The following is a 57,671-nucleotide window of genomic DNA, read 5'->3' as shown; positions in this document are numbered from 1 at the left end:
TGCGTCGTTATCGTAAGCCCAGGAAGCGCGGGGCAGAATAGACGCCGCGGTTTCAGCGGTGCCGTAATAAATAGACTGCATCAGGCGCTGGTTATTGATCGCCAGCGCGAGGGCATGACGCACGGCCGGGTTATTCAGCGGCGGCTTATTGGTGTTAAACGCCAAATAGGCGATGTTCATGCCGGGGCGCAGCGTCAGGCGTAAACGCGGATCGTCACGCAGGATAGTCAACTGGCTTGCCGCAGGCCAGGCCAGCACGTCGCATTCGCCGGTCAGCAGTTTGGAAAGTCGCCCCGTGCCGCCGGAACCGAGGTCAACCACTACCTGCGGCATCAGCGGCACGCCGCGCCAGAAGTGCTGGTTACGGGCAAGGCGAATGTACTGCCCCGCGCGGTATTCGCTCAGCAGGAACGGGCCGGTGCCGACCGGCTGCCTGTCCATCAGTTCCTGACGATCGGCTTTGGTCAACTGCGCGGCATATTCGGCGGACATCACCGAGGCGTAATGCGTAGCCAGGTGCCAGAGGAAAGAGGCGTCCGGCTTATTGAGGCGGAATTCAACGGTATTGTCATCCAGCTTGCGAACGCTTTTCACCGTTTCCGGGAACTGGAGGCTGTCGAAATAGGGATAGCTGCCGCCGTTAACGTTATGCCACGGGTGGTTGCGGTCGAAAATACGCTCGAAGGTAAACACCACATCATCGGCATTCAGCGTGCGGCCGGGTTTAAACCATGCGGTGGTCTGGAACTGGACATTGCGGCGCAGGTGGAAGCGATAGGTCGCGCCGTTATCCAGCACTTCCCAGCTTTCCGCCAGCTCAGGCACCAGGCGATAGGTATAAGGGTCGACGTCCAGCAGGCGGTCATAAAGCTGTGCCGCCAGCGTGTCGACGGTCAGGCCGCCGCTGGTCATCTGTGGGTTGAAGGTGTTGACCTGCCCGTTGACGCAATAAACGAACCCACTACGGCGAATATCTGCCGGTTTTTCAGCGGGCGCTGCGGCACGTGCCGCGCCGCTCAGGCAGCATAAACCCAGTAACAGGGAGGAGAGCATTCCGCGCATAAGTTTTTGAGTTATCTCAGGTGATAGGCAAAGTGTATCGCACTCTTGCCTTCTCCCCAAAATTACTGGTGACGATCGGCAATTTTCTGCGCAGGACGATGAAAAAAACGCCGTTCAGTCGGGCGGTGGGCTGGTTAACTGATGCTTTTTCAGCATCGCACGTAGCTGATGATAACTCACGCCCAGCAGTTCTGCAGCCCGACGTTGGTTAAATACCGCCTGTTTCAGGCTTTGCTCCAGCAGGCTTTTCTCTTGCTCGTTTTGCCAGTTTCGCAGATCGAGCGGCAGGGCGGGCAGCGCAGCATCGGTCTGCTTTTGCGCCGGGTAAAGCGGGGCCGGGCGGCGGGTAAAGGGATTGAGAATAATAGTGTCCAGCGCTTCATCGCTCGAACCGTGGCGATACACCGAGCGTTCGACCACGTTTTTCAGCTCGCGGATGTTGCCCGGCCAGCCATAGTTCAGCAGCGTCTCGCAGGCGCGATCGGTAAAGCCAGGGAACAGCTGTAGATTGAGTTCCCGGCACATTTGAATCGCAAAGTGATCCGCTAGCAGCAGGATATCAGAGCGCCGTTCGCGCAGGGGCGGCAGCATCACCACGTCAAACGCCAGCCTGTCGAGCAGGTCGGCGCGGAATTTCCCCTGTTCCGCCAGCTCCGGCAAATCGGCGTTGGTGGCGCAAACCAGCCGGGTATTAACCTGCAGCGGCTGGCTGCCGCCAACGCGCTCAAGTTCGCCGTACTCCACCACGCGCAGCAGCTTTTCCTGCACCAGCATCGGGGCCGTGGCCAGCTCATCAAGGAACAGGGTCCCGCCTTCCGCGCGTTCGAAACGCCCCTGATGACGTTTCTGCGCGCCGGTAAATGCGCCCGCTTCATGGCCAAACAGCTCGCTGTCGAGCAGGTTTTCGTTAAGCGCCGCACAGTTGAGGGAGATAAAAGGCCCTTGCCAGCGCTGTGACAGGAAGTGCAGGCGGTTGGCTATCAGCTCTTTACCTGTACCGCGCTCGCCGATAACCAGCACGGGTTTGTTCAGCGGCGCCAGGCGGGAAACCTGCTCCATGACCTCGAGGAAGCTGTTGGCTTCTCCGATCAGGCTATCCTTGTTTTCTGACATGGCTAAATTCCCTAATAGTTAGTTAATTTAACCACTATAGCGGTTTTTGTATTGACGTCAAATTCGCGTGAATGCTGATAAATCAATGAATTAAAAAGTTGGCACGGATGCTGCAATATCTTTTGCGAGCAGAGTATCTGGCACCCGAAGAGAGTCAGGCACCTGAAATAATGACTTAAGAGGATTGAATAATGGGTATTTTTTCTCGTTTTGCCGACATCGTGAATGCGAACATCAACTCCCTGCTGGAGAAAGCGGAAGACCCGCAAAAGCTGGTGCGTCTGATGATTCAGGAAATGGAAGACACGCTGGTGGAAGTTCGCTCCACTTCAGCTCGCGCGCTGGCCGAGAAGAAACAGCTGAGCCGCCGCGTTGAACAAGCTACCGCGCAGCAGGCAGAATGGCAGGAAAAAGCCGAGCTGGCGCTGCGTAAAGAAAAAGAAGATCTGGCTCGTGCCGCGCTGATTGAAAAACAGAAGCTGACCGACCTGATTGTGACGCTGGAAAATGAAGTGGTTCACGTGGATGAAACCCTGGCGCGCATGAAGAAAGAAATTGGTGAGCTGGAAAACAAACTGAGCGAAACTCGTGCTCGCCAGCAGGCACTGACCCTGCGTCACCAGGCTGCGTCTTCTTCTCGCGACGTTCGCCGCCAGCTGGACAGCGGTAAACTGGACGAAGCCATGGCGCGTTTCGAATCTTTCGAACGCCGCATCGACCAGATGGAGTCCGAGGCGGAAAGCCACGGGTTTGGCAAACAGAAGTCGCTGGACACCCAGTTTGCCGAACTGAAGGCCGATGATGAAATCAGCGCCCAGATAGCTGCGCTGAAAGCTAAAATGAACCAGGATCGTCAATAATAATCCAGGCCGCGGTGCGCAGGGCGTACCGCGATTCAAGCCTGACCTGTAAGGAGTACACATGACCGCGCTTTTTCTTGCTATCCCGCTGACCATCTTTGTGCTGTTTGTGGCGCCGATTTGGCTGTGGCTTCACTACAGCAACCGTCCTAACGGGGAGCAGCTTTCACAGAGTGAACAGCAGCGCCTCGCCCAGTTGACCGATGAGGCGCGACAGATGCGGGAGCGTATTCAGTCTCTGGAACAGATCCTTGATGCCGAACACCCGAACTGGAGAAACAACTAATGGTGAATTCATTTTCCGGTCGTAAGCTGTGGCGCATCCCTGAAAAAGGGATGGTGAAAGGCGTTTGCGCGGGCATTGCTCAGTATCTTGATGTCCCGGTAAAGCTGGTCCGCGCGATTGCCATTTTGTCGATATTCTTTGGCCTGTCGTTTTTTGTGCTGGTGGCCTACATCGTGATGACCTTTGTCCTCGATCCGATGCCCCAAGGCGCAGATGAACAAAACGCCCAGCCCACCAGCCGTGATTTGCTGAACGAGGTGGATGCGGAGCTGGCAGCGGGTGAACAACGTTTGCGTTCTATGGAACGTTACATCACCTCTGACACCTTTACGCTTCGCAGCCGTTTCCGTCAGCTTTAAAAACAACCCTCACCCTAACCCTCTCCCTGAGGGCGAGGGGATAAACAGGTTTTCTCCCTCTCCTGGGGGGAGAGGGCCGGGGTGAGGGCGCCCAGGTTCAATGCCCACCGCACACCGCAATTAACCACTTTTGGAGAGACAATGACTACATTCCATACCGTCAGTCAGAAAGCCAAACCAGGCCTGAAACTCGCCGGTAAGCTGGCTCTGCTTGCCGCCCTGCGATTCGGCCCGGCCGGTTTTGCCGCGTGGGCAATAAAATCCGTTGCCCGTCGTCCACTTAAAATGGTGCTGGCCGTGGTGCTGGAGCCGTTGCTGACCCGCATCCTGCGTAACGTCTCCGATCGTTACGACCGCCGTATGGCAAAATAACCCTCCTGCAACGGTAAGAATTCTCGCCATAACGCTTTGATTCGTGGCATTTCGCCCCATTTGATATTATCAATGAAGGTATTTCCCGAAACGGAAGGCAATCAGGACGCTTATGAACCGAATCAAAAACGAACTTAACGCCCTGGTGAACCGGGGCGTCGATCGTCATTTACGCCTGGCGGTGACCGGGCTGAGCCGCAGCGGTAAAACGGCGTTTATCACCGCGATGGTCAACCAGCTGCTGGGGATTCATACCGGCGCACGCCTGCCGATGCTTAGCGCCGCGCGCGAAGAGCGACTGCTTGGCGTTAAGCGCGTCCCCCAGCGTGACCTGGGCATTCAACGCTTCACCTATGATGAAGGTATGGCGCAGCTTTTCGGCACGCCCCCGGCCTGGCCGACGCCGACTCGCGGCGTGAGCGAAATGCGCCTGGCGCTGCGCTACCGTTCCAACGACTCGCTGCTGCGCCACTTCAAAGACACTTCAACGCTGTACCTGGAAATCGTGGATTATCCGGGCGAGTGGCTGCTCGACCTGCCCATGTTAGCGCAGGATTACCTCAGCTGGTCGCGACAGATGACCGGCCTGCTGCAGGGGCAGCGCGCCGAATGGTCTGCCCAATGGCGTCGTCTTTGTGAAGGGCTGGATCCTCTTGCACCCGCGGATGAAAACCGCCTCGCCGCTATCTCTGAGGCGTGGACCGACTACCTGATGCGCTGCAAAAAAGAAGGGCTGCACTTTATTCAGCCGGGGCGTTTTGTCCTGCCCGGAGATATGGCCGGAGCTCCGGCCCTGCAGTTCTTCCCGTGGCCGGACGTCGACGATTACGGCGAGTCGAAACTTGCGCAGGCGGATAAAAACAGCAACATCGGTATGCTGCGTGCGCGCTTTGATTACTACTGTGAAAAGGTGGTGAAAGGGTTCTATAAGAATCACTTCCTGCGCTTCGACCGCCAGATCGTGCTGGTGGACTGCCTGCAGCCGCTCAACAGCGGGCCGCAGGCGTTTAACGACATGCGGCTGGCGTTAACCCAGCTAATGCAAAGCTTCCATTACGGGCAGCGCACGTTGTTCCGCCGCCTGTTTTCACCGGTTATCGATAAGCTGCTGTTTGCCGCGACCAAAGCCGATCACGTTACTGTCGATCAGCACGCCAACATGGTCTCTCTACTGCAGCAGCTGGTGCAGGACGCCTGGCAAAATGCGGCCTTCGAAGGTATCACTATGGACTGCATGGGGCTGGCTTCGGTTCAGGCCACGCAGAGCGGCATGGTTGAAGTTCAGGGCGAGCAAATTCCGGCGCTGCGCGGCAACCGCCTTAGCGATGGTGAACCGCTGACGGTCTATCCGGGTGAAGTCCCTTCGCGCCTGCCCGGCAATGCTTTCTGGCAGAACCAGGGTTTTCAGTTTGAACAATTCCGCCCGCAGGTGATGGACGTTGACCGTCCGCTGCCGCACATTCGAATGGACGCGGCGCTGGAATTCCTGATTGGAGATAAATTGCGATGAGCGATCCTATTAAACCGCGCATCGATTTTGCGCAGCCGCTGGAGGCGGACAAAGAGCAGGACTGGAAAGCGGCTCATGCGTTCAGTGAACCAGAGGCTCAAAAGTTTACGCCGGTCGTGACCAGCCCTGAAACGCTTGCCGAAGAAGAAGGGCAGGCTGAGGCGGTTATTGACGCTGCGCTGAGGCCGAAACGCAGCCTGTGGCGTAAAATGGTCACCGCCGGGCTGGCGCTGTTTGGCGCCAGCGTCGTCGCGCAGGGCGTGCAGTGGACCCACAACGCTTTTGTTAATCAAGACTGGATAGCGCTCGGCGGCGGCATAGCCGGTGGGCTTATCGTTGCGGCCGGCGTCGGCTCCATTGCCGGCGAATGGCGGCGTTTATGGCGTTTACGCCAGCGCGCAGAGGAGCGCGACGAGGCCCGCGAGCTGCTTGCCAGCCACGGAACCGGGAAAGGGCGAGCGTTCTGCGAAAAATTAGCCAGCCAGGCCGGGCTGGATAAAGGCCATCCGGCGCTGCAGCGCTGGTACGCCTCCATTCACGAAACCCACAACGACCGGGAAGTTGTGGCGCTCTATGCCCAGCTGATTCAGCCGGTGCTGGACGCGCAGGCCAGACGTGAAATCAGCCGTTCGGCCGCCGAATCCACGTTGATGATTGCCGTCAGCCCGCTGGCGCTGGTGGATATGGCGTTTATCGCCTGGCGCAACCTGCGCCTGATTAACCGCATTGCCACGCTGTACGGCATCGAGCTGGGCTACTTTAGCCGTATTCGCCTGTTCCGCCTGGTATTGCTGAATATCGCTTTTGCCGGGGCCAGCGAGCTGGTGCGTGAAGTCGGTATGGACTGGATGTCGCAGGATATCGCCGCCCGGCTTTCGGCTCGTGCCGCGCAGGGCATAGGCGCCGGGTTGCTGACCGCGCGTTTGGGGATCAAGGCCATGGAACTGTGCCGTCCGCTGCCGTGGCTGGAGGGTGACAAACCCCGGCTGGGCGATTTCCGCAAACAGCTTCTGGTCCAGCTCAAAGAAACCCTGGCTTCCGGGAAAAACAAACCGGCCAGCTGAGTCCGTGCTACTGACGAAAGGGCAGCTCCGGCTGCCTTTGGTCGTTTACAGCCCCGGAAGAATTTCGCGCTTGTTGACCAGTGGTTTGCCTTTTAGTGTCAACATTTCATGACAGGTATCTTCTTGCTAACGGCTAACTGAGTTATCATCCTTCCAACTCTATGAGGTCCTTCAGCCTGGCTGAGGGTCATATAGGCCGTTTACCGTAAAATAAGGTCACCTGCATGCGTCTGGAAGTCTTTTGTCAGGACCGCCTTGGTCTCACTCGTGAACTGCTCGATCTGTTAGTGCTGCGCGGCATTGATTTGCGCGGTATCGAAATTGACCCGATTGGGCGTATTTACCTTAATTTTTCATCCCTTGATTTTGAATCCTTCAGCAGCCTGATGGCTGAAATCCGCCGCATTCCTGACGTCACGGACGTGCGTAAGGTGCCGTGGATGCCTTCTGAGCGCGAACATCGTGCGTTGAGCGCATTGCTTGAAGCGCTGCCGGAGCCGGTGCTGTCGCTGGATATGCGCAGTAAAGTTGAACTGGCTAACCCGGCAAGCTGCATGCTGTTCGGGCAGAGCGAAGACCGTCTTCGTAACCATAATGCGGGCACGCTGATTAGCGGTTTTAACTTCACCCGCTGGCTGGAGAGCGAACCGCACGACTCGCATACCGAGCATGTGGTGATCCACGGGCAAAACTTCCTGCTGGAGATCACCCCGGTTCACCTGGACGGCGAAGATAAGCAGCCGCTGCTGGTTGGTGCGGTTGTTATGCTGCGTTCTACGGTGCGCATGGGGCGTCAGTTGCAAAACCTCTCCAGCAGCGATTTCAGCGCCTTTGACCAGATTGTTGCCGTCAGTCAGAAAATGCGTCACGTAGTTGAGCAGGCCCGCAAACTGGCGCTGCTGAATGCGCCATTATTGATTGTGGGTGATACCGGCACAGGTAAAGATCTTCTGGCGAATGCCTGCCACCTGAGCAGCCCGCGGGCGCAGAAGCCTTATCTGGCGCTTAACTGCGGTTCTATTCCCGATGACGTTATCGAAAGCGAGCTGTTTGGCCATGCCGCCGGTGCCTATGCCAACGCCGTCGAAGGCAAAAAAGGCTTCTTCGAGCAGGCTAACGGCGGCTCGGTTCTGCTGGATGAAATCGGCGAAATGTCGCCGCGCATGCAAACCAAGCTGCTGCGCTTCCTGAACGACGGGACTTTCCGTCGCGTAGGCGAAGAGCATGAGGTGCATGTCGACGTTCGCGTAATTTGTGCGACGCAGAAAAATCTGGTGGAGCTGGTGCAGAAAGGTGAGTTCCGCGAGGATCTTTATTATCGCCTGAACGTGCTGACCCTTAACCTGCCGCCGCTGCGCGATCGTCCGCAGGACATCATGCCGCTGACCGAACTGTTCGTGGCGCGCTTTGCCGACGAGCAGGGCGTGCCGCGGCCCAAGCTGTCTCACGATTTAAGCAGCGTGCTGACCCGCTACGGCTGGCCGGGCAACGTTCGCCAGCTGAAAAACGCCATTTATCGTGCTTTAACCCAGCTGGAAGGCTACGAGCTTCGTCCGCAGGACATCCTGCTGCCGGACTTTGACGCGGCCAGCCTGGCGGTGGGGGAAGAAGCGATGGAAGGATCGCTGGATGATATTACCAGCCGCTTTGAGCGCTCGGTATTAACGCAGCTTTACCGGAGTTATCCAAGTACCCGTAAGCTGGCAAAACGGCTGGGAGTTTCCCATACCGCGATTGCCAACAAGCTGCGCGAATACGGTCTGAGCCAGAAGAAAAGCGAAGAGTAAAAATAAAAAACCCCGGAGATCCGGGGTTTTCTTTTGCTACAGACCTGAGTCTTAAGCCTTCAGCACTTCCAGTGCCGCAGCGTAATCCGGCTCGGTGGTGATTTCATTCACCAGCTCGCTGAACACCACTTCATCGTTCTCATTGATAACCACTACCGCACGTGCGGTCAGGCCTTTCAGCGCGCCTTCGGCAATGCTGACGCCGTAAGCCTGCTGGAACTCAGGGTTACGCAGGGTCGACAGGGTAACGACGTTGTTCAACCCTTCAGCGCCGCAGAAACGGGACTGAGCGAACGGCAGGTCGGCAGAGATACACAGCACAACGGTGTTATCCAGCTCGGTTGCCAGTTGGTTAAATTTACGCACGGATGCGGCACACACGCCGGTATCGATGCTTGGGAAAATATTCAGCACTTTACGTTTGCCGGCGAACTGGCTCAGCGCAACGTCAGAAAGATCTTTAGCGACCAGGGTGAATGCAGTGGCTTTGCTGCCGGTCTGTGGGATCTGACCTGCAACCTTGACCGGGTTGCCCTGGAAATGAACGGTTTGTGACATGTTTAATCTTCCTTTTACATAAAATTAACGCCCGGGACAGTGTATTCCAGGAAATCCGTGATGAACATAAAAAACTGAAAGTGCACGTAAAAGCCTGGGCTCGCTATACTCAGGCGATAACCCCAGGGGAGGATGACGATGAGAACAGTGAAAGTTTACCAGGAAGCATGGCCGCTCCATACGCCATTTGTGATATCGAGGGGAACGCGCAGCGAAGCGGTTGTCGTGGTGGTTGAGCTGGAAGAGGACGGTGTGAAAGGCGTCGGCGAATGCACGCCATACCCGCGCTATGGTGAAAGCGATGCTTCGGTTCTGGCTCAGGTAACAACGGTACTTTCACTGCTTGAACGCGGTATGACGCGCGCCGAATTGCAGCAGGCTCTGCCGCCGGGGGCGGCGCGCAATGCAATCGACAGCGCGCTGTGGGACTTAGAAGCCCGGATGAAACATACCAGCGTATCAGCCCTGAATTCGGTTGAATTACCTGAAATGGTGACCACGGCTCAAACGGTCACCATTGCCGCCCCGGAACAAATGGCTGCGTCTGCTGCTTTGTTATGGGAGAAAGGTGCCCGCCTGCTCAAGGTCAAACTTGACGATCGTCTTATTACCGAGCGTATGGTTGCCATCAGGGCAGCGGTACCGGAAGCCATTTTGATTGTGGATGCCAACGAGTCCTGGCGCAGCGATGGCCTGGCCGCGCGCTGCCAGCTGCTGGCAGACCTCAATGTGGCGATGCTGGAGCAGCCGCTTCCGGCGGGGGACGACAGCGCCCTGGCCAATTTTATCCACCCGCTACCGATTTGCGCCGACGAAAGTTGCCACACGCGTAGCAGCCTGCCTGCGCTTGCCGGGCGTTACGAAATGGTGAACGTTAAGCTCGATAAAACCGGCGGTCTGACGGAGGCGTTGCTGCTGGCTAAGGCCGCGCGGGAGCAGGGATTTGACGTCATGCTCGGCTGTATGCTTTGCACGTCACGGGCGATTGCTGCCGCGTTACCGCTGGCGGCCAGAGTACGTTTTGCCGATCTGGATGGCCCCACCTGGCTTGCCGTAGACGTGGAGCCATCGCTGCATTTTGAAACCGGAAAACTCTACCCTTAAGCTTACCTGTGCCAGTGCAAAAGATCGGTCATTGCGCGCAGGTAGCGCTCGCTGGCTTCATCCGCTGAGATCGGCGGAAATTCAGCCGTGATACAGGGCAGGCCCAGGTCGGCGCACCAGCTGCCGAACGACCCCGGCGTTTCATACCCGACGGTGGTCACCAGCGGGAGCGCAAACGCCTCGGCCAGCCAGTGCCCCAGGGCTGAACTGTGGGGATCTTCAATGCAGCCCAGCGGATCGTGAAAAGAGACAACCCACGCGGGCTGCAGCTGATGGATAAGCTGGCACAGCGCGGTAGTTTCTGGTTCAGATCCCGGCGTCTGGCCGGTAGACAACACCACGTCACGTTTATCCGCGCTGCTGTTCCAGCGGTAAACCGTGTCACCCGCTTTCCAGTTGGCGGCCGGGAAGTTGCGGTTCAGGTCGACGCCGTGCGCATTTGCACGCAGGCCAAGCTGGCAGCCGTCCGGATTCACCGCCAGCACCACATGATGCCGCCTGAACTGCGGTTCGAGCGTCCTTAAAGCGCAGGAAAGCGCCACCATCGCGGCGTTCTCATCGCCGTGTGTGCCGGCAATGATTAGCCCGCTGCGCTCTTCCGTTTTTATTGCCGGAAAATAGAGCAGCGGCGCGCCTAATGCTGATTTTCCGTAGCGTTCACAGCCCGGCGGCAAATGGCCGCGCTGGGGGCGAGGGCGGGTCACAGGCATGATGTTCCTCTCACTGAATAAGACGGCTATGAACGTCATTAATAGCAATCTTTTAGGGAAAACTCACCTTAATCCGCAGATGTGAGCTTTTTCCTGGAATCAAAAGAATAAATTACGCTACAGTAACTTACACAAATCTCCTGAATGCAAAAACACGGAAGGAAAGCGATGAAAAAAAGCCTCAGTTTTAGCTGTTGTGCGTTGGCCGTTGCCGCCATGCTGCAAAGCGCCTGGGCGGCGGATGTGCCTGCAGGGACAAAGCTTGCAAGCAGTCAGGAGTTGGTCAGACATATTAAAGACGAGCCCGCGAGTCTGGACCCGATCAAAGCGGTCGGCCTGCCGGAAATTCAGGTTATTCGCGATCTTTTTGAAGGGCTGGTTAACCAAAACGAAAAAGGCGAGCTGGTCCCTGGCGTGGCGACCAAATGGCAAAGCAACGACAATCGCGTCTGGACGTTTACATTGCGGGATAACGCCCGCTGGTCCGACGGCTCACCGGTCACCGCGCAGGACTTTGTTTACAGCTGGCAGCGCCTGGTTGACCCGAAAAATACCTCTTCCTTTGCCTGGTTCGCCGCGCTCGCGGGTATCACCAACGCCCAGGCCATTATCGACGGAAAAATGCCTGCCGATAAGCTCGGCGTAACGGCCGTGGATGCCAAAACATTGCGCGTTCAGCTTGATAAACCCGTGCCGTTCTTCCCAGGCCTGGCGGCAAACTTTGCCTTCTATCCAACGCCTAAAGCGGTCGTTGAAAAATTAGGTAATGAGTGGACGAAACCCGGCAACCTCGTGGGCAACGGCGCATTTACGCTGCAGGACCGCGTGGTGAACGAGAAGCTGGTTGTGGTGCCGAATAAAAATTATTGGGATAACGGGAAAACGGTGCTGACCAAAGTGACCTTTATTCCTATTAACCAGGAGTCGGCGGCAACCAAGCGTTATCTGGCCGGCGATATCGACATCACCGAGTCTTTCCCGAAAAACCTCTATCAGAAGCTGCTGAAAGACATTCCGGGGCAGGTCTACACGCCGCCGCAGCTTGGCACCTATTATTACGCGTTTAATACGCAAAAAGGGCCGACAGCGGACCCACGAGTGCGCCTTGCATTAAGCATGACTATCGATCGCCGCCTTATGGCAGACAAAGTTCTGGGCACGGGAGAAAAACCGGCCTGGCGTTTTACGCCTGACGTCACCGCTGGCTTCGAGCCGGACTCTTCATCGTTTGAAGAGATGAGCCAACAGGAGCTTAACGCTCAGGCGAAAATGCTGCTGCGGGCCGCAGGCTACGGCGATGCCAAACCGTTGAAGCTGACCCTGCTGTACAACACGTCCGAAAACCACCAGAAAATAGCGATTGCCGTTGCCTCAATGTGGAAGAAAAATCTGGGCGTTGACGTGAAGCTGCAAAACCAGGAATGGAAAACGTACATCGATAGCCGCAATACCGGTAACTTCGACGTGATTCGTGCCTCATGGGTGGGGGACTACAATGAACCTTCGACCTTCCTGTCGCTGTTAACCTCGACCCACAGCGGCAATATTTCACGCTTTAACTCCCCGGCATACGACAAGCTGCTGTCCCAGGCGGCGCTGGAAACCACCGATAAAGCGCGCAATACGGATTACAACGCAGCGGAAAAAATCATTCAGGAAAAAGCGCCTATTGCGCCTATCTACCAGTACACCAATGGTCGCCTGATTAAACCCTGGCTGAAAGGTTACCCGATTAACAATCCGGAAGACGTGGCTTACAGCCGGACGATGTACATTATCAAGCATTAGCGCTGGCTAAAATTTGTGCGGTAAAAGTGTTATTATAGTCACCTCAGGCATAGCGATTGCGGAGGTGACGAGATGGCATCAGGTTGGGCCAATGACGGCGCCGTTCAGGAGCAAATCGACAGCACCGTGGACGACGCCGTTGCCAGAGCGCGCAGTGAGTTGCCGAAAGGCGAAAGTCTCGAATACTGCGAAGAGTGCGGGGAACGTATTCCAGACGCACGGCGCAAAGCGATTCAGGGTGTACGGCTGTGCATCCGCTGCCAGCAGGCGGAGGATGTGCACCGGGCCACGTTCTCAGGTTATAACCGCCGCGGCTCGAAAGACAGCCAGCTACGTTAGCAAAAACCGGGCAATAGCCCGGTTTTTTTTTCGCCTGCCATTAAGGTTTATTTACGCTTTTCTCTGCAATTTCAGCGCGTTTGATAACTTCTTGCGGTTGCCTTCGTATCAGAGATGGCTAGACTGACAGAAAGAACTGACTCAGCTTGAGGATTGCGCAGTGGATGTAATTAAAGGCAGCGAGCTGCACGTGCCGGACGCGGTATTTGCCTGGCAACTGGACGGGAAGGGCGGCGTAAAGCCCATCGACAGCAACGAAATCATCGACAGCGAGCATCCCTGCTGGCTGCATCTCAATTACACCAACGCCGACAGCGCGGACTGGCTGGCAAACACGCCGCTGTTGCCCAACTATGTCAGAGACGCATTAGCCGGTGAGAGCATGCGTCCACGCGTTTCTCGTGTCGGTGACGGCACGCTGATTACCCTGCGCTGCATCAACGGCAGTACCGACGAACGTCCGGACCAATTGGTGGCCGTGCGGCTTTACATCGATGAACGGCTCATTGTTTCAACCCGCAGGCGGCAGGTGCTGGCGCTGGACGATGTGGTTAACGATCTGAATGAAGGCACCGGCCCGACCGACTGCGGCAGCTGGCTGGTGGATGCCTGTGATGCGCTCACCGATCACGCCAGTGAATTTATCGAGCAAATGCACGACAAAATCATCGACCTGGAAGACAATTTGCTCGACCAGCAGGTTCCGCCTCGCGGCGCGCTGGCGCTGCTGCGTAAGCAACTGATCGTAATGCGTCGCTACATGTCTCCGCAGCGGGATGTTTACGCGCGACTGTCCAGCGAGCGGCTTAGCTGGATGAACGACGATCAGCGCCGCCGTATGCAGGACATTGCCGACAGGCTGGGCAGGGGGCTGGACGAAATCGACTCCTGCATCGCCCGCACGGGTGTGATGACCGATGAGATCTCCCAGGTGATGCAAGAATCCTTAAACCGCCGAACTTACACCATGTCGCTGATGGCCATGGTATTTTTACCCAGCACGTTTTTAACCGGGCTGTTTGGCGTTAACCTTGGGGGCATTCCCGGGGGCGGCTGGGCGTTTGGCTTTGCGCTGTTCTGCATTATGTTGGTGGTTTTGATCGGCGGTGTTGCCTGGTGGTTACATCGCAGTAGATGGCTGTAAAATCGCATCATTTTAATGGGACCAACCGCTGAAAACGGCGCTGTTCTTGAGCAAAATCAAGAAACCAAATGCCGCATAGGGGCAAACTCTCTCTCGCAGGTGAATGCAACGTCAAGCGATGGGCGTTGCGCTCCATATTGTCTTACTTCCTTTTTTTAGAATTACTGCATAGCACAATTGATTCGTACAATGCCGACTTTAAGAGTCGGCTTTTTTTTGTCCGTCATTTGTGGACTACGCTTTAAAGGGCGAATTCACCCACGCAGGAGATGACGATGCTGTATCGCAACAGCCTGATGATGAGCGACCCGGCTTTTCCCACCGAACCCGTGCCGGTACCTGACCCGATCCCTAAACCGCAGCCCATTCCAGACCCGCCGACCGACCCGGACCCGAGGCCAATCATCGACCCACCGGCGCATCACTGAAGTTTTCCCTCTCCGGGCGGAGAGGGAAGTAAGATTATTTGATTTCCAGAATATCCAGACGCTGCAGAGCGGCGTCCGCGCCGTCTTCTTCCGGCTGCCAGCCAACCGGCTGCATCGGAATGTCTTCACGATCGAACGCCAGATCGCCGCCGTTCACGACTTCTGAACCGTGAGTAATATTGGCGAAATCAAACAGTTCGGTATCGCACATGTGTGACGGCACCACGTTCTGCATCGCCGTAAACATGGTTTCGATGCGCCCCGGATAGCGTTTATCCCAGTCGCGCAGCATATCGGCAATCACCTGGCGCTGCAGGTTTGGCTGCGAGCCGCACAGGTTACAAGGAATAATCGGGTATTCGCGGGCAATCGCAAAACGCTCAATGTCTTTCTCGCGGCAGTAGGCCAGCGGGCGAATAACGATGTGCTTGCCGTCGTCGCTCATCAGCTTCGGTGGCATACCCTTCATCTTGCCGCCGTAGAACATATTCAGGAACAGCGTCTGCAGAATATCGTCGCGATGGTGGCCCAGCGCGATTTTGGTACAGCCTAATTCGGTCGCGGTGCGATACAGAATGCCGCGGCGCAGGCGCGAGCACAGAGAGCAGGTGGTTTTGCCTTCCGGGATCTTCTCTTTAACGATGCCGTAGGTGTTCTCTTCTACAATCTTGTATTCAACGCCGATGCTGTCCAGATAAGCCGGCAGAATATGCTCAGGGAAGCCAGGCTGTTTCTGGTCGAGGTTGACCGCCACGAGGCTAAAACTGATTGGCGCGCTCTGCTGAAGGTTGCGCAGAATCTCCAGCATGGTGTAGCTGTCTTTGCCGCCGGAAAGGCAAACCATAATGCGGTCGCCGTCTTCAATCATGTTGTAATCGGCAATCGCTTCACCCACGTTGCGACGCAGGCGTTTCTGTAACTTGTTCAGGTTGTACTGTTCTTTTTGAGTGGTCATGAAAGTCTCGGGCTCTGAATCCAACACGCACAGCGTGTCATGCTGGCGTGTATGGTACGGATTGCGGCGGCGAATGCCAGCAGGATTTACGGACATGCCACACCCATCGACTATGCTTTACTGGGTTAAACGCAATTCATAGCGACGAGGAGTGAGGTTTATGACCTTCGTAAAGACGAAAGATGGCGTCAATATCTTCTATAAAGACTGGGGGCCGAAAGAGGCTCAGCCGATTGTTTTTCATCATGGTTGGCCGTTAAGCGCCGATGACTGGGATAACCAGATGCTGTTTTTCTTAGGCGAAGGCTTCCGGGTTATCGCGTTCGACCGTCGCGGGCACGGCCGTTCAGACCAGGTCAGTGAAGGGCATGATATGGATCATTATGCTGCGGATGCCTCGGCGGTAGCGGAGCATCTGGATCTGAAAAATGCCGTGCACGTGGGGCACTCAACCGGCGGTGGGCAGGTAGCTCGCTATGTGGCCAAATACGGGCAGCCTCAGGGGCGCGTGGCGAAAGCCGTTTTAGTCAGTGCAGTTCCGCCGCTGATGGTGAAAACGGCGAACAATCCGGGCGGAACGCCGCTCGACGTTTTCGACGGCTTCCGTAAAGCGCTGGCGGCAAACCGGGCGCAGTTTTACCTTGATGTCGCCTCTGGCCCGTTCTACGGCTTTAACCGCCAGGGGGCAGAAGTCGCCGAGGGCAGCATCCGGAACTGGTGGCGGCAGGGCATGACCGGCAGCGCAAAAGCGCACTATGACGGTATTAAAGCGTTTTCAGAAACCGATCAGACCGACGATCTGAAAGCCATCACCGTTCCCGTCTTAGTGCTGCAGGGCGATGACGATCAGATTGTGCCTTATAAAAATGCTGCCATTCTGCAGGACAAGCTGCTCAGCAACGGCACGCTGCATATCTATCCCGGCTATCCTCACGGCATGCATACCACGCATGCCGATACCATCAATGCGGACATCCTGAAATTTATCCGCAGCTAATAGCCTGTTGTCAGGGGAGGCGAAAGGCCCCCCTTATTTGCCTGCTTATATAGCCGATGACAAAGACGATAATGCCGCCATCGCCGATTCGGTGTCTTTATGAGCCACGAAAATATGGTCGTGGTAATAACCTGCCACCACGTTACAGCTGATGCCTTTATTTGCCAGCGCGCGTGAAAACGCGGCGGTAAGGCCCACGGCGGCGAGGGACGAGTGAATTTTCAGGGTTACCCAACTGGCGACATAGTCGTAGCTAACGGCATGTTTATCCGCCAGATCCTGCGGCAGAACCAGCGTCACGCCTTCAGCCTCGCGAACGGTCACAATGGCGGCATCTTTTATTTCCGCAGAAGGTGAGGCTAAAGTGCAAAAGACATATTTCCCGGGATTAAGCTCGGGAGCGGCATTGCTCAGCAGGATTTCAAGGTTATTTTCGCCAGACATGTATCGATCTCCTTCAGGTGATTGAAGACGGATTAAATAGCGTTTGAACGATAAATAAAAATTAAAAAATATGCTTATGGATTAGTACATCTAATGAAAAGGCGGTGCGCCCTTTATGCACCGCCCTGGCTTATTTATTTCCCGCTCAGCATCTGCCAGAGAAACTCTTCTGTCATCGCCTGATGAGACGCCGTCTGGCTATTTTCCGGCGCGCTGCCGTGGCCCGCATCGGTTTCCTCATACAGCCAGACATTGTCATGCCCTTGCTGCTGCATACGCGCCACCATCCGGCGGGCGTGCGCCGGGCTGACTCTGTCATCCTGAGTGCCGGTGGTAAACAGCGTGGGGGGATAATCCACGTCGGCGGACACCTTGTCGAACGGCGAGTAGCGCAGCAGCCACTCTCGCTCTTCGGCAACTTCCGGGTCGCCATATTCGGCAATCCATGAAGCGCCTGCCAGCCAGTTGTGGTAGTTCAGCATATCCAGAAGCGGGACTTCGCACACCAGCGCGCCGAAGAGCGTGGGATAGTCGGTGAGCATATTGCCAATCAGCAGGCCGCCGTTGCTGCCGCCCTGGGCCGCAAGCCTGGCGGGGCTGGTGATTTTGCGCGCCACCAGGTCGGCTGCGACGGCAGTGAAATCTTCCCAGGCTCGGTGGCGGTGCTGTTTGAGCGCGGCCTGGTGCCACGCCGGGCCATATTCACCGCCGCCGCGAATATTAGCGACAACGTAGACGCCGCCTTTTTGCAGCCACGTCACGCCTTTCGAACCGAGGTAATGAGGCGTTAAAGAGACCTCAAACCCGCCGTAACCGTACAGCAGCGTTGGGTTATCACCGGAAAGCGTTAGCGCTTTGGCTGAGACCTGGAAGTAGGGAATACGCGTGCCGTCCTCAGACAGGGCGAAGTGCTGAGTCACGCTAAATTCCGCTGCGTCAAAGCAGGTCGGATCCTGTTTGACGAGGCCGAGCGTATCGTTGTCCAGATCGCCATAGCTCAGGCTATTCGGCTGTAAAAAACCGTGGCTGACCAGCCGGTAGCGATTGCTTTCGTCATCAATACCGCCGGCGGAGACATTGGTAAAATCAGGCAGCTCCAGCGTTTTCACGCAGTGGCGTTGCCCGTTTTCGATTTTTATAAAATCGACTTTTTCGACAGCATCCTGGCTCAGGTTAAGCAGGAGGTAATCACGGGTCGAGCCGTAGCCTTGCAGCGTGGTGCGGGAGTTGGGCGTGAAGAGTGGAATGAAATTGCGCTCACCTCGCTGAAAATCAGCTAAATCAATAGCCAGCAGGGCACCTGCGGGCCAGGTTGTCTCAGCTATTGTCCAGTCGGAGGTTAGCGTGACCAGCAGCCAGTCTTTAAAAAATCCGCAGGAGGCATCCTCCGGGACGGCGATAAGCGTCAGCGTGTCCTGCCCGGTCAATAGCCAGGTCTGCCCGCGGTAGAAGTCTTTGCTGCAGTGCACCAGATCGCGCTCAAAACCGGGGGTATCGTCATGCCAGGCTGAAACGGCCATATCCGTAGCTTCGCCAGCGTAAATCAGCGCGGCATCCTGCGGCGATGTGCCACGAACCCAGCGGTAAGCGCAGCGTGGATAGCCGGAGGTGGTGAGCGTGTCGTCACCCGCGTCCAGCGCCAGCAGCAGGGTATTTTCATCCACCCAGCTTGCCGAGCTTTTGCTTTCCGGCAGGAAAAAACCGTCGCGAATAAACGTTTTATTCACCAGATCGAATTCACGTATTTCACAGGCATCGCCGCCGCTGGATAAAAAGATCAGCGCCCGCGAGTAGCCAGGATGAAGCAGATCTGCGCCGTGGTAGCTCCAGTTCGCGTCTTCGTCTTCATTCAGGCGATCGATATCCAGCACCGTTTCCCATTCCGGCGTGGCCGTCAGATAAGAGGCTTCAGACGTCCGGCGCCAGATGCCCCGAGGATGCTCGTCATCCTGCCAGAAGTTATAGACCTTTTCGCGGTAATGGCTTCCCCAGGGAATGTTGGTTTTATCGTCAAGCGACCGCAGGATGGCGCCCCGCATCTGTTGAAAACGTTCTCCTTTGGCGAACCTGTCCGTGGTGCGCTGGTTTTGTTTTTCCACCCAGCTCAGCGCCGCGGCATCTTCCGGGGTTTCGAGCTGGTTAAGCAAATCCTGAATCTCTGGCTGTGTCATCACGCATCCTTTTGTTGGGTAACGGGCCTGCTGTTGACCATATCACTATGCTCTTTTTCATTACACCTTAAGGCTTTTATGGATTCTGTCTGCGGGCTAGAGTTTTTTCGTTTGCAAAACAAATGGCTTAGCAAAAGTGCGTGTTTTCTTGCTTGAAGTGTCTTTTTTACCTGATACTGTATATATAAACAGTATTTGCATTGGCGGTATCATGAACCTTCTCAAACCTGCGGCGCATTGCCCTGACTCTTCTTTACCTCTTTTTGGCGACCTGGTGCAGTGCGGGTTTCCGTCACCGGCTCAGGACTATGTTGAGCAGCGTATCGATCTCAATAAGCTGCTGGTGCGTAATCCCGGCGCGACCTACTTCGTGAAGGCGGCGGGGGACTCGATGGTGGAAGGGGGAATCGGCGAAGGAGATTTGCTTATCGTTGACAGCTCAAGAACGGCGTCGCAGGGCGATATTGTGATTGCGGCCATTGACGGTGCCTTCACCGTGAAACGCCTCCAGCTTCGCCCGACGGTGATGCTGTTGCCGATGAACAGCGCCTGGTCCCCGATTCCCGTGACCGATGACGTCCCGCTCGATATCTTTGGCGTCGTCACTTTTATCATCAAAGCGGCGAGCTAGATATGTTTGCGCTGGTGGATGTGAACAGCTTTTACGCCTCGTGTGAAACGGCCTTTCGCCCCGATCTCGCGGGAAAGCCGATTGTCGTTTTGTCTAATAACGACGGATGTGTGATCTCGCGCTCCGCCGAAGCCAAGCCCTTTGTGAAAATGGGCGAACCCTTTTTTAAGCAGAAAGAGTCGCTCAGACGGCAGGGCGTGCTGACGTTTAGCAGCAACTACGAGCTGTATGCTGACATGAGCCAACGGGTGATGGGCGTGCTCGAAGAGCTATTGCCCAGGGTTGAGGTTTACTCCATTGACGAAGCATTTTGCGATTTAACGGGCGTCAGCAATTGCTGCAACCTGAAGGCGTTTGGGCTGTCTGTCCGCGCGGCGATTCTCCAGCGCACTCGCCTGACGGTGGGGGTCGGCATTGCGCCGACAAAAACGCTGGCCAAGCTGGCTAACCACGCCGCAAAAACGTGGCAGGAAAAGACCGGTGGCGTGGTGGATTTATCTCGCCCTGAGCACCAGCGCTGGCTTATGGCAAAGCTTGCCGTGGGCGAGGTCTGGGGCGTGGGTCGGCGAATGTCGAAAAAGCTCGAAGGCATGGGCATAAACACGGTTTTGCAGCTTGCCGATGCGGACATCCGTTTTATTCGCCGGCACTTCAGCGTGGTGCTGGAAAGAACGGTGCGCGAGCTGCGCGGCGAGTCATGCCTTGAAATGGGGGAATTTGCGTCTGCTAAGCAGGAAATCATCTGCAGTCGCTCGTTTGGGGAACGTATTACCGAGTTTGAAGATATGCGTCAGGCCGTCAGCAGCTATGCAAGCAGAGCGGCGGAAAAGCTGCGTGCCGAACACCAGTATTGCCGGGTTATCTCCGCCTTTGTGAAGAGCAGCCCGTTTGCGACAAATGAGCCTTATTACGGCAACTGTTCATCCGTTTCGTTGCTTATCCCAACGCAGGACAGCCGGGATATTATCCAGGCCGCGATGCAGAGTCTGGAAGCTATCTGGCAGGAAGGGCATCGCTACCAGAAAGCGGGCGTCATGCTGGGGGATTTCTTCAGCCAGGGCGTGGCGCAGTTCGATCTCTTCGACAGCAGCGTGCCGCGGCTTAACGGCGAAAAGCTGATGACCGTTCTGGATCGCCTGAATAAAGAACAGGGCAAAGGAACACTCTATTTTGCCGGGCAGGGAATACAGCAGCCGTGGGCGATGAAGCGTGAAATGCTGTCGCCGCGCTATACCACGCGTTATGCTGATCTGCCCGTGGCGCGAGTTTGCTGATTTTCGCATGGCAGTGAGATAGTCACTCTGCGGAACTTTTTTTTACCCGGTCTGTCAATATCACAGCTTGAGTTATTGGAGAGTGTTACGAAGTGAAAGGATTTTTGACGGCATTAATACTGATTGCCAGCTTCCTGATTGGCTGCGCGATGTACTACAAAGTGGGTTGTTGGTTTGAGGATGACATCATCAATTTCTATGCCGGGGACGAAGGGTAAAGACCAGGGTAACAACGCAATGTGCCCGCATTATTACCCGGCGGCTTAGCCTTTAAAGACCGAAAACTTTTTGGTCACAGGCTTGAGCTTCTCGGTTTCACCGTAGAGCGCAATGCCCACGAAGTCGAGATCGGCGAAGGGCGTTTCGAGCGTATCTTTGATTTGTTGTTCGGAAGAGTGCGAAAGCATTGTGGTGGTGAAGAAGTTATACAGCACGCCTTCTTCCCGGCATTTCTCAAGCGCCGTCGCCAGCTGGCTGCTGTTCTTAGACTGAAGCACCACCACCGGATAATGGTTCATATAAGCACTGAAGCCGCTTTCCTGGTTGGGATAATCATGAAATTTAGGCTCATCCGCTTTGAGCATAATACCGCCGCAAAGGTGGCCCACGGCATTCATTTGCACGCTGACGTCGGCGGTGCGGTTCACGATGACATAAAGCTTATAGTCATTATCTTCGAACATTCTGGCTCCTTATCTGCCATTAAGCGCGTCCTCTGATTTAGCTTAGGACGCAAAGCCAAAGCATAGTAATCATTTTTTTATCTGGCTTCCTGTTTACGATCAATCTTTAAGCCGCGTTTTATCTGCTAGCTGGAATTCTCTCTTACGGAAAAACGGCACCTGATCTAAATCTAAAGGGCCGTTTTTTATTGTTTAGCCCGCTAACGCAGCAAAATTGATAAACTCACGCCTGAATCACGCGAATCTGCTAGCATACGCGCCTGCCCGTTATTATTAAGAGATGACCATTGTGACCGCTTTTTCCGCACTGAACGCTTTACCTGAAGCACAACTCGCCAACCTTAGCGAACTGGGGTATCACGAAATGACGCCCGTTCAGGAAGCGGCCTTGCCCGCCATTCTGGCCGGAAAAGACGTCCGTGCGCAGGCAAAAACCGGCAGCGGCAAAACGGCTGCTTTCGGTCTTGGCCTGCTGCAGCACATTGATGCCAGCCAGTTTTTAACCCAGTCGCTGGTGCTGTGCCCGACGCGTGAGCTGGCCGACCAGGTTGCTAAAGAGCTGCGTCGCCTGGCACGCTACATGCCAAATATTAAAATCCTGACCCTGTGCGGCGGCCAGCCGTTCGGCGTACAGCGCGACTCGCTGCAGCATGCGCCGCACATTATCGTTGCCACGCCTGGCCGCCTGCTGGATCACCTGAAAAAAGAAACGGTGAAGCTGAATGCCCTGCAAACGCTGGTGCTGGACGAAGCCGACCGTATGCTGGATATGGGCTTTGCCGACGCTATCGACGAGGTTATCGCCCACGCGCCGGTAAAACGCCAGACCCTGCTTTTCTCCGCCACGTGGCCAACTACCATTGCTGCGATCAGCGGCCGGGTTCAGCGCGACCCGCAAACTATCGAAATTGATACCGTCGATGAACTTCCGTCCGTAGAGCAGCAGTTTTATGAAGTTTCGCGCGGCGGCAAGATTGGCCTGCTGCTGGCGCTGCTGAGCAAACATCAGCCCGCGTCCTGCGTAGTGTTTTGTAATACCAAAAAAGATTGCCAGGCCGTTTGTGATGCGCTGAATGAACGCCACCAAAGCGCGTTAGCGCTGCATGGTGATATGGAACAGCGTGACCGTGACCAGACGCTGGTGCGTTTTGCTAACGGCAGCAGCCGCGTGCTGGTGGCGACCGACGTTGCCGCTCGTGGGCTGGACATTAAAGCTCTGGAAATGGTCATTAACTACGAGCTGTCGTGGGATCCGGAAGTGCACGTCCACCGCATTGGTCGTACCGCGCGAGCGGGGCAAAGCGGGCTGGCTATTAGCTTCTGTGCGCCGGAAGAGGCGCAGCGTGCGAGTGTGCTGGCAGAGATGCTGAATCTTTCGCTGAAATGGCAGCAGGTGCCGTCCGGCGTCTCCGTGAAGCCGCTGGAAGCAGAAATGGCGACGCTGTGCATTGACGGCGGCAAGAAAGCCAAAATGCGTCCGGGCGATATTCTGGGCGCGTTAACCGGGGATATGGGGCTGGAAGGGGCGGACATCGGTAAAATCGACGTCCACCCAATCCATGTTTACGTTGCGGTGCGCCAGTCCGTGGCGCGTCACGCGTGGAAGCAGCTGCAACAAGGGAAGATTAAGGGCAAGTCGGTGAAGGTTCGCCTGCTGAAGTAAACGAATTTTCCCCTCATCCTGACCGTTTCCCCACCATCATTCCCCCTCTCCCCACGGGGGAGAGGGGATAAAAAGAACGCCAATCTATGTTTTCCCCCTCTCCCTTCCAGGGAGAGGGCCGGGGTGAGGGGCATTCCCCCCGATTACTCGCTAACCTTCTCCGCTTTACCCGCCAGCTGTGCCAGGAAATCATACCGCTTCTGCAAATCTGCCGCGGCGTCTTTCCAGAGCTGCTCGGCGACTTCCGGCTGCTGGGCATTCAGGCGACGGAAACGCTGCTCTTTCATCAACGTATCGGCCAGCGCATCGGACGGTGGACGGGAGTCCAGCGCCAGCGGCAGCTTGCCTTCGTCCGCACGGCGCGGGTCAAAGCGGTAGAGCGGCCAGAAGCCGGTGGCGGTCAGCTGACGCATCTGGTCATGGCTCAGCGCCAGATCGTAACCGTGCTCTTCGCAAGGACTGTAGGCGATGATCAACGACGGGCCAGGATAGGCTTCCGCTTCCTGAATCGCCTTCATCGTCTGGTTAAGCTGTGCGCCCAGCGAAATCTGCGCCACATACACGTGGCCGTACATCATCATGCTGACGCCCAGGTCTTTACGCGCCTTGCGCTTGCCGTGCTCGCCGAACTTGGTAACCGCGCCCAGCGGCGTAGCCTTAGAGGCCTGGCCCCCGGTGTTGGAATAACACTGCGTATCCAGCACCAGAATATTGACGTTCTCGGTCAGGCTCAGCACGTGGTCGAGGCCGCCAAAGCCGATGTCGTAAGCCCAGCCGTCGCCGCCAATCAGCCAGATGGATTTCTCCACCAGCGCGTCGGCGTCGGTGACCAGCTGACGAGCATCCGCATCGTCTACGTTAGCCAGATGCTTGCGCAGCTCAGCAACCTGTTCGCGGCGAACTTCCGGTGTGGCTTCGGCGTGAAGCTGCTCGTTAAGCTCAGCCGGGAGTTTATCGGCAAACTGCCCCAGCAGGCGCATGACGCGGGCGCGGTGCTGATCCACCGTCAGGCGGAAGCCCAGGCCAAACTCGGCGTTATCCTCAAACAGCGAGTTTGCCCATGCAGGCCCGCGGCCGTTGGCGTCGGTGGTGTACGGCGTGGACGGCAGGTTACCGCCGTAAATAGACGAGCAGCCGGTAGCGTTCGCGATAAGCATACGGTCGCCGAACAGCTGGGTCAGAATTTTAATATACGGCGTTTCACCGCAGCCGGAGCAGGCGCCAGAGTACTCAAACAGCGGCGTTAACAGCTGAGAAGTACGAATATCGATGCGCTCCAGGCTGGCACGATCGATTTCCGGCAGCGCGAGGAAGAAGTCATAGTTTTCTTTCTCTTCTTCAACATGCTCAAGGCGGGACATCATATTGATGGCCTTGATTTCCGGGTTCTGACGGTCTTTTGCCGGGCAAACTTCCACGCACAGGTTACAGCCGGTGCAGTCTTCCGGGGCCACCTGCAGCACATATTTCTGGCCGCGCATATCGCGGGACTTCACGTCCAGAGACTGCAGGGCTTCCGGGGCGCCATCCATTGCCTCCGGCTGAACCACTTTGGCACGAATAGCCGAGTGCGGGCAGGCCGCCACGCAGTGGTTGCACTGGGTACAGATATCCGGCTTCCAGATAGGGATTTCTTCGGCAATGTTGCGTTTTTCCCACTGGGTAGTGCCCATCGGCCAGGTGCCGTCAGGCGGCAGCGCGGAAACCGGCAGGGCATCGCCAAGCCCGGCGAGCATGGCGGCGGTGACGGTTTTCACAAAGTCAGGGGCGGCGTCGGACACCACTGGAGGGCGCATCGCGCTTTCCGGGTTAACCGCCTGCAGAGGCACTTCGGCCAGAGAATCACGAGCCAGCGCCAGCGCCTGCCAGTTACGCTCGACGATTTCCGTCCCTTTGCTGCTGTAACTTTTGGCAATCGCGCCCTGCAGCTCCGCCAGCGCGGTGTCGCCCGGCAGGATCTGCGTCAGGTGGAAGAACGCCATCTGCATCACGGTGTTGATGCGGGCGCCCAGATGGCATTCACGGGCGATTTTTGCCGCGTTAATGACGTACAGCCTCGCCTGTTTCTGGTTGAGTACTGCCTGAACTTCCTGCGGCAGGCGGCTCCAGACTTCGTCGGCGGCGTAAGGCGTGTTCAGCAGGAAAATACCGCCGGGCTTCAGGCGCTCGGCCATCTGGTACTTGTCGATAAACTGCAGCTGGTGACAGCCGACGAAATCGGCTTTCTCAATCAGGTAGGTGGAGTTGATTGGCTGTTCGCTGACGCGCAGATGCGAAACCGTCAGGCCACCGGCCTTTTTGGAGTCATAAACGAAGTAGCCCTGGGTAAACCACGGCGTGGAGTTCCCGATAATTTTGATGTTGTTCTTGGTGGCCGAGACGCTGCCGTCGCTGCCCAGACCATAAAACAGCGCTTCCAGTTTGGCGCGGTTAGGCAGGGTGTTTTCCGGTAACGGCAGCGAAAGGTTGGTTACATCGTCGTAAATTCCGACGGTGAAGCGCGGGCGTGGTTTGGCTTCGCTCAACTCGTTAAAGATAGCCAGCACGCATTCCGGGCCGAACTCCTTAGACGACAGCCCATAGCGGCCGCCGATGACGCGAGGCAGCGTTTCACGGTCGCCGCGGCTCACGGCTTCGGCAAGCGCGGTCATCACGTCGAGATACAGCGGTTCAGCGAGGGCGCCTGGCTCTTTGGTTCGGTCAAGCACCGCCACCTGGCGCGCGGTTTGCGGCAGAACCGCCAGCAAATGTTCGGCGGAGAAGGGGCGGTACAGGCGAACCTTCAGCACGCCGACTTTCTCGCCCCGGGTCAGAAGCTCATCCACGACCTCTTCGCAGGTGCCGACGGCGGAGCCCATCACGATAATCACGCGTTCGGCTTCAGGATGGCCGTAATATTCGAACGGACGGTAGCTGCGGCCTGTCGTCGCAGCAAAGTCGTTCATCGCCTGTTCAACGTGAGCATAAACCGCGTTGTACCAGGGGTTGGTCGCTTCACGAGACTGGAAATAGGTATCCGGGTTAGCCGAGGTCCCGCGAATCACCGGATGTTCCGGGTTCAGGGCGCGAGCGCGATGCTCGTCGATCTCTTTTTGCGGCAGCAGGCTGCGGAGGGTGTCATCCGCCAGCGGCACGATTTTGTTAATTTCGTGCGAGGTGCGGAAGCCGTCGAAGAAGTGAATAAACGGCACGCGGCTTTTCAGGGTCGCAATGTGCGAAATCAGCGCGAAGTCTTGAGCTTCCTGGACGCTGCTGGCGCACAGCATCGCACAGCCGGTCTGACGCACGGCCATCACGTCCGAGTGGTCGCCAAAAATGGACAGCGCGTGGGTTGCCACGGTACGCGCGGCAACGTGGAGAACAAAAGGCGTCAGCTGGCCAGCAAGCTTGTACAGCGTCGGGATCATCAGCAGTAAACCCTGCGACGAGGTAAACGACGTGGAAAGCGCGCCGGTTTGTAGCGCCCCGTGCACCGCCCCGATCGCGCCGGCTTCCGACTGCATCTCGACTACGCGAGGCGTATCACCCCAGACGTTTTTTCTGCCGTCGCCGGACCAGGCATCGGCCTGTTCGGCCATCGTTGAGCTGGGGGTAATAGGATAGATGGCAATTACTTCGCTGGCACGAAACGCCACGGAGGCGACTGCACCGTTGCCGTCGATAGTGATCATAAGACACCCTTACATTGCGCAAAATAAAGGGACCCGCCTGCCTGCCTTGAGTCCCGTAATAACCCCCAATTATAGTACGTCCATCTATCTGCTTGAAGTTGCTGAGCCTCCGAGTGCACAAATTGATCCAGGCCTGGCGTGACGCGTGAGTGAAATGTGTTACCTGAATATCTTATGGTGATTAAGAATTTGTAACGTGGGCAAGATGCGGTATGGATAACGCTTTCTCAGAAGAAGGCGACAAAATGTCTACAGGATCGTTAACAACGCTGGCAGGAGCGCTATCGGATGTCTGGCGTTCACGGCTGCTTGGGCAGGTCGGCCAGGCCAATATCAAGCTGATCAAAATGGGCGGCGAGGGGATTCCCGATGAGTCCCATACCGGGTTTGAAGAATTACTGGTGGTGATTGAAGGGCAGATGACGCTGGTGGTGGACGACAAAACCTTCTCGCTCGAAGCCGGGGATTATTATCTGGTGCCCAAAGAGGCGGTGCATCGCGTGCTGCCCGGCAGCCACGGCACGCTGTTACTCATCGATGCAGAGCCGGATTGAACGCCGGGGCGCTCAGAAAACTCTGATGTTTTAGTTTGAAAAGTGATCTAAGCCACATAAAACAACACACTTTATTGCTTTGTGCTCTCGACGCAGCGGGAGCCATGCGCCATTATGCAAAGGTTTTGCATATTCAGACGGGAGAGAGAAGCCATGCGCGCTGCGTTTTTAGCCGGTTGTGCCGCACTGTTATTATCAGCATGCAGTAATGAACCCCCTCAACAGGCCACTGCGGCCCACGTACCCCCCGGCCTCAGGGCGGCGATGTCCAGCCAGGGCGAAGCGAACTGTGCGATGATTGGCGGCACGATGAGCGTTGCGCGTCAGCTGGACGGCAGTGCGATGGGCATGTGTGCTATGCCGAACGGCAAACGCTGTAGCGAGAACTCGCTTGCCGCTGGCACCTGTGGAAGCTACTGATTAATTAACCAGATCGGCCAGTTTGTACGTCAGCGTGTGCTGGCCGCTTTTCAACACCAGCTGCTGGTTTGCCAGAGAAACGTTAGCCCCGGCGGTCAGCATCTCATTAATACGGTGATCCAGGTCGTTAAGCTGTGGCTCAACGCAAAGCATCATAGTCATGCCCAGCCCTTTCACCTTCAGCGTATTGTTCTCAAGCGTAGCCTGGCCCATAAAGCGGTTACACATCGCGCCAGAAATATGCATGTTCTCACCGAAGCTCAGCTCAGGCGCGCGTTTGGTGTTTTTAACGACCAGAGGCTTGCCGTCAACGCTCTCCAGCACAAAACGGTGGTGCTGCAAATCTTGTGCAGTCACGGAACCTTTATCCGCCGGTTGGGCACAGCCCGCCAGAACAACGCTTGCCAGCATCAGTGAAGCAAACTTTTTCATCTCTTCTCCCTAAGGTTTATGTGTCATCAATGAAAGGGCGCCACTTTCGCAGGATGTGGCGCATGAATCAGTAAGGATATTCTTAAAATAAACCCTCTTCCTGCGAGAAGAGGGTGTGAAATCAATTAATTTGGTTCGGGCAGGGCTCGCCTTTTTCTAACTGACGCAGGTTCTCAAGCGTAGTTTCAGAAATGCTGATCAACGCTTCAGCCGTCAGAAACGCCTGGTGGCCGGTAAACAGCACGTTATGGCAGGCGGAAAGACGGCGGAACACGTCGTCCTGAATCACGTCGTTAGACTTATCTTCAAAGAACAGATCGCGTTCGTTCTCGTACACGTCCATGCCCAGCGCGCCGATTTTCTGATGCTTCAGGGCGTCAATCGCCGCCTGGGAATCAATCAGTCCACCGCGGCTGGTGTTAATCACCATCACGCCGTCTTTCATTTGATCAAACGCGCTTTGGTTCAGCAGATGATAGTTTTCCGGCGTCAGCGGGCAGTGCAGGGAGATAATATCGGACTGCGCGAACAGCGTTTCGAGGTCGACATACTCCACGCCTAAATCCAGCGCCGCGGCGCTTGGGTACGGATCAAATGCCAGCAGGCGCAGGCCAAACCCCTTCAGGATACGCAACGCGGCAATGCCGATTTTACCGGTGCCGATGACCCCGGCGGTTTTGCCGTGCATGGTAAACCCGGTTAATCCTTCCAGAGAGAAGTTGGCGTCGCGGGTACGCTGATAGGCGCGATGGATGCGGCGATTAAGGCACATCATCATCCCGATAGCGTGTTCAGCCACGGCTTCCGGCGAGTAGGCAGGCACGCGAACAACCGGCATACCAAGCTCTTTTGCCGCGTCTAAATCTACGTTGTTAAAGCCGGCACAGCGCAGCGCGATAAACTTAACGCCATGTTTTTTTAGCTCTTCCAGCACCGGGCGACTACCATCATCATTAACGAAAATGCACACGCCGTCACAGCCGTTGGCGGTTTTGGCCGTTTTTTCGCTCAGCAGGAAGTCAAAAAATTCAAGATCAAAGCCATACTCCTTGTTAACCTGCTCCAGATACTTTTTGTCGTACTGTTTTGTGCTATAAACCGCAAGTTTCATAAGACTTATCTCCAGAAAGGGTTGGTTCTAAAATTATCATGCTTAAAATAATCATACAATTTATAAACTGAAATTTTAACGGCAGGTGACTATTTCACTTTCCGGGCAGACTATGCTTAATGCAGCCGCTGCCTTCACGCCCGGCCTGAATCGTGCCAGAATAATGACATATTTCGGCTTAAATTGTCGCTGAATCAGGATATTAACCACCCATGAAGGGTAAATACAAAGCCGCTCTAGCCCTGCTGCTTGCGCTCATTCTATTGCCGCTGTCGCTGCTGCTCACGGTGGCCCACTGGCTGCCAACGCTCGCCGGTATCTGGCTGCCTCAGGGGACGCGTATCGCCATGGAGGCCAGCCCACGCCTGCATAACGGCGCGATTGTGATTCCCGATCTTCGCTATCTTGCCGGGGAGTGCGAGCTTGCAAGCCTTAAGGATGCGACCCTCAGCCATCCGAGCCGCTGGCGGCTGCATCTCGCCGCGCTCAACCTGAACCCCGACTGCATCAGCAAAATCCCGGCGGAGGACTCTGCGCCTGCCGCGCCGCGTACCCTTGAAGAATGGCAGAAAATGCTGCCGAACACCTGGCTGACTATCGACCAGCTTAACGTTACCCCGTGGCTGCAATACGCGGGAGCGCTGCATCTCTCGCTCACGCCGCGGCAGCAACAGCTGGATTATCAGGGCAAATTGCTCACGCTTTCCGCCACCCTCAAAGGGCAAAACCTGCGGGTCAGTGAACTGAAAGTTGGAGCGTTTGAAGGGCTTCCGCCGCTTGAGCTGGTCGGCGACTTAACGCTGCCGTTAGTGCCAGATGGCCTGCCAACGGACGGCCAGGTTGCGACCCAGCTGCAAATTCCGCAGGAGCCGGACAGGCTGAACGTCGCCCTTAACTGGCACACAAATGCAGGGACTTTGACGGTCAAAAAATCTCTAGGCGACGAGGCGCCGCTGCTGAACATTCCCTGGCGTCTGAGTGAAAAGGCCTTTGACATTGACGCCGGGCAGTGGCGCTGGCCTTATGAAGGTTTCCCGCTGGGCGGCGGGCTGACGCTGAAAGTTGAAAACTGGCAGGACGGGCTGGATAACGCGGTATTTACCGGGCGCATGAACGTGCTGACCCAGGGCGCAGCCGGGAAGGGCAACGCCGTGTTAAACTTCGGCCCCGGCAAACTCAGCCTGACCGACAGCGCCTTGCCGCTGCAGCTTACCGGCGAGGCGAAGCAGGATCGGCTGATTTTTTACGCAGTGCTGCCGGGGCAGCTAACGGGTGCCTTGACCGACCCGGCGCTGTTGTTCCAGCCCGGCGCGCTGCTGCGTTCTCGCGGGCGCCTCATTGAAACCCTGAACATCGACGACGTGCGCTGGCCGCTGGCGGGCGTACGCGTTTCCAGTAAAGGCGTGGACGGCAGGCTGCAGGCTATTCTTCGTGCCCACGATAATGAAATGGGAGCCGTTGAGCTTCACCTTGACGGCAGGGCGAACGACTTCCTGCCGGACGCCGGGCTGTGGCAGTGGCGTTACTGGGGTAAGGGCAGCTTCAGGCCGATGCAGGCTAAATGGGACGTGCGCGGGCTTGGCGAGTGGCGGGACAGCGCCATCGAGCTGAGTTCGCTGTCAACCGGCTTCGACAAACTTCAGTACGGCTCGATGCTGATGTCCAAACCTCGCCTGGTGTTGGACAAGCCGCTGCGCTGGGAGCGTGACGAACAAAAAGAGACCTTTAACGGCGACTTCTCGCTTGATGCAGGCGCCACCACCTTTAGCGGCGGCAGCACCTTGCCGCCTTCAACGCTTAAGTTCAGCGTAGATGGGCAAAACCCGACCTCTTTCCTGTTCAAGGGCAATCTGCATGCCGGGAAGATTGGCCCGGTGCGCGTAGTGGGGCGCTGGGACGGAGAGCGCCTGCGCGGCAATGCCTGGTGGCCAAAACAAACGCTCACCGTGTTCCAGCCTTTGCTGCCGGCTGACTGGAAAATGGATCTCAAGGGCGGCGATCTGTACGCCCAGGTTGCCTTCTCCGCCGCCGCAGAACAAGGCTTCGAGGCCGGAGGCCACGGCGTGGTGAAAAGCGGCAGCGTCTGGATGCCCGACAACCAGATTAACGGCGTCGACTTCGTGCTGCCGTTCCGCTTTAGCGATTCTACCTGGCACCTTGGCACCCGCGGGCCGGTGACGTTGCGTATCGCCGAAGTGCGCAACCAGATAGCGGCGCAGAACATTACCGCCGATCTGGAAGGCTGGTATCCGTGGAGCGAGCAACAGCCGTTGCTGCTGACCAACGTCAGCGCGGATGTGCTCGGGGGCAAAATTTCAATGCAGCAATTGCGCATGCCGCAGCGTGACGCGGCGCTCTTGCGCCTGACAGGGCTGTCTTCCAGCCAGCTGGTAACGGCGATTAACCCTAAACAGTTCAGCATGTCCGGGCGCTTCAACGGCGCGCTGCCGCTGTGGCTCAACCATCCGCAGTGGATTATCAAAGACGGCTGGCTGACCAACCCGGGGCCGATGACCTTCCGCATGGATAAAGACATGGCGGACGCCATCGTCGACAACAACATGGCGGCGGGCGCGGCCATCAACTGGCTGCGCTATATGGAAATATCACGCTCCTGGACCCAAATCGATCTGGATAACCTCGGCGTCGTCAGGATGCGTTCAAGCGTGACCGGCATTAGCCACGTCGAGGGCAAAACCAACACCGTCAATCTCAACTATACCCATCAGGAAAACCTGTTTACCCTGTGGCGCAGTTTACGCTTTGGCGATAATTTACAAACCTGGCTGGAAGAGAACGCCGCGCTGCCAACAGCTCGCTGCGCCCGACCCGGTGAAGCCTGTGAGGAACCCAAATGAAATACTTTACCGCCGCGCTGCTGGCATCGATGGCCCTGATGCTGGCGGGGTGCACGCCGCGCATCGAAGTGGCCGCGCCCAAAGAGCCGATAACCATCAATATGAACGTTAAAATCGAACACGAGATCCGCATCAAGGTGGATAAAGACGTCGAAAGCCTGCTTAAAAACCGTAGCGATTTGTTCTGATTAGGGGAACGGCGATGAAATCAATGATTAAAGGCGTGCTGCTGGCCGGCCTGTTCTTCAGCGCGTCAGCGATGGCGCTCACCCTGAGCGAAGCTCGTGAACAAGGCCGGGTAGGCGAAACGCTCAGCGGCTATATCGCGCCGATTAAGCAGGACCCAGACACGCTGGCGCTGGTGAAAAGCATCAATGAAGGCCGCGCTCAGCATTATCAGCAGCTGGCGGACACCAATAATGTCTCAATCAACGAAGTCGCGCGGCTGGCGGGGCAAAAACTGGTGGACAGAGCGCCCGCCGGGGAATACGTGCGCGGCCTGAACGGGCAGTGGATGAAGAAATAGCTTTATGTCTATTCCCCCTCTCCCTGGAAGGGAGAGGGAATAAACAATGTTTCCCATAGCTTTTGTTTTCTCCCTCGCCCCTTTGGGGAGAGGGCTGGGGTGAGGGTTACCTTTCAGGCCGCCTGAAAGCGCTTGCGATACTCCCCCGGAGATACACCAAACCTGCCTTTGAACGCCGTTGAAAAATGGCTGTGATCGGCAAATCCCCAGCTGTAGCCAATGCCTGCCAGCTTCTCGCTGTGGCTCGCCGTACGTAGCGCCTGGGCGCAGAGATCGAGCCGCCGGTTTTTGATGTACTGAGCCACCACCAGGCCTTTATCGGCAAACAGGCGATAGAGGCTTCGCACCGACATCCCGGACTCGGCGGCAATCCACTCCGGGCGCAGGGTTTCCGACTGAATATGTTCGTCAATCAGCGTCATTACTTTTTGCAGATGGCGATCGCGCTTTGAATGCGGCAGGCTGTGCCGGGTCAGCGCCGGAGCAAGCAGACAGGCAATCGCCTCAAGCGTGGCTTCACTTTCTCCGCCGGTCAGGCCGTCGCTGCCCATGCTTTCACGCAGCAGGCCGTGGCTGAGGCGGACCATCGGCATTTCGGCCGGGAGCCTTTGCGCGCAGGGGATTTCCCCCAGACGCAGGTGCTGCTCCAGCAGGTGACGGGGCAGCAACAGCGAAACCTGCTTCGCCCCGTGGGTATAGGTAAAACAGCTGGGGCGTGAGGCGTCGATAAGCGTGATATCTCCCTGGCCGAGCACGGCCTGGTTTTCCCCTTGCTCCATCACGGCTTCGCCCTCCAGCTGGAAGACGGTATAGAACCAGGCGTCGTTACTTTGGGCGACTTCGCGGCTTGTTCTCAGCAAACGAGCCTGATTAATCTCTACCACGCTGAGTTTAATGGCATGGGCAAGATGCTCCCTCAGGCTGCCGTGAAACCCTTGCTCCAGCGCCGCGCCCGAGAAACGACCACATGCGACATTCACCTTCTCCAGCCATTTTTCGAATCGCTCGTTGTGTTGTCTTTCCGCCATAGATCCTCACTTATCGCCGCCCGAAGCCAATAACTATAGGTAAACGTGATTCAAAAAAAGAATCATCATCAACATTTGTGTAGCGTGTCACAGCCAACAAAGCGAATGTCAGCCGCAGAAAACCCTAACCTCAACATAACGCCTAGAATGAAGGGGGGCTACACGATAATGACCTTGATAAGGAGATGCTATGACTGAGCCAGAAACGGTAAGCGTGCTGGGCAATGTACGCCAGTTTCTTCAGCGTTCTCATGGGCTTTACATTGACGGCGGCTGGCAGGAGTCTGACAGCGAAGCGCGTCTACCGGTTTTTAACCCTGCAGACGGGCAACAGATTTCCAGCAGCGCCGATGCCAGTGTGGCGGATGTTGACCGGGCGGTAACGTCTGCCTGGCGTGCGTTTAGCCGCGGCGTATGGGCTAATATGCTGCCTGCCGGGCGAGAAAGAGTCCTGCTGCGTTTCGCAGATCTGCTTGAGCAAAATACGGAACAGCTGGCGCAGCTTGAGACGCTTGAACAGGGCAAGTCCATCAACATTTCCCGCGCGTTTGAGGTTGGCTGCACGCTGAACTGGATGCGTTATACCGCAGGCCTGACGACGAAAATCAGCGGCCAGACGCTCGATGTGTCTATTCCTATGCCGGAAGGCGCACGCTATCAGGCGTGGACGCGCAAAGAGCCGGTTGGCGTTGTGGCGGGCATAGTACCGTGGAACTTCCCGTTGCTGATTGGCATGTGGAAAGTGATGCCGGCCCTGGCCGCAGGCTGTTCTATTGTCGTTAAGCCTTCGGAAACCACGCCGCTGACGCTGCTGCGCATGGCGGAGCTGGCGACCGAGGCTGGCGTACCGGACGGCGTATTCAACGTGGTGACAGGCAGCGGCGCGGGCTGTGGCAAAGCGCTGACCGAACATCCGCTGATTGCCAAGGTCAGCTTTACCGGTTCGACCGCGACGGGAAAGGGCATCGCCAGAGCGGCGGCAGACAGGTTAACGCGCGTAACGCTGGAGCTGGGGGGCAAAAACCCGGCTATCGTGCTGAAAGATGCCGACCCGGCAATGGTCATTGAAGGCTTAATGGCGGGCAGTTTCCTCAATCAAGGGCAGGTGTGTGCCGCCAGCTCGCGGATTTATATCGAGGCGCCGCTGTTCGACACGCTGGTGAGTGGTTTTGAGCAGGCGGTGAAATCACTGCAGGTAGGGGCGGGCATGGATCCGGCTGCCCATATCAACCCGTTAGTTTCGAAGGTTCAGCAGCAAAAAGTCGCCGGTTATCTGGCCCAGGCAGAGGAGCAGCGGGCTGAACTTATCTCCGGCAATCCAGGCCCGCAGGGCAGCGGCTACTACATTGCGCCGACGCTGGTGGTAAACCCTTCAGCCAGCCTGCGGCTCACCAAAGAAGAGGTCTTTGGCCCGGTGGTCAACCTCGTGCGGGTGGCGGATGCGGAAGAAGCGTTGCGGCTGGCTAACGACAGCGACTACGGCCTTACGGCGAGCCTGTGGACCAACAGCCTGCAGGCGGCAATGCAGTATACCGGGCGCATTCAGGCCGGTACGGTTTGGGTAAACAGCCACACGCTTATCGATGCCAACATGCCCTTCGGTGGCATGAAGCAGTCAGGCACAGGCCGCGATTTTGGCCCCGACTGGCTCGACGCCTATACCGAAACCAAAACGGTTTGCGTGCGTTACTGAATGTGAGCACATTTCGGCGCTTATCACGGCCCGGAATTATCTGTCGCTGGTAATCTGATGGTCCCCCTCCCGCGAGGGGAGATCGTTGTCCGATCTTGACCATTAATCATGATAATAAATGTTGCTACCTTCAGACCGGGTTTTCCCGGTCTTTTTTTTGCATTTTTTTGTCAAGAAGGCGCTATTTTAGTCATGAAGTATTTGCGTTAAGTGACTATCTCTTCGGGCACACATTTGTCCATGCGACCTTATTTTGCGTAAAACTTACGGCAATGTAACATTTATGGAAAAACAACCAAAAATGAGCAGCCCGGATTTATCGGCATATTTCCCCGAAATGTAAAATTGATGTAAATCAAAGCCTGTTCCATAACCTTATGAATTATAACTGTTAGCTATTTGTGTTTATGTATTCATTCGTCGGGGTTATCGATCGCTATGCCCCGGCCCCTTCCTTTTAAGTAACACACTGTTAACAATAAATGATTGGTGAGGTTAAATTTTCTTTGGTAGGATTTTTCTTACAAACGATTCGGGAAAAGGATGGGGCCAGTTTGATCCCCCGAATTAAATAAGTCATATTGCGTGTCGCCTTTATATTAAGAGGCAGTGAAATTGTGACCTTCATTTTTTAAGAAGAAACGAAAGCGAAGGATAGTTTTCTACCTCTTTTTAGTCAGAACGTATTGTTTCATGAAATTAATGCAAAACCACGCTGTGAGTATTTAAATTTAAATATTACAGCCGTTTAAAAGAAATAATTTATCGAGCCGTGCCTGTTTATATCCAATACAGGACGGCACAACATCATCCAGATTATTACGTTGGATAAGGATATCGCCGTCTATGCTTCAGTCTTATTCCCTGCCAGCCATGATCCTTGCCGTTATTTGCCTCGGTAGCGGCATGCAGGTGAATGCCGCGCCGACACCGGCCTGGGCCACGGCACCCGGCATTGCGCAGGCGTCAACCCTGACGCTGGGGGAAAGTATTCTGTTCGCGCTCGACCGCGATCCGTCCGTCTCTCAGCAGGCGGCGCAGTTCGGTATTGGGCAGGCGCAGATTGATCAAGCCCGAAGCGCCTGGATGCCGCAGATTTCTCTCAACGGCAGTACCGGTCACTCACGTACCACGGACTCAAGCGGCTCGCTCAAGAACTCGGCGGCCTACGGACTGAGCCTGACTCAGCTGGTGTATGACTTTGGTAAAACCAACAGCAACATCAGCCAGCAGCAAAGCCAGCGCGAAAGCTACCGCTATCAGCTGATGGCGACGCTAACCGGCGTGGCGGAAAAAACCGCCCAGGCGTATGTCGACCTGAAGCGTAACGAGGCGCTGGTCGCGGCGACGGAAGAGAGTATCGCCGCGCTGCAAAACGTGAACACCATGGCAAAGCTGCGCGCTGATGCCGGGCTGAGTTCAAGTTCAGACGTGCTGCAAACCCAGACGCGCATCGCCGGTATGCGTTCGACGCTGGAGCAGTACCTGGCCGCGGGACAGAGTGCAAAGGCCAGGCTGGCGGTGCTAACCGGCGTAAGCGCCGCGAACTATCAGGCCATGCCCGCGCGCCTGGCGCTGGAACAGGCACCGCTCGACAACATCGATTACTCGCTGATCCCCAGCGTGCTGGCCGCTGAGGCGATGCGTGAATCCTCGGGATATGCCGTAGAGAAAGCAAAATCAGGCCACTGGCCGACGCTAAGCCTGCGGGGCGGGCGTACGCGCTACCAGTCCAACAACAGCGCGTACTGGGACGACCAGATTCAGCTTAACGTGGATGCGCCTATCTATCAGGGCGGCGCGGTTTCCGCCCAGGTCGAGCAGGCACAGGGCGCAAGGCGCATTGCGGCCTCTCAGGTCGAACAGGCCAAGTTCGACGTGCTGCAGAAGGCGTCGGTGGCGATGGCCGACTGGAACGGGGCCAAAGGCCGTGAGACGGCGGGAAAGCTGCAGTTAGAGAACGCCCGGCGCGCCCGCGAAGTTTATAAAAATGAATATAAGCTCAGCAAACGCAGCCTTAATGATTTATTAAGCGTAGAGCAGGATGTTTTTCAGGCCGCCTATGCGCAAATTAATGCTGATTTTGACGGCTGGCAGGCCGCGGTAATTTACGCTGCTGCCGTGGATAATTTATTACCCCTGACAGGAGTAGAAAAAAATGCCGCGTCGAAATTACCTGATTTGAAATAAAGAGAGTCAGGGCAGTGGGTTAGCCTCACTCGCCTGAAAATAAGTTGATGTGAAATGAGAGCTGGATTTCTCAGGGATACCCACATCCAAAAAATAAGAACATATGCCTCGTTTCGGCATATTTAAGGAGAAGTGCTATGAATAAGATTCTGGACGTTATTTCCCGTAAAGATGCAGAGAAAACCCTGGTAACCGGCGACGGGAATCTCTCTGTTTCGCTCTCTTCCCCCTCCATCATTCAGATTCACGGCAGTGCCAAAGACGTGGCGCACTATGTGCGTCAGGGCAACGATCTGCTGGTGTACATGAAAGACGGCAGCGTCATTCGCTGTAACGGCTATTTCGTGGAGGAAGAAGGGCGGGCGGGGCACCACTCAGAGTTGGTGTTTGATGACGGGAAAGAACTGACCCATATCACTTTTGACGAAGCGGGCGCGGCCGTAGGGACGCAGGGCACTGAATTAACCGCTACCGCAGTGCCGATCGAATCCATCGAGCCGTTCATGGACGGCTCGCTGCTGAGCGACATGCCGTGGGGCTGGGTTGCCGGTGCCGTGGCGGGCGGGGTGGGCATTGGCGCACTGCTGGCACACGGCGGCGGCAAGTCACACACCGAAGTTATCGACAACACCAACGAGGTGGAAAGCGCCCGGCCGACTTTTACGGTCACCGACAACAAAGGTGACAGCAAAGGGCTGTTGAGCAGCAACGCGGTTACCGATGATTCAACGCCAACCTTCAGCGGTTCCGGGCAGCCGGGCGCCACGATTCAGGTTAAAGACGGTAATGGCAACACCATTGCCAGCACCATGGTCGACGGCAACGGCAGCTGGAAGGTTCTGCTGAGCGAGCAGCCGGACGGCACGCACACCTACAGCGTGGTGCAAATTGACGGCAATAAAATCACCTCCGCCGGGGAGATAACCCTCAACGTCGTCACCGCCCAGGCCTCACTGACCGTCGCGACGATCGCAGGCGACAATATGCTCAACGCGGCGGAGCAGGCAAATGACGTCGTCATCAGCGGCAGCGCAAAAGAGCTGGCGAACGGCACGCCGTTAGCCATCACCCTGAACGGCAAAACCTATACGACTACCGTGGGCAGCGACGGCAGCTGGAGCGTAACCGTGCCGGCAGCCGAGGCTAAAAACCTGGCCGACGGCAGCTGGACGGTGGCCGTCAGCGGCAAAGACGCTGCGGGCAATAATATTTCTGCCAGTGAAACGCTGGTAGTAGACACCAAAGCCCCGACTCTGACGCTGGACACCCTCGCGGGCGACAACATTATCAACGCCGCTGAATATAACGCGGCGGTCACCGTCAGCGGTAAAACCGACGCCGAAGCCGGACAGGTGGTCACCCTTAAGCTGAACGGCAAAACCTATACCGCGACCGTGGGCGCAGACGGCAGCTGGAGCATGGAGGTTCCGGCGGCCGACGTGCAGGCTATGGCGGACAACAGCTACACGCTGAACCTCAGCGTCAGCGACAAAGCGGGCAACGCTACGACGACAACCTCTTCCCTGCTGGTGGACACCACACCGCCGGAAGCCAGCGTCAATACCGTGGCCGGGGATGATATTCTCAGCGTCAGCGAACAAGGGCAGGCGCAGGTTATTTCCGGCACCAGCCGTGGCGCAGCGCCAGGCGATAAAATCACCGTTTCCATTGGGGGCGAAACCTACCAAACCACCGTGCAGGCGAACGGCAGCTGGAGCATCGGCGTGCCTAAAGAGGTTATCTCTTCGCTGCCGGAAGGCCAGAACACCATTACCGTGGCCATTACCGATGCCGCCGGCAATACGGGCTCCACCACGCACGACATCACCGTCAGCTCCACCCCGCCGAACGTGGCTTTCAACGCGATTAGCCAGGACAACGTGCTGAACGCCATTGAAGCGGCCCAGCCTTTAACCCTAAGCGGCACCAGCAATTTGCCGGACGGCAGCACCGTCACCGTGACGCTGAATAGCGTAAATTATACCGCGCAAGTTCAGGGCGGCGTCTGGCAGGTGCAGGTTCCTGTCAGCGACGTGGTTAAGCTAGGGGACACTACCTACACGCTTAGCGTGAGCGGCACGGATACCACCGGCAATACCGGGACGGCAACGGCCACGCTGCAGGTAGATACGGCCCTGCCAACGGTTATTGTGTCCACTTTTGCGGGCGATAACCGCGTTAATAACAGCGAAATCGCTAACGATCAGACGCTGAGCGGGCGCGTCACCGGGGCGCATCAGGGCGACACCGTCACCATTAACATTGGCGGTCAAAACTACACCGCCACCGTACAAAGCGATTTGACCTGGAGCACCACTGTTCCTGCGGCTGACCTGCAGGCGCTGGGCGACGGCGATGTTTCAATCGTCGCCTCCGTGACCAACGGCCACGGCAATACCGGCTCCGGCAGCCGTGACATCAATATCAACGCCCAGCTTCCGGGGCTGCGCATCAATACCGTCTCCGGCGATGATGTGATTAACGCCATCGAGCAGCATCAGGATCTGACCGTGACGGGGACCAGCACGCACCTCAATGCCGGCACGATTATCACCGTGCGCATTAATGGCGTGGACTATCAGGCGGCAGTGAGCGCCACGGGAAGCTGGCAAATTGGTATTCCGGCAGGCGATCTGGCTGGCTGGCCGAACGGCAAGCTGGAGATGGTTGCCAGCTCCGCCGACGAATCAGGTAATCCGGTTGCGGCCTCCCGCCCGGTGGACGTTGACCTGAACTCCGTCGCTATCTCCATCAACAGCGTGACCAGCGACGACAGGCTAAACGCGGTTGAAAAAGCTGCAGATCTCACCCTGAGCGGAAAAACCCTGGGCGTGGAAGCCGGGCAAACGGTGGTCATTAAGTTTGCCGGGCACACCTACACCACAACCGTTAACGAAAACGGGGACTGGACGTATACCGTCCCGGCGGCGGATATGCGCGACATGATTGACGGCCGCGCCGACGTCTCCGTCAGCGTCACCAACGTCAGCGGGAACAGCGCCAGCGGCTCGCGTGAAGTGCTGGTCGATACCCAGCCCCCGGCCATCACGCTGAACAGCATCACGGCCGACAATATTCTTAACCATGCCGAAGCGGCACAGGATCTGGTGATAACCGGGACCAGCACCGCCCAGCCGGGACAAACGGTCACCGTAAGCCTCAACAACCAAAGCTACACCGGACTGGTGCTGGCCGACGGCACCTGGAGCGTTACCGTACCGGTTGCCGACCTGGCTAACCTGACTGACGGGAGCTGGTCGGTTAGCGCCAGCGTCAGCGACGTAGCGGGCAACCCGGTCAGCACCAGCCACGGAATGCTGGTCGATACCACCGTGCCGGTTGTCACCATCAATACTTTCGCCGGCGACAACATCGTTAACCGCTCCGAGCATGCTCAGGCGCAGGTATTGTCCGGGAAGGCCACCGGCGCCGCCGTGGGCGACAGCGTGAAAATCACCGTTAACGGCGTGGAATACTCAACGGTGCTGGACGCCAGCGGCAACTGGAGCCTTGGCCTGCCCGCAGAGGTGATAAGCGGCCTGGCGGACGGCAAATACACCGCAACTGTCGTGGTGACGGACAAAGCAGGCAACGTCGGCGGCAGCTCGCTGGCGTTTGACGTTGCTACCGGACTGCCGCAAATCACCATCAATGCCATCGCCCAGGATGATGTGATTAACGCGGCGGAAAAGAGCGCGGAAGTCACCATTAGCGGCACCAGCAATCAGCCAGACGGGACGCAAATCACCGTCAATCTGAACGGCGTGGACTACGCGGCCGTCGTCAACGGCAATGCGTGGAGCGTGAAGATCCCGGCGCTGGACGTCGCCAGGCTGGGTGAAGCCAGCTATACCGTGAACGCTTCCGTCACGGACGCCAGCGGCAACGGCAATTCTGCCAGCCACAGCGTGCTGGTCGACAGTTCTCTGCCGATTATCACCATTAACACCGTCGCGGGCGATAACATCATTAACCTCGCGGAGGTTAACGCCGGGCAGGTACTCAGCGGCAGCGTGATCAACGCGGCGGCAGGCGATGAAGTTACCGTTATTCTTGGCGGCAAAAGCTATACCGTTATCGTACAGAGCGACCTGAGCTGGAATTTGCCGCTGAGCAAAGAAATGCTCACCGCGCTGGGCGATGGCGAGCTTACCGTCCACGCCTCCGTCACCAACGGGCGGGGCAACACCGGCAGCACGGAACATGACATTACCATCGATGCCCAACTGCCGGGCCTGCGCATCGATACGATCGCGGGCGACGATGTTATCAACCTGGCGGAGCATAGCCAGGACCTGATCGTCAGCGGTACCAGCAGCGGTCTGAACGCAGGCAGCGTAGTTACCGTCACGCTGAACGGCAAAGACTACCTGGCAACGGTTAACGCCGATGGAACCTGGAGCGCTGCGATACCGGGCGTGGATGTCAACGGCTGGCCTGACGGAGTACTGACGGTAACGGCTAAAGCAGAAGATAGCGCCAAAAACCCGGTCAGCATCGACGGTATCGTCGATGTCGATTTAGCGCCGGTGTCCATCAGCGTAAACAGCGTCACGGCGGATAACGTGCTGAACGCGGCAGAAAAAGGCACCGATCTGGTACTTTCCGGCCTCACCACCAACGTTGAGCCGGGCCAGAACGTTACTATTACGTTTGCGGGGCATCGCTATACCACCACCGTCAATGACGATGGAAGCTGGAGCTACACCGTGCCTGCCGCCGATATGGCGAAGCTGAAGGACGGGGATGCCCAGGTGACCGTCAGCGTCAGCAATGCTAACGGCAACCCGGCGAATGCCGCCCAGGAATACGGCGTGGACGCCAGCGCGCCTGCGTTAATTATCGAACCGCTGAGCGGGAATAACCTGCTTAACGCCGCAGAGGCGAAACAGCCTTTGATTGTCAGCGGCAGCAGCAGCGCTGAGCCGGGGCAGGAAGTGACGGTCACGCTGAATAACGTCAACTATACCGCGACGGTCGGCCCTGACGGCCGCTGGAGCGTCAGCGTGCCGGCTAACGACCTGGCCGCGCTCAAGGACGGCATCATCACCGTCAGCGCGTCTGTCGCTGACAAAGCCGGTAACCCGGCAAATGCCGATCGCGGCATGCTGGTGGATATCACCGAGCCGAAGCTGACCATCGACCCCGTTGCCGGGGATGACACTATTAACGCCAGCGAGCATAACCAGGCTCATACCGTGAGCGGCACCAGCACCGGGGCGGCCGCAGGGGATGTGGTTACCGTCGTGGTGACCAACGGGCAGGGAACGTCGTTCACCTTCACCACCACGCTGGACGCTAACGGCAACTGGAATGTCGGTATCCCGGCGTCGGTCATTCATGGCCTCGCGGACGGCAGCTACACCATTACTGCCAGCGTCACCGATGCGGCAGGCAACAGCGGCAGCGTCGATCATGCCCTGACCGTCAACACCGCGCTGCCGGTTATTACGGTTGCCACTATCGCGGTAGATGACGTCATTAACGCGACGGAAAAAGGCGAGGATCTGGTGCTCTCAGGCACCAGCAATCAGCCAGCGGGCACCCTTATCACCGTCACCCTGAACGGGATTAATTATCAGGCCGTGGCCGGAACCGACGGCAGCTGGAGCACAACGGTCCCGGCTTCCGCCGTCAGCAAGCTGGGCGAAGCTAACTACACGGTGACCGCGTCAGTGACCGACGCCCACGGCAATAGCAACAGCGACAGCCACAACGTGCAGGTCGATAGCGCCTTGCCGACCGTCACTATCAACAGCGTCACCGGTGACAACATTCTCAACGTCACGGAAATCGCCAGCGGCCAGACGCTGAGCGGCACCGTCACCGGGGCGATAAAAGGTGACATTGTCACTATTAATCTCGGCGGCAAGCTGTATCAGGCGACCGTCCAGGACGATTTGAGCTGGAGCCTGCCGGTTTCCAAAGAAATCCTCACCGCGCTGGGCAACGGCGAGTTGACCATCACCGCTTCTGTGACCAACGGGCACGGCAACACCGGCAGCGGCAGCCGGGATATCGTTATCGACGCGAACCTGCCGGGGCTGCGCGTGGACACCGTCGCGGGTGACGACGTGATTAACGCCATCGAACATAACCAGAACCTGATTATCAACGGCACCAGCACCGGCCTCAGCGCGGGCAGCGCGGTGACCGTAACGATCAACGGCAAAGACTATGCGGCAACCGTCCGCGCGGACGGCAGCTGGCAGGCCGCCGTACCAGGGGAAGATGTCGCCCGTTGGGCTGAAGGTGCCGTCACCCTTGAGGTGAAGGGCAGCAGCGGCGCGGGCAACGATGTGGCTATCCAGCATCAGGTGACCGTCGATCTCAGCGAAGTGGTCATCAGCATTAACGCAATAACCGGCGATAACGTGCTGAATGCCGCCGAAAAAGGCGCCAATCTCGAACTCTCCGGCATGACGCAAAATGTAGAGCCGGGGCAGACCGTCAACATTACCTTTGCCGGGCACACTTACACCGCCACGGTTCAGGCGGACGGCAGCTGGAAATACACCGTTCCGGCGGCAGATATGGTGAACCTGAAAGAGGGTGACACCGCCGTGCAGGTGAGCGTCACCAACAAAAATGGCAACAGCACCGAAGCGGCGCAAAACGTCAGCGTCGACAGCCTTGTCCCGGCGCTGACCGTTGACCCAGTCAGCCAGGATAACCTGCTGAATGCCGCAGAGGCGAAGCAGGATCTGATTATCAGCGGAACGAGCACCGCAGAGGCGGGCCAGACAGTGACCGTCCAGCTGAACGGCGAAAGCTATCAGGCAACGGTCAAAGCAGACGGCAGCTGGAGCCTGAGCGTACCTGCAGCGGACGTCGGCAAGCTGGTCGACGGTAACATCACCGTTACCGCAAGCGTAGAAGACCGCGCCGGTAACCCAGGCAGCGCCAGCCGCGACGTGCTTGTAGACGTAACCGTGCCTAAAGTGACCATCGGCACCATCGCTACCGACGATGTTATTAACCAGACCGAGCACGGCCAGGCGCAGGTGATTTCCGGCACCAGCAGCGGCGCGCAGGCTGGCGATATTGTTACCGTCACGCTGGGAAATAAAAGCTATACCGGCGTGGTGGACGCGAACGGCAACTGGAGCGTGGGCGTGCCGCGGGCTGATATCAGCGCGCTGGGCGACAATACTTACACGGTGACCGCGTCTATTACCGACAAAGCGGGCAATACCGGCGATGCTTCGCATACCTTTAAGGTGGATACCGTCGCGCCAACCCTGAGCATCGACACCATTGCGGGGGATAACATCCTCAACGCCGATGAGAAAACGGGGGATGTGGTAATTAGCGGCTCGTCTACCGGCCTTGTTGCCGGGACGTCGGTGACGGTGAATCTGAACGGTAAAAACTATGCGGCCACCGTGGGTGACGACGGTAAATGGACCACTACCGTCCCAGCGGGCGACGTTGGCAAGCTTGGCGAGGCCTTCTATGATGTTTCCGTCAGCGCCAGCAACGGCGTGGGCAATGCTGGCAGCCAGAGCAGCACCCTGGAAGTCGCCTCTACGCTGCCGGGCGTTATCATCAATGCCGTGGCGATCGACGACATTATCAATGCCGCAGAGCTGGCGGCTGGTCAGACGATTACCGGGCGCGTGACCGGCGTGCAGGCCGGGGCGGACGTGACCATTAACATTGGCGGCGTGAACTACACCGCTAAGGTGCAAAGCGATCTTACCTGGAGCCTGACCCTTGGCAAGGACGTGCTGACCGCGCTCGGCGACGGCTCGCTTAAAATTAACGCCTCCGTGACGGACGGGGCGGGTAACACCGGCACCGGTTCGCGCGACGTCACCATCGATGCGGCACTACCGGGCATCCGGATTAATACCATTGCGGGCGATGACGTTATCAACGCCATTGAACATGGCCTGAACCTGGTGATCAACGGCACCAGCAGCGGCCTGAACGAAGGCAGCACGGTAACCGTAACCATCAACGGTAAAGACTATGCCGCAACGGTGCGGGCCGACGGCAGCTGGCAGACCGTGGTGCCAGGAAACGAAGTCAGCCAGTGGCAGGCTGGAGATATCACCGTTTCTGCAGGCGGAACCAGCAGTTCAGGTAACCCAGTCTCCATCGATCATACCGTCAATGTAGATCTCAACGCGGTGGCGATAACCATCGGCCAGATTGCCGGAGACGACGTGCTGAACGCCGCCGAGAAAGGCGCTGATTTATTGCTCTCCGGGGTAACACAGAATGTGGAAGCCGGGCAGACAATCACCATTACCTTTGCGGGGCACACCTACACCACTCAGGTAGAGAGCGACGGCAGCTGGAAATTCACCGTCCCGGCTAATGATATGCAGGGGCTGAAAGACGGCGAAACTTCCGTGGAAGTCAGCGTCGCTAACGTGAGCGGCAACGGGGCATCGGCCGGGCGTGAAATCAGCGTGGATACCGCAGCCCCGACTCTGCAAATCAACACCCTCGCCGGGGATAACGTGCTCAATGCCGCCGAGGCCGGGCAGCCGCTGGTGATTACCGGCACCAGCGACGCGGAGCCGGGCCAGACCGTGACCGTGAAGCTGAACAATGAAACTTATACCGGCACCGTGCAGGCCGACAGCAGCTGGAGCGTAACCGTTCCGGTTGACAAAGCCTCCGCGCTTGGCGACGGCGTGTATACCGTTGAAGCCAGCGTCAGCGATGCCGCAGGCAACGGATCCTCCGCGAGCCATAACCTGAGCGTGGACGTCACCGTGCCGTCCATTTCGTTTGGCGTGGTCGCCGGCGACGACGTGATTAACCTCGCCGAACACGGGCAGGCACAGATTATCTCCGGTTCCAGCCGCGGCGCTGCTGCCGGGGATAAAATCACCGTGACTATTGGCGCAAACAGCTGGACCACCACCGTGGATGCGGCGGGCAACTGGAGCATCGGCGTCCCGGCCGGCGTGGTAAGCCAGCTTGCGGACGGTAAAGTCACCATCAACGCCAGCCTGACGGACAGCGCCGGCAATACCGGCAGCGGCAGCCATGAAGTGACGGTTAATACCGGCCTGCCGTCGCTAAACTTCAATGCTATCAGCGGCGATAACGTGCTGAACGCCATTGAAAAAGGCGAAGTACTGACGCTGAGCGGCACCAGCGCTAATCTGGCGCCGGGCACCGCCGTCATCGTCACCCTGAACGGCAAAAACTACACCGCCACCACCGACGCCAGCGGCAACTGGCGCGTGGACGTTCAGCCGGGCGACCTGGCCGGACTGGGTGAAGCAAACTATACGCTGACAGCCACCGCAACCAGCGCTATCGGCAACAGCGCCAGCGCCAACGCTAATCTGCTGGTGGACACTGCCGCCCCGGGCGTCACGATTAACCCGGTTACCGCAGACAACGTCCTTAATGCTGCGGAAATCGCGGCAGGCCAGACCCTGAGCGGAAAAGTCAGCAATGCCGCCGTAGGTGACACTGTCACTATAAAACTGGGTGGGAAAACCTACACCGCGACGGTGCAGAGTGATTTGAGCTGGAGCCTCGACCTGCCGGCCGACGTGCTGAGCGCCCTGGGTAACGGAAAATTAACCGTCACGGCTTCGGTCACCAACGGCCACGGCAACAGCGGCACGGCAGACCGTGAGTTTACGATTGACGCCAGCCTGCCGGGCATCCGCATCAACACCGTGGCCGGCGATGACGTCGTCAACGCCATCGAGCACAATCAGAACCTGATTATCAGCGGCAGCGCCAGCGGCATGAACGAAGGCAGCACCGTCACCGTCACCATTAACGGCAAGAACTACCTGGCGACGGTTAGCGCGAGCGGCACATGGTCGGCAGCCCTTCCGGCGCAAGATGTCGGCCTGTGGGCAGCGGGTAATATCACCGTGACGGCGGCGGGCAGCAGCAGCTCGGGCAATCCGATCTCTATCGATCGCTCCGTGACGGTCGATCTCACTCCGGTCGCGGTCAGCGTTGAAGCTATCACCGCAGATAACGTGCTTAATGCCGCCGAGAAAGGGGCAGACCTGGTGCTTTCCGGTAAAACCCAAAACGTTGAGGCGGGGCAAACCGTCACGATTATCTTCGGCGGCCACACCTACACGGCCCAGGTTGAGTCCGACGGCAGCTGGCACTACAGCGTGCCGGCAAGCGATATGGCCGGACTGAGGGACGGCGATGCGACGGTGAAAGTTAGCGTCACTAACGTGAACGGGAACGGCGCCAGCGCGGAGCGTGAGTTCAGCGTTGACGCCACGGCACCGGGGCTGACTATCGACCCGATCGCCACGGACAACGTGATTAACGCTGCAGAAGCAGGCGCAGGCGTGACCGTTACCGGGACGTCAAATGCGGAGGCCGGGCAGACGGTTACCCTGACCCTGGACGGAAAAACCTACACCGGCGTAGTGAAAGCGGACGGCACCTGGAGCATTACGCTTGATTCAACCGCCCTGGGCGCGCTGGCGGATAACCAGTATGCGGTAAAAGTTGACGTCAGCGATGCGGCAGGCAACAAAACCACCGGCAGCCAGAACATGACGCTGGACACCACCGCGCCGACCGTCAGCTTTAACGTCGTGGCGGGTGACGACATCATCAACCTTGAAGAGCACGCTCAGGCGCAAATTATCTCTGGCTCAAGCACTGGCGCGGCGGCAGGGAACAAAATCGTCATCACCCTCGACGGGATTCAGTACGTTACTCAGGTGGATGCCAACGGCAACTGGAGCGTGGGCGTGCCGGCCTCGGCGGTTTCAGCGCTGAAAAACGGCACGGCGACGATTACCGCCACGCTGACCGACAGCGCCGGAAACGAGGGAACGAACTCCCACACGGTTGAGGTTAACGCCGCCCGCATCGGGCTGACCATCGACACCATTAGCCAGGATGACGTGATTAACGCTGCGGAAGCTCAGCAGGATCTGGTGATTAGCGGCGGCAGCACCGAGCTGGCCGTGGGCACTCAGGTCACGGTCACGTTAAACGGCATTCAGTACAGCGCCACTATTCAGCAGGGCGGCGGCTGGAGCTTAACCGTCCCGGCAAACCAGGTGCAGAATCTGGCGCACGGCAGCGGCTACACGGTGATGGCCTCGGCGACAGACAGCGCGAATAACGCGACGTCGGCGACCCACAATATCAGCGTCGACACAGCTGCGCCGATAGTCACCATTGCCGACATCTCCGGCGACAACGTGATCAACGCGACCGAACAGCAGCAGCCGTTAACGATTCGCGGCACCAGCAGCGCAGAAGCCGGGCAAAAAGTCACCGTTAAGCTGGGCAGCGAAAGCTATGAAGCCACGGTTCAGGCAGATGGCTCCTGGAGCCTCACCGTGGCCGCTGAAGATTTGGCAAAGCTCGCTGACGGCGACTTCTCCGTTCATGCCGCAGTGAGTGACAAAGCCGGGAACCCGGGCAGCGCGGACCGTACTTTGACGGTGGACACGACCGCGCCGACCATCACCTTCGACAAGGTGGCCGGGGACGACATCATCAACAGCGCCGAGCAGCAGGCAGGCCAGGTTATCAGCGGGACGACCAGCGCCCAGCCTGGGCAGACGATTACCGTGACCTTCAATAATCACGCTTACAAGGCGGTGGTTAGCGATACCGGGACCTGGTCTGTGACCGTGCCTGCTCAGGATTTCCTGGGCGCGGCGGACGGCAGCTATCAAATCTCTGCGAGCGTCAGCGATAAAGCGGGCAACGGCAGCAGCGCGGACAAGCAGGTCACCCTGAGCGGTGAAGTGCCTACCATCAGCATTAACACCTTTGCCGGGGACGATATCGTCAGCGCGGCGGAGCACGGCACGCCGCTGGTGCTGAGCGGAGTCACCAATGCTCCTGCGGGGCAAACCGTGACCATTACGCTGAACGGGCAGAAATACACCACGACGGTGAACGGCGACGGGACCTGGAGCTACACCCTTGGCAGCAGCGCGGTATCCGCCCTGGCGGACGGCGACGCATACGTTATTCACGCCAGCGTCAGCAACAGCATCGGCAACAGTGCGGGGGCCGACCGTACCATCACGGTGGATACCACGCCACCGCAGATGACCATCACCATTGACTCGCTGCAAAACGATACCGGGCTGAGCGCCAGCGACTTTATTACCGCCGACAACAAGGTCGTCGTAAAAGGTTCCCTGAGCGGGGCGCTGGGTAACAATGAGAAGGCGCAAATTAGCTTTGACGGTGGGGCAAGCTGGATTGATCTGGTGGTTAACGGCAAATCATGGAGCTATGCCGACGGGCGCACTCTGCCGGACGGCATCGTGACCTATAACGTGCGCGTCATCGACAATGCGGGCAACGTTGGCTCGACGGCAACGCAGAATGTGACCATCGATACCGTGGCGCCGGACGCCAGTAAGACCATTACTGTCGAAGCTATTAGCCAGGATACAGGTTTGGACGCGCACGACTTTATTACCAACGACAATACCCTGACCCTCAGCGGCAAGCTCGGCGCTCCGCTGGCGGCGGGCGAACACGCCCAAATCAGCATTGACGGTGGGAAAACCTGGATTGACGTGAGTATTAGCGGTACCACGTGGAGCTACATTGATAAGCGTACGCTGGCAGACGGTGATTATCTCTATCAGCTGCGCGTTGTCGACGAGGCGGGCAATGTCGGTGCAACCACCAGCCAGCTGGTAACGGTAGATACCGTGGCACCGGACGCGAGTAAAACCGTCTCGATTGACAGCATCAGCAACGATACGGGGCTGAGCAGCACTGACTTTGTCACCAGCGATACCTCGCTGACGGTGAACGGTTCGCTGGGCGCGTCGCTGCTGGCGGGGGAATACGTGCAGATAAGCCTGGACGGCGGGAAGACCTGGCAGACGGTAGTCACGGTTGGCACAACCTGGTACTTCAACGACGGCAGAACCCTCAGCGATGGCACTTATCAGTACCTGGTTCGCGTGGTTGACGATGCCGGTAACGTTGGGCAAAGCGCCTCTAAGAACGTCACTGTGGATACCACGCCGCCGGACGCGTCCATCACCGTGACCGTCGACAGCATCACCACCGACAGCGGCTTCAGCAACAGCGATTTTATCACCAACGATAATACGCTGACGCTGAACGGTTCGCTGGGGACGGCGCTCGGCAACAATGAATTCGTCCAGATTAGCTTCGACGGCGGAGTCAGTTGGGTTTACGCCACCTCGGTGAACGGCACCAGCTGGAGCTATACCGACGGACGCCAGCTGGCGGACGGCGACCATACCTGGCAGGTTCGCGTCGTCGACCTTGCCGGAAACGTGGGCGCAACCACCAGCCAGACGGTGACGGTGGATACCGTCGCGCCAAACTATGGCATCACCATTGACGGTATCTCTGACGATACCGGGCAGAGCGCCAGCGACTTTATCACCATGGATACCACGCTGACGCTGAACGGCACGCTCGGCCATGCGCTGGCGAGCGATGAGCGCGTACAGGTAAGCCTCGACGGCGGTAAAACCTGGGTCGATGCCGTGGTGAACGGGACCGCCTGGCACTACGTTGATGGCCGCACCCTGGCCGATGGCGACTATGTCTACCAGGTTCGCATTGTCGACCAGGCCGGAAACGTCGGATCAACCGCAAACCAGCTGGTAACCGTTGACACCGTGGCTCCGGACACCGTGGGGAGCATCGTCAGCTATACCGACAACGACGGCGAACGTACCGGTAATTTCGACAGCAGCTATTCTACCGACGACACCTCGCCGGTGCTAAACGGCACGCTGAACCAGGCGCTGGCCGACGGCGAAATCGCACAGATCTTCCGCGACGGCGTGCTGGTGGGCAAAGTGACCATCACCGGCGGCACCAACTGGACGTTCGCGGACTCCGGCCTGCTGGACGGAAACTATCATTACGTTCTGCGAGTGACGGACAAAGCGGGGAACTACACCGAATCTAACGACTTTAGCCTGACGGTCGACACCTCGGTGCCGACCACCAAAGCGCTGGTTGACGGTTTAAACACCACTGACACCACGCCAATTATCACCGGCAGCGTGGATGCAAGCCTGGTGCACGGCGAGTTCGTGGTGGTGACGGTGAACGGCAAGACCTACACCTCCGATCGCGGCGGTGCGGTGGTGGTCGATCCTTCTTCTAACACCTGGTATCTGCAAATCCCGGACGCCGATGTGCTTTCGTTAAAGAGCTATGACGTTACGGCGCAGGTAAAAAGCAGCGCGGGCAACGGCAACAGCGTAGATGTCACGCACGGCACGGTGGTGGTAGGTGCAGAAGCGTCGATGTCGCCAGCCTGGTCCTTTACCAGCGCCACCAACGCCATTGCCGCCAGCTTTATGCTCGACGAAAACGGCATGTGGACGTTTGCCAGCAACCAGCAGTTCGCCACCTCGAGCGACCGCAACACTTACAAAGTGAGCGGAAACTTCACGATGAACGGGAGCTACACCACCGGTGCCTATGCGGACATCAACCGCGACGGCCACGCGGATATGCTGGTGGAAAGCACCAACTACAGCTACATCGCCCAGTTGATGAACAACGGGGATGGAACCTACACCTCAACCAGCCCCGGCAGCAGCGCCTCGGTCGGCGCGCTGTTGTGGTATGGCGCCGTCGTGGCCATTGACTTCCAGGGTGACGGCTACGTCGACTTTGTGATGGGCGATGCTGGCGGGCCGGACTCCAGCACCTTTGTGAATAACAACGCCGGCAAGCTGGTAGGGACCTCCGGCGCCGGAACGTACATCAACTTTGTCTCCGGGGCTAAAGTCGGCAACTACAACAGCCTGATTGAAGCTTCAGGCGTGGATTTGAACAACGACGGCATGGTGGATATTGCTCAGCACACCACCAACGGCAACAACTACTATGCGCTGTCCACCATGTTTAACAAAGGTGATGGCACCTTTACCTGGGGCCAGAACTTCATCAACACCATGTACAGCGCAACGGGTTCTGCCGCCGCCAACAACTCGGTGAGCATGACCTGGGCTGACTTCGACGGTGACGGCTACATGGACCTCTACATGGGGATGTCACGGGCAGGCACCGGCGGCCTGCTGATGACGAACGACGGCAAAGGCAATCTGCTAGCCGGCACGGCGGTTGGCACCGAGAAGTACAACGGTACGGTCAGCGTGGCGGTGGACTGGAACATGGACGGCCGGATGGACATCATCAAGCTGGCCAACAGCGGGCAGTCGTATATGTACACCAACGACGGGCTGAAGGGCGTGGCAAGCTTCACCTCGTCGAAGTTCGGCTCGGCGACCACCAGCCAGGTCTCCGGCGCGGCGCTGGTCGACTACGACTGGGACGGCGCGCAGGACCTGCTGATCTTCCGCCAAAACGGCAGCGTGACGCTGGAGCGGAACACCAACGCCGTGGCACCGGGCACGGCGATTCACCTGAAAATTGTCGACAGCCAGGGCATTAACGTGTTCTTCGGCAACACGGTGAAGCTCTATAACGCGGCGGGTGAACTGGTGGCAAGCCAGGTGATTAACGCCCAGTCGGGGATCGGCATCAACGACGCTTCGGCGCTGGTGAGCTTCTACGGCCTCAACCCGAATGAAACCTACCATGCCGAGCTGGTGCGGGCGATCAACGGCGTCTCCAGCAACACGACCTGGAATGGACTCACCGCTGGCGATGGCAGAGAAAGCTATGCCCTGACGGCAGATGCCGCGACCGGCGTACACGGAGGCACGCTCACCGGCACCGGCTACAACGATACGTTTATCGCCGAGCAGGGCACTTATGTCTACAACGGCGGCGGCGGCTGGGAAACGTCTTCCGAACACCAGACCTGGAGCTCGACGGGTGGAATGGATGTGGTTGATTTCCGTAACTCGAGCGTGGGCGTCACCGTCGATTTGGGTAAAACCGGGGCGCAGAACACCGGGTTTAATACCGCCACCTTTAGCAATATCGAAGGGATCGTCGGCTCCAGCCATGACGATGTGATTACCGGCAATAGCGGGAATAACACCTTCGAAGGCGGCGGCGGTAACGACACCTTCAACATCGGCAGCGGCGGGCACGATACGCTGCTCTACAAGCTGCTGAACGGGTCGGATGCCACCGGCGGTAACGGCCATGACGTCGTCAATGGCTTCAGCGTCGGGACCTGGGAAGGCACCGCAGACAGCGACCGCATTGACCTGCGCGAGCTGCTGCAGGGCAGCGGTTACGCCGGAGATGCTTCCGCACACTACATCAATGGTGTCGCACAGCTGGGTGCCGGGGCAGGCAACATCGGCGACTACATCAAAGTGGTACAAAACGGCAGCAGCACCGAGATTCAGATTGACCGCGACGGTAAGGGCGGCGTCTTTGACCCAACCACCGTGGTGACGCTGAACGGGGTACAGACAGACCTCGCCACGCTGCTGGCGAACCACCAGCTGGTGGTTATTTAACGTTAGTGCCGCCGGGCTTTAAGTCCGGCGGCATTCTGGCCGCTTATCTTTATTACCCGGTATAAAACATGTTTATGAAACAAGCCGCAGAAAGGGCAACACCGGCGCTTTTTGCCACTTTCGCAGGACGTGAGACACGATGACTTCAACGCATACCCGCTATGAACCCTGGCTGCAGGCCATGCTGGCCGTAGCGCGCCACTATCGGCTGGACTTCTCGGAAGAGCACGTGCGCGTGGTGGTTAACCAGGAAAGCCAAAGTCCCCATCATCTGGTGCTGGAAGATATGGCTCGTCAGCTTGGATTAGCCCTGCGCAGCGTCCCGGCGGATGTCACGCTTATCGATCCTTGGCGTTTGCCGCTGGTCGCGGAGCTTAATGACGGCCAGATGGCGGTGCTGACCCACATGGATAAGCACGGGCAGCTCAGCATACAGCTTAGCGGCGACGGCGGCCTGGAAACCGTGGTCAGCCGTGAAGCGCTGTCGCAGAGGCTGAAAGGCCTGTTTTTGCTGCGCCCGCTGAACTCTATCCCCGACGCGCGAGTAGACGACTACGTCAAGCCGTACCAAAAAAACTGGTTCTGGACGCTGGCGCTGAAAGACTGGAAACGCTACGGCGACATCATGCTGGTGGCGATGGCGGCTAACGTGCTGGCGCTGGCGGGGATGATCTTCTCCATGCAGGTGTATGACCGGGTGGTGCCTTCACAATCTGTCCCCACGCTGTGGGTACTGTTTGGCGGCGTGATGCTGGCGATTCTCTTTGAATTTACCATGCGTATGCTGCGCGTCCACATAGCCGACGTGGTCGGCAAGCGGGCCGATTTGCGCATTTCCGACCGGGTTTTCTCCAGGGCATTGCGCATTAAAAACAGCGCACGGCCTAAATCAACCGGCTCGTTTATCTCGCAGATTCGCGAGCTGGAGTCGGTTCGCGAGCTTATCACCTCCACCACCATCGGCACGGTGTCGGACATTCCGTTCTTCCTGCTGTTTGTCTTTATTCTCTGGCTGATTGGCGGCCCGCTGGTGTTTGTGGTGCTGCTGGCGATCCCTCTGCTGCTGATCCCCGGCCTGCTGGTGCAGCGTCCGTTGGCGCACCTCTCGAACGAGGGCATGCGTGAGTCGGCCATCCGCAACGCCACGCTGGTGGAGGCCGTTCAGTCCATCGAAGACATCAAACTGCTGCGCGCCGAGCAGCGGTTCCAGAACCAGTGGAATAACACCAACGACGTGGCGGCCGGGGTTGGCATGAAGCAGCGTTGGCTGACCAGCCTGCTGATGACCTGGACCCAGGAAGTTCAGTCTATCGTCTACGCCGTGGTGCTGCTGGTAGGGTGTTACCTGGTGATTAACGGCGATATGACCACCGGGGCGCTGGTTGGTACCTCCATTCTGGCTTCCCGCACCATTGCTCCGCTGGCGCAGATATCCGGTGTGCTATCGCGCTGGCAGCAGGCGAAGGTGGCGCGTAAAGGGCTGGACGACCTGATGCAGCGCCCGCTGGACGATCCGGAGCAGGGCAAAAAAGTGCATAAAGCGCATTTGCAGGGGAACTACCAGTTTAACTATGCGGCGTTTTACTACGACGAAGAAGAAAAGGTTAACGACCTGGACATTGCGCGGCTGACCATCACCGCCGGGGAGAAAATCGCGGTGCTGGGACGGAACGGCTCCGGCAAAAGCACGCTCTTACAGCTGCTGGCGGGGATGCAAACGCCGCAGCACGGGCAGATCCTGCTGGATGATATCAGCCTCGGCCAGCTCGACACCGCCGATCTGCGTCGTGATATGACCCTGCTCAGCCAGCAGGCTCGGTTATTCTTCGGCTCGATCCGCGACAACCTGACCATGGGCCGTCCGCTGGCAAGTGACGAAGAGATCCACCGCGCCCTGGCGCTTAGCGGCGCGCTGGGCTTTGTTCAGAAGCAGAAAAACGGCCTCAACTATCTGATTACCGAAGGGGGCGCAGGCCTGTCCGGCGGCCAGCGGCAGGCATTGCTGCTGGCGCGAACCCTCATCCTGCAACCGCAGATCCTGCTGCTGGATGAGCCGACGGCCTGGCTGGATGAAATCAGCGAGCAGCAGCTCATCGCTAACCTGGCTCCGTGGCTGGGCAACCGCACGCTGGTGGTCGCCACGCACCGGATGCCCATCCTGCAGCTGGTAGACCGAATCATCGTGCTGGATAACGGCCGCATTGTCATGGACGGCCCACGAGACAAAATTTTACAGCTGCACGGGATGGAGAATAAAGCCGCCCCGCGTAGGACGGCGACGCTTAAGCCTGACATCGGGCCGGAGGTGCAGGGATGAACGACATCACACGCTATAACAGCCGCCTGAAAGAGCCTGCGCTGCCGCGATCGAGCCTGGTAGCCTGGGCGCTGGGGCTGATGCTGCTGGTTTTTGTGCTTTGGGCTAATTTCTTTAGCCTGGATGAGGTTACGACCGGCTCGGGGAAAGTTGTGCCGTCGTCACGGGAGCAGGTTATTCAGTCCCTCGAGGGCGGGATCCTCTACAAGCTGGACGTTCATGAGGGGGACATCGTTGAGCGGGGCCAGGTGCTGGCGCAGCTTGACCGCACGAAAACCGAGTCCGGCGTGCAGGAAAGTGAATCTCGCCTCCACGCTGCGATGGCCACCGCCGCACGCCTGAAGGCCGAAGTCGGCGCTACGGCGCTGGTCTTCCCCGACATGCTGGCCGGCGATAGCGACCTCGTGCGCCAGGAGACGGCGCTCTACGAATCACGCCGTAGCAGCCTTGAAAAAGGCGTCGCCGGGCTGCGTGAGGCCGTCTCGCTGGTGCAGCGCGAACTGGCGATGACCCAGCCGCTGGTCAAGCAGGGTGCCGCCAGCAGCGTGGAAGTTCTGCGCCTGCAGCGGCAAAAAAATGAGCTGGAAAACAAAATCACCGAAATGCAAAACCAGTACTACGTGCGCGCTCGTGAAGAACTGGCAAAAACCAACGAGGAAATTGAAACTCAGCGCTCGGTGATGCGGGGGCGGACAGACTCGCTGACGCGCCTGAAGTTTACCTCACCGGTGCGGGCGATTGTGAAAGGCATTGAGGTCACCACCGTGGGCGGGGTGATTCCTCCTAACGGCAAGCTGATGACGCTGGTACCGCTGGATGACCAGATGCTGATTGAAGCAAAAATCTCGCCGCGCGACGTCGCCTTTATTCACCCAGGGCAAAAGGCGTTGGTGAAAATTACCGCCTACGACTATTCCATCTATGGCGGGCTGAAAGGGGTGGTGACCACCATTTCGCCGGATACGCTGCAGGATGAGGTGAAGCGTGACGTTTACTACTACCGGGTCTACATCCGTACCGATGCCAGCCAGCTGGAAAACCGGGAGGGAAAATCGTTCCCCATCTTCCCCGGCATGATTGCAACCGTGGACATTAAAACCGGCAGTAAATCGGTACTCGATTACCTGTTGAAACCGTTGAATAAAGCCAGCGAAGCGCTGCGAGAAAGATAAAAAAAAGCCGGCGAA

At 57.6% G+C, this 57,671-nt stretch carries 38 protein-coding genes (1 of these 38 running past the window's edge); 26 read left to right on the top strand and 12 right to left on the bottom strand.

What is annotated here, in order from left to right:
- Together sapA and pspF are read right to left on the bottom strand one after the other, a co-directional pair.
- A protein-coding gene (gene sapA, locus ACE38U_RS20015; RefSeq protein ID WP_375530414.1) for an ABC transporter substrate-binding protein SapA crosses the window boundary here: on the bottom strand, positions 1–1,062 show its 5' portion. 576 nt of this gene lie to the left of the window's left edge; only the first 1,062 of its 1,638 coding nucleotides appear in the window; the start codon lies at positions 1,060–1,062; its stop codon lies beyond the left edge, outside the window.
- A 114-nt stretch (positions 1,063–1,176) separates the two neighbouring features.
- Positions 1,177–2,175 (bottom strand): phage shock protein operon transcriptional activator, encoded by a 999-nt coding sequence (gene pspF / locus ACE38U_RS20010; protein WP_375530413.1) that lies wholly within the window; start codon positions 2,173–2,175, stop codon positions 1,177–1,179.
- 191 nt (positions 2,176–2,366) lie between these two features.
- On the opposite strand from pspF, the gene pspA reads away from it, so the two are divergent.
- From pspA to tyrR, 7 genes are all read left to right on the top strand, one after another.
- Positions 2,367–3,035: a phage shock protein PspA gene (gene pspA / locus ACE38U_RS20005; protein ID WP_038471992.1), complete on the top strand. Its 669-nt coding sequence runs from the start codon at positions 2,367–2,369 to the stop codon at positions 3,033–3,035.
- Positions 3,036–3,096: 61 nt separating this feature from the next.
- On the top strand, positions 3,097–3,321 hold the full coding sequence (gene pspB, locus ACE38U_RS20000; RefSeq protein WP_038471995.1) for an envelope stress response membrane protein PspB: 225 nt from the start codon (positions 3,097–3,099) through the stop codon (positions 3,319–3,321).
- Positions 3,321–3,680, top strand: coding sequence for an envelope stress response membrane protein PspC (pspC, locus tag ACE38U_RS19995; RefSeq protein WP_375530412.1), 360 nt, complete (start codon positions 3,321–3,323; stop codon positions 3,678–3,680). Before pspB ends, pspC begins: the two co-directional genes overlap by 1 nt.
- A gap of 141 nt (positions 3,681–3,821) precedes the next feature.
- Positions 3,822–4,052, top strand: a complete 231-nt coding sequence (pspD, locus tag ACE38U_RS19990) for a phage shock protein PspD (protein WP_038472001.1) — start codon at positions 3,822–3,824, stop codon at positions 4,050–4,052.
- A gap of 112 nt (positions 4,053–4,164) precedes the next feature.
- Positions 4,165–5,562 (top strand): YcjX family GTP-binding protein, encoded by a 1,398-nt coding sequence (locus ACE38U_RS19985; RefSeq protein WP_038472004.1) that lies wholly within the window; start codon positions 4,165–4,167, stop codon positions 5,560–5,562.
- The gene (locus tag ACE38U_RS19980; RefSeq protein ID WP_375530411.1) at positions 5,559–6,626 is read left to right on the top strand and encodes a TIGR01620 family protein; all 1,068 of its coding nucleotides are present in this window, start codon (positions 5,559–5,561) and stop codon (positions 6,624–6,626) included. Before ACE38U_RS19985 ends, ACE38U_RS19980 begins: the two co-directional genes overlap by 4 nt.
- 224 nt (positions 6,627–6,850) lie before the next feature.
- Entirely contained in the window at positions 6,851–8,413 is a 1,563-nt protein-coding gene (gene tyrR / locus ACE38U_RS19975; RefSeq protein WP_375530410.1) for a transcriptional regulator TyrR, read from the top strand.
- A 51-nt stretch (positions 8,414–8,464) separates the two neighbouring features.
- Here tyrR and tpx read toward each other — a convergent pair whose 3' ends face one another.
- Positions 8,465–8,971 (bottom strand): thiol peroxidase, encoded by a 507-nt coding sequence (gene tpx, locus ACE38U_RS19970; RefSeq protein WP_038472012.1) that lies wholly within the window; start codon positions 8,969–8,971, stop codon positions 8,465–8,467.
- Positions 8,972–9,109: 138 nt separating this feature from the next.
- On the opposite strand from tpx, the gene ycjG reads away from it, so the two are divergent.
- Complete coding sequence (gene ycjG, locus ACE38U_RS19965; protein WP_375530409.1) at positions 9,110–10,075, top strand: L-Ala-D/L-Glu epimerase; 966 nt, start codon at positions 9,110–9,112, stop codon at positions 10,073–10,075.
- Between the two features lie 2 nt (positions 10,076–10,077).
- On the opposite strand, the gene mpaA is transcribed toward ycjG, so the two are convergent.
- On the bottom strand, positions 10,078–10,785 hold the full coding sequence (mpaA, locus tag ACE38U_RS19960; protein WP_038472018.1) for a murein tripeptide amidase MpaA: 708 nt from the start codon (positions 10,783–10,785) through the stop codon (positions 10,078–10,080).
- A gap of 168 nt (positions 10,786–10,953) precedes the next feature.
- On the opposite strand from mpaA, the gene ACE38U_RS19955 reads away from it, so the two are divergent.
- The 4 genes from ACE38U_RS19955 to ynaL all read left to right on the top strand — a co-directional run bounded on the left by ACE38U_RS19955 (position 10,954) and on the right by ynaL (position 14,484).
- Positions 10,954–12,573 carry a peptide ABC transporter substrate-binding protein gene (locus ACE38U_RS19955; RefSeq protein WP_038472021.1) on the top strand — a complete coding sequence of 540 codons (1,620 nt, stop codon included), beginning with the start codon at positions 10,954–10,956 and terminating at the stop codon, positions 12,571–12,573.
- Between the two features lie 72 nt (positions 12,574–12,645).
- Positions 12,646–12,912, top strand: a complete 267-nt coding sequence (locus ACE38U_RS19950; protein ID WP_375530408.1) for a DksA/TraR family C4-type zinc finger protein — start codon at positions 12,646–12,648, stop codon at positions 12,910–12,912.
- 160 nt (positions 12,913–13,072) lie between these two features.
- Positions 13,073–14,056, top strand: coding sequence for a zinc transporter ZntB (gene zntB / locus ACE38U_RS19945; protein ID WP_176983081.1), 984 nt, complete (start codon positions 13,073–13,075; stop codon positions 14,054–14,056).
- A 275-nt stretch (positions 14,057–14,331) separates the two neighbouring features.
- Positions 14,332–14,484: a proline-rich small protein YnaL gene (gene ynaL / locus ACE38U_RS19940; protein WP_167549830.1), complete on the top strand. Its 153-nt coding sequence runs from the start codon at positions 14,332–14,334 to the stop codon at positions 14,482–14,484.
- A 34-nt stretch (positions 14,485–14,518) separates the two neighbouring features.
- Here ynaL and ttcA read toward each other — a convergent pair whose 3' ends face one another.
- On the bottom strand, positions 14,519–15,439 hold the full coding sequence (gene ttcA, locus ACE38U_RS19935) for a tRNA 2-thiocytidine(32) synthetase TtcA (RefSeq protein ID WP_038482561.1): 921 nt from the start codon (positions 15,437–15,439) through the stop codon (positions 14,519–14,521).
- A gap of 160 nt (positions 15,440–15,599) precedes the next feature.
- Here ttcA and ACE38U_RS19930 point away from each other — a divergent pair, with 160 nt between their 5' ends.
- Positions 15,600–16,436 (top strand): alpha/beta fold hydrolase, encoded by an 837-nt coding sequence (locus ACE38U_RS19930; RefSeq protein WP_038472031.1) that lies wholly within the window; start codon positions 15,600–15,602, stop codon positions 16,434–16,436.
- A gap of 45 nt (positions 16,437–16,481) precedes the next feature.
- On the opposite strand, the gene ACE38U_RS19925 is transcribed toward ACE38U_RS19930, so the two are convergent.
- The gene (locus tag ACE38U_RS19925; protein ID WP_038472034.1) at positions 16,482–16,880 is read right to left on the bottom strand and encodes an ACT domain-containing protein; all 399 of its coding nucleotides are present in this window, start codon (positions 16,878–16,880) and stop codon (positions 16,482–16,484) included.
- Positions 16,881–17,014: 134 nt separating this feature from the next.
- The gene (locus tag ACE38U_RS19920; protein ID WP_375530407.1) at positions 17,015–19,051 is read right to left on the bottom strand and encodes a prolyl oligopeptidase family serine peptidase; all 2,037 of its coding nucleotides are present in this window, start codon (positions 19,049–19,051) and stop codon (positions 17,015–17,017) included.
- Positions 19,052–19,262: 211 nt separating this feature from the next.
- Here ACE38U_RS19920 and umuD point away from each other — a divergent pair, with 211 nt between their 5' ends.
- Both umuD and umuC read left to right on the top strand, forming a co-directional pair.
- Positions 19,263–19,682 (top strand): translesion error-prone DNA polymerase V autoproteolytic subunit, encoded by a 420-nt coding sequence (umuD, locus tag ACE38U_RS19915; protein ID WP_038482564.1) that lies wholly within the window; start codon positions 19,263–19,265, stop codon positions 19,680–19,682.
- Between the two features lie 2 nt (positions 19,683–19,684).
- Positions 19,685–20,956 carry a translesion error-prone DNA polymerase V subunit UmuC gene (umuC, locus tag ACE38U_RS19910; RefSeq protein WP_038472040.1) on the top strand — a complete coding sequence of 424 codons (1,272 nt, stop codon included), beginning with the start codon at positions 19,685–19,687 and terminating at the stop codon, positions 20,954–20,956.
- A 263-nt stretch (positions 20,957–21,219) separates the two neighbouring features.
- On the opposite strand, the gene ACE38U_RS19905 is transcribed toward umuC, so the two are convergent.
- Positions 21,220–21,639 carry a DUF2000 family protein gene (locus ACE38U_RS19905; protein ID WP_038472043.1) on the bottom strand — a complete coding sequence of 140 codons (420 nt, stop codon included), beginning with the start codon at positions 21,637–21,639 and terminating at the stop codon, positions 21,220–21,222.
- A 289-nt stretch (positions 21,640–21,928) separates the two neighbouring features.
- On the opposite strand from ACE38U_RS19905, the gene dbpA reads away from it, so the two are divergent.
- A complete protein-coding gene (gene dbpA / locus ACE38U_RS19900; protein WP_176983094.1) occupies positions 21,929–23,302 on the top strand; it encodes an ATP-dependent RNA helicase DbpA in 1,374 nt (457 codons plus the stop codon).
- Positions 23,303–23,445: 143 nt separating this feature from the next.
- Here dbpA and nifJ read toward each other — a convergent pair whose 3' ends face one another.
- Entirely contained in the window at positions 23,446–26,973 is a 3,528-nt protein-coding gene (nifJ, locus tag ACE38U_RS19895; protein WP_375530406.1) for a pyruvate:ferredoxin (flavodoxin) oxidoreductase, read from the bottom strand.
- Between the two features lie 212 nt (positions 26,974–27,185).
- Between nifJ and ACE38U_RS19890 the strand changes: the two genes are divergently transcribed.
- Together ACE38U_RS19890 and ACE38U_RS19885 are read left to right on the top strand one after the other, a co-directional pair.
- Positions 27,186–27,527: a cupin domain-containing protein gene (locus tag ACE38U_RS19890; RefSeq protein WP_375530405.1), complete on the top strand. Its 342-nt coding sequence runs from the start codon at positions 27,186–27,188 to the stop codon at positions 27,525–27,527.
- Between the two features lie 153 nt (positions 27,528–27,680).
- Positions 27,681–27,947 (top strand): putative hemolysin, encoded by a 267-nt coding sequence (locus ACE38U_RS19885; RefSeq protein ID WP_038472049.1) that lies wholly within the window; start codon positions 27,681–27,683, stop codon positions 27,945–27,947.
- Here the strand turns inward: ACE38U_RS19885 and hslJ are convergent, their stop codons facing one another.
- Together hslJ and ACE38U_RS19875 are read right to left on the bottom strand one after the other, a co-directional pair.
- The gene (hslJ, locus tag ACE38U_RS19880; protein ID WP_038472052.1) at positions 27,948–28,379 is read right to left on the bottom strand and encodes a heat shock protein HslJ; all 432 of its coding nucleotides are present in this window, start codon (positions 28,377–28,379) and stop codon (positions 27,948–27,950) included. It abuts the gene before it with no gap.
- 121 nt (positions 28,380–28,500) lie between these two features.
- Positions 28,501–29,490, bottom strand: a complete 990-nt coding sequence (locus tag ACE38U_RS19875) for a 2-hydroxyacid dehydrogenase (RefSeq protein ID WP_375530404.1) — start codon at positions 29,488–29,490, stop codon at positions 28,501–28,503.
- A gap of 212 nt (positions 29,491–29,702) precedes the next feature.
- Between ACE38U_RS19875 and ACE38U_RS19870 the strand changes: the two genes are divergently transcribed.
- The 3 genes from ACE38U_RS19870 to ACE38U_RS19860 are packed head-to-tail and all read left to right on the top strand — an operon-like array spanning position 29,703 to position 32,874.
- Complete coding sequence (locus ACE38U_RS19870) at positions 29,703–32,348, top strand: YdbH family protein (protein WP_375530403.1); 2,646 nt, start codon at positions 29,703–29,705, stop codon at positions 32,346–32,348.
- Positions 32,345–32,536 (top strand): YnbE family lipoprotein, encoded by a 192-nt coding sequence (locus ACE38U_RS19865; protein ID WP_038472059.1) that lies wholly within the window; start codon positions 32,345–32,347, stop codon positions 32,534–32,536. Before ACE38U_RS19870 ends, ACE38U_RS19865 begins: the two co-directional genes overlap by 4 nt.
- 14 nt (positions 32,537–32,550) lie before the next feature.
- Positions 32,551–32,874 carry a YdbL family probable chaperone protein gene (locus tag ACE38U_RS19860; RefSeq protein WP_176983073.1) on the top strand — a complete coding sequence of 108 codons (324 nt, stop codon included), beginning with the start codon at positions 32,551–32,553 and terminating at the stop codon, positions 32,872–32,874.
- 113 nt (positions 32,875–32,987) lie between these two features.
- On the opposite strand, the gene feaR is transcribed toward ACE38U_RS19860, so the two are convergent.
- Positions 32,988–33,902, bottom strand: coding sequence for a transcriptional regulator FeaR (gene feaR / locus ACE38U_RS19855; protein WP_176983072.1), 915 nt, complete (start codon positions 33,900–33,902; stop codon positions 32,988–32,990).
- A 190-nt stretch (positions 33,903–34,092) separates the two neighbouring features.
- On the opposite strand from feaR, the gene ACE38U_RS19850 reads away from it, so the two are divergent.
- The 5 genes from ACE38U_RS19850 to ACE38U_RS19830 all read left to right on the top strand — a co-directional run bounded on the left by ACE38U_RS19850 (position 34,093) and on the right by ACE38U_RS19830 (position 57,656).
- A complete protein-coding gene (locus ACE38U_RS19850) occupies positions 34,093–35,595 on the top strand; it encodes an aldehyde dehydrogenase family protein (RefSeq protein ID WP_375530402.1) in 1,503 nt (500 codons plus the stop codon).
- An 846-nt stretch (positions 35,596–36,441) separates the two neighbouring features.
- Positions 36,442–37,785 (top strand): TolC family outer membrane protein, encoded by a 1,344-nt coding sequence (locus ACE38U_RS19845; RefSeq protein ID WP_375530401.1) that lies wholly within the window; start codon positions 36,442–36,444, stop codon positions 37,783–37,785.
- Between the two features lie 137 nt (positions 37,786–37,922).
- Positions 37,923–54,167 (top strand): Ig-like domain-containing protein, encoded by a 16,245-nt coding sequence (locus tag ACE38U_RS19840; RefSeq protein WP_375530400.1) that lies wholly within the window; start codon positions 37,923–37,925, stop codon positions 54,165–54,167.
- 139 nt (positions 54,168–54,306) lie between these two features.
- The gene (locus ACE38U_RS19835) at positions 54,307–56,484 is read left to right on the top strand and encodes a type I secretion system permease/ATPase (RefSeq protein ID WP_375530399.1); all 2,178 of its coding nucleotides are present in this window, start codon (positions 54,307–54,309) and stop codon (positions 56,482–56,484) included.
- On the top strand, positions 56,481–57,656 hold the full coding sequence (locus ACE38U_RS19830; RefSeq protein WP_038472078.1) for an HlyD family type I secretion periplasmic adaptor subunit: 1,176 nt from the start codon (positions 56,481–56,483) through the stop codon (positions 57,654–57,656). The genes ACE38U_RS19835 and ACE38U_RS19830 overlap by 4 nt, the downstream gene beginning before the upstream one ends.
- Positions 57,657–57,671 lie beyond the last annotated feature (15 nt).

This window comes from Cedecea selenatireducens, assembly GCF_042138895.1.
In the GTDB taxonomy this organism is placed as follows: Bacteria; Pseudomonadota; Gammaproteobacteria; order Enterobacterales; family Enterobacteriaceae; genus Cedecea; species Cedecea selenatireducens.
This window is presented reverse-complemented; position numbering and strand designations above follow the sequence as displayed.

What these genes read in the sequence shown, in the direction of transcription:
- ACE38U_RS19885 (WP_038472049.1), top strand. Translation starts at nt 27,681, where the DNA reads ATGCGCGCTGCGTTTTTAGCCGGTTGTGCCGCACTGTTATTATCAGCA.
- ynaL (WP_167549830.1), top strand. Translation starts at nt 14,332, where the DNA reads ATGCTGTATCGCAACAGCCTGATGATGAGCGACCCGGCTTTTCCCACC.
- ACE38U_RS19860 (WP_176983073.1), top strand. Translation starts at nt 32,551, where the DNA reads ATGAAATCAATGATTAAAGGCGTGCTGCTGGCCGGCCTGTTCTTCAGC.
- ACE38U_RS19925 (WP_038472034.1), bottom strand. Translation starts at nt 16,880, where the DNA reads ATGTCTGGCGAAAATAACCTTGAAATCCTGCTGAGCAATGCCGCTCCC.
- tyrR (WP_375530410.1), top strand. Translation starts at nt 6,851, where the DNA reads ATGCGTCTGGAAGTCTTTTGTCAGGACCGCCTTGGTCTCACTCGTGAA.
- mpaA (WP_038472018.1), bottom strand. Translation starts at nt 10,785, where the DNA reads ATGCCTGTGACCCGCCCTCGCCCCCAGCGCGGCCATTTGCCGCCGGGC.
- ACE38U_RS19955 (WP_038472021.1), top strand. Translation starts at nt 10,954, where the DNA reads ATGAAAAAAAGCCTCAGTTTTAGCTGTTGTGCGTTGGCCGTTGCCGCC.
- ACE38U_RS19835 (WP_375530399.1), top strand. Translation starts at nt 54,307, where the DNA reads ATGACTTCAACGCATACCCGCTATGAACCCTGGCTGCAGGCCATGCTG.
- ACE38U_RS19980 (WP_375530411.1), top strand. Translation starts at nt 5,559, where the DNA reads ATGAGCGATCCTATTAAACCGCGCATCGATTTTGCGCAGCCGCTGGAG.
- nifJ (WP_375530406.1), bottom strand. Translation starts at nt 26,973, where the DNA reads ATGATCACTATCGACGGCAACGGTGCAGTCGCCTCCGTGGCGTTTCGT.
- ttcA (WP_038482561.1), bottom strand. Translation starts at nt 15,439, where the DNA reads ATGACCACTCAAAAAGAACAGTACAACCTGAACAAGTTACAGAAACGC.
- ACE38U_RS19870 (WP_375530403.1), top strand. Translation starts at nt 29,703, where the DNA reads ATGAAGGGTAAATACAAAGCCGCTCTAGCCCTGCTGCTTGCGCTCATT.
- ACE38U_RS19985 (WP_038472004.1), top strand. Translation starts at nt 4,165, where the DNA reads ATGAACCGAATCAAAAACGAACTTAACGCCCTGGTGAACCGGGGCGTC.
- ACE38U_RS19890 (WP_375530405.1), top strand. Translation starts at nt 27,186, where the DNA reads ATGGATAACGCTTTCTCAGAAGAAGGCGACAAAATGTCTACAGGATCG.
- ACE38U_RS19950 (WP_375530408.1), top strand. Translation starts at nt 12,646, where the DNA reads ATGGCATCAGGTTGGGCCAATGACGGCGCCGTTCAGGAGCAAATCGAC.
- umuD (WP_038482564.1), top strand. Translation starts at nt 19,263, where the DNA reads ATGAACCTTCTCAAACCTGCGGCGCATTGCCCTGACTCTTCTTTACCT.
- tpx (WP_038472012.1), bottom strand. Translation starts at nt 8,971, where the DNA reads ATGTCACAAACCGTTCATTTCCAGGGCAACCCGGTCAAGGTTGCAGGT.
- hslJ (WP_038472052.1), bottom strand. Translation starts at nt 28,379, where the DNA reads ATGAAAAAGTTTGCTTCACTGATGCTGGCAAGCGTTGTTCTGGCGGGC.
- ACE38U_RS19850 (WP_375530402.1), top strand. Translation starts at nt 34,093, where the DNA reads ATGACTGAGCCAGAAACGGTAAGCGTGCTGGGCAATGTACGCCAGTTT.
- pspC (WP_375530412.1), top strand. Translation starts at nt 3,321, where the DNA reads ATGGTGAATTCATTTTCCGGTCGTAAGCTGTGGCGCATCCCTGAAAAA.
- ACE38U_RS19905 (WP_038472043.1), bottom strand. Translation starts at nt 21,639, where the DNA reads ATGTTCGAAGATAATGACTATAAGCTTTATGTCATCGTGAACCGCACC.
- ACE38U_RS19875 (WP_375530404.1), bottom strand. Translation starts at nt 29,490, where the DNA reads ATGAAACTTGCGGTTTATAGCACAAAACAGTACGACAAAAAGTATCTG.
- ACE38U_RS19920 (WP_375530407.1), bottom strand. Translation starts at nt 19,051, where the DNA reads ATGACACAGCCAGAGATTCAGGATTTGCTTAACCAGCTCGAAACCCCG.
- pspD (WP_038472001.1), top strand. Translation starts at nt 3,822, where the DNA reads ATGACTACATTCCATACCGTCAGTCAGAAAGCCAAACCAGGCCTGAAA.
- ACE38U_RS19865 (WP_038472059.1), top strand. Translation starts at nt 32,345, where the DNA reads ATGAAATACTTTACCGCCGCGCTGCTGGCATCGATGGCCCTGATGCTG.
- ACE38U_RS19845 (WP_375530401.1), top strand. Translation starts at nt 36,442, where the DNA reads ATGCTTCAGTCTTATTCCCTGCCAGCCATGATCCTTGCCGTTATTTGC.
- pspA (WP_038471992.1), top strand. Translation starts at nt 2,367, where the DNA reads ATGGGTATTTTTTCTCGTTTTGCCGACATCGTGAATGCGAACATCAAC.
- pspF (WP_375530413.1), bottom strand. Translation starts at nt 2,175, where the DNA reads ATGTCAGAAAACAAGGATAGCCTGATCGGAGAAGCCAACAGCTTCCTC.
- ycjG (WP_375530409.1), top strand. Translation starts at nt 9,110, where the DNA reads ATGAGAACAGTGAAAGTTTACCAGGAAGCATGGCCGCTCCATACGCCA.
- ACE38U_RS19930 (WP_038472031.1), top strand. Translation starts at nt 15,600, where the DNA reads ATGACCTTCGTAAAGACGAAAGATGGCGTCAATATCTTCTATAAAGAC.
- umuC (WP_038472040.1), top strand. Translation starts at nt 19,685, where the DNA reads ATGTTTGCGCTGGTGGATGTGAACAGCTTTTACGCCTCGTGTGAAACG.
- feaR (WP_176983072.1), bottom strand. Translation starts at nt 33,902, where the DNA reads ATGGCGGAAAGACAACACAACGAGCGATTCGAAAAATGGCTGGAGAAG.
- ACE38U_RS19830 (WP_038472078.1), top strand. Translation starts at nt 56,481, where the DNA reads ATGAACGACATCACACGCTATAACAGCCGCCTGAAAGAGCCTGCGCTG.
- pspB (WP_038471995.1), top strand. Translation starts at nt 3,097, where the DNA reads ATGACCGCGCTTTTTCTTGCTATCCCGCTGACCATCTTTGTGCTGTTT.
- ACE38U_RS19840 (WP_375530400.1), top strand. Translation starts at nt 37,923, where the DNA reads ATGAATAAGATTCTGGACGTTATTTCCCGTAAAGATGCAGAGAAAACC.